This window comes from uncultured Pigmentiphaga sp., from assembly GCF_937950555.1.
Classification (GTDB): domain Bacteria; phylum Pseudomonadota; class Gammaproteobacteria; order Burkholderiales; family Burkholderiaceae_B; genus Pigmentiphaga.
In genome coordinates this window covers 55,745-111,177 of the sequence record NZ_CALFCW010000020.1, presented here as the reverse complement: position 1 = coordinate 111,177, position 55,433 = coordinate 55,745, and the positions used below count along the sequence as shown (strand labels likewise).

56 protein-coding genes (2 of these 56 running past the window's edge) are annotated in these 55,433 nt (G+C 65.3%); 23 read left to right on the top strand and 33 right to left on the bottom strand.

Features of this window, described 5'->3' with window-relative positions; all coding sequences use genetic code 11:
* From Q0319_RS04685 to Q0319_RS04630, 12 genes are all read right to left on the bottom strand, one after another.
* Positions 1-375 carry the 5' portion of a RidA family protein gene (locus Q0319_RS04685; protein WP_299451271.1) on the bottom strand. 30 nt of this gene lie to the left of the window's left edge, so 375 of the gene's 405 nt are visible here — the first part of the coding sequence; the start codon lies at positions 373-375; its stop codon lies beyond the left edge, outside the window.
* Positions 368-1,783: an amidase family protein gene (locus tag Q0319_RS04680; protein ID WP_299451268.1), complete on the bottom strand. Its 1,416-nt coding sequence runs from the start codon at positions 1,781-1,783 to the stop codon at positions 368-370. The genes Q0319_RS04685 and Q0319_RS04680 overlap by 8 nt, the downstream gene beginning before the upstream one ends.
* 16 nt (positions 1,784-1,799) lie before the next feature.
* Entirely contained in the window at positions 1,800-2,963 is a 1,164-nt protein-coding gene (locus Q0319_RS04675) for an ABC transporter substrate-binding protein (protein ID WP_296467370.1), read from the bottom strand.
* A 78-nt stretch (positions 2,964-3,041) separates the two neighbouring features.
* Positions 3,042-3,761: an ABC transporter ATP-binding protein gene (locus Q0319_RS04670; RefSeq protein ID WP_296467373.1), complete on the bottom strand. Its 720-nt coding sequence runs from the start codon at positions 3,759-3,761 to the stop codon at positions 3,042-3,044.
* Positions 3,754-4,521, bottom strand: a complete 768-nt coding sequence (locus Q0319_RS04665; protein ID WP_296467375.1) for an ABC transporter ATP-binding protein — start codon at positions 4,519-4,521, stop codon at positions 3,754-3,756. Before Q0319_RS04665 ends, Q0319_RS04670 begins: the two co-directional genes overlap by 8 nt.
* Positions 4,518-5,483 (bottom strand): branched-chain amino acid ABC transporter permease, encoded by a 966-nt coding sequence (locus tag Q0319_RS04660; protein ID WP_296467378.1) that lies wholly within the window; start codon positions 5,481-5,483, stop codon positions 4,518-4,520. The genes Q0319_RS04665 and Q0319_RS04660 overlap by 4 nt, the downstream gene beginning before the upstream one ends.
* Positions 5,480-6,340, bottom strand: a complete 861-nt coding sequence (locus Q0319_RS04655) for a branched-chain amino acid ABC transporter permease (protein WP_296467381.1) — start codon at positions 6,338-6,340, stop codon at positions 5,480-5,482. Before Q0319_RS04655 ends, Q0319_RS04660 begins: the two co-directional genes overlap by 4 nt.
* Positions 6,341-6,608: 268 nt before the next feature.
* The gene (locus Q0319_RS04650; RefSeq protein ID WP_296467385.1) at positions 6,609-7,775 is read right to left on the bottom strand and encodes an ABC transporter substrate-binding protein; all 1,167 of its coding nucleotides are present in this window, start codon (positions 7,773-7,775) and stop codon (positions 6,609-6,611) included.
* Between the two features lie 330 nt (positions 7,776-8,105).
* Complete coding sequence (locus Q0319_RS04645; protein ID WP_299451264.1) at positions 8,106-8,795, bottom strand: RES family NAD+ phosphorylase; 690 nt, start codon at positions 8,793-8,795, stop codon at positions 8,106-8,108.
* Positions 8,792-9,205, bottom strand: coding sequence for an antitoxin Xre-like helix-turn-helix domain-containing protein (locus Q0319_RS04640; protein WP_296467393.1), 414 nt, complete (start codon positions 9,203-9,205; stop codon positions 8,792-8,794). The genes Q0319_RS04645 and Q0319_RS04640 overlap by 4 nt, the downstream gene beginning before the upstream one ends.
* Before the next feature lie 46 nt (positions 9,206-9,251).
* Entirely contained in the window at positions 9,252-10,055 is an 804-nt protein-coding gene (locus Q0319_RS04635) for an IclR family transcriptional regulator (RefSeq protein ID WP_299451262.1), read from the bottom strand.
* Entirely contained in the window at positions 10,052-10,420 is a 369-nt protein-coding gene (locus tag Q0319_RS04630; protein ID WP_299451260.1) for a hypothetical protein, read from the bottom strand. Before Q0319_RS04630 ends, Q0319_RS04635 begins: the two co-directional genes overlap by 4 nt.
* On the opposite strand from Q0319_RS04630, the gene Q0319_RS04625 reads away from it, so the two are divergent.
* From Q0319_RS04625 to Q0319_RS04615, 3 genes are all read left to right on the top strand, one after another.
* A complete protein-coding gene (locus tag Q0319_RS04625; RefSeq protein WP_299451257.1) occupies positions 10,406-10,897 on the top strand; it encodes a hypothetical protein in 492 nt (163 codons plus the stop codon). The genes Q0319_RS04630 and Q0319_RS04625 overlap by 15 nt on opposite strands.
* Before the next feature lie 54 nt (positions 10,898-10,951).
* Complete coding sequence (locus Q0319_RS04620; RefSeq protein ID WP_299451254.1) at positions 10,952-12,577, top strand: peptide chain release factor 3; 1,626 nt, start codon at positions 10,952-10,954, stop codon at positions 12,575-12,577.
* Between the two features lie 62 nt (positions 12,578-12,639).
* Entirely contained in the window at positions 12,640-13,263 is a 624-nt protein-coding gene (locus Q0319_RS04615) for a hypothetical protein (RefSeq protein ID WP_296467401.1), read from the top strand.
* 15 nt (positions 13,264-13,278) lie between these two features.
* On the opposite strand, the gene Q0319_RS04610 is transcribed toward Q0319_RS04615, so the two are convergent.
* From Q0319_RS04610 to Q0319_RS04600, 3 genes are all read right to left on the bottom strand, one after another.
* Positions 13,279-13,482, bottom strand: coding sequence for a hypothetical protein (locus tag Q0319_RS04610; protein ID WP_299451251.1), 204 nt, complete (start codon positions 13,480-13,482; stop codon positions 13,279-13,281).
* Between the two features lie 134 nt (positions 13,483-13,616).
* Positions 13,617-14,096, bottom strand: coding sequence for a bacterioferritin (bfr, locus tag Q0319_RS04605; RefSeq protein WP_296467408.1), 480 nt, complete (start codon positions 14,094-14,096; stop codon positions 13,617-13,619).
* Positions 14,097-14,397: 301 nt separating this feature from the next.
* The gene (locus Q0319_RS04600; protein WP_296467409.1) at positions 14,398-14,679 is read right to left on the bottom strand and encodes a (2Fe-2S)-binding protein; all 282 of its coding nucleotides are present in this window, start codon (positions 14,677-14,679) and stop codon (positions 14,398-14,400) included.
* A gap of 344 nt (positions 14,680-15,023) precedes the next feature.
* Between Q0319_RS04600 and Q0319_RS04595 the strand changes: the two genes are divergently transcribed.
* A complete protein-coding gene (locus Q0319_RS04595; RefSeq protein ID WP_299451246.1) occupies positions 15,024-15,983 on the top strand; it encodes an amidohydrolase family protein in 960 nt (319 codons plus the stop codon).
* A gap of 164 nt (positions 15,984-16,147) precedes the next feature.
* Positions 16,148-16,915: a DNA-binding transcriptional regulator gene (locus Q0319_RS04590; protein ID WP_296470783.1), complete on the top strand. Its 768-nt coding sequence runs from the start codon at positions 16,148-16,150 to the stop codon at positions 16,913-16,915.
* A 69-nt stretch (positions 16,916-16,984) separates the two neighbouring features.
* Here Q0319_RS04590 and Q0319_RS04585 read toward each other — a convergent pair whose 3' ends face one another.
* The 7 genes from Q0319_RS04585 to Q0319_RS04555 all read right to left on the bottom strand — a co-directional run bounded on the left by Q0319_RS04585 (position 16,985) and on the right by Q0319_RS04555 (position 23,176).
* Positions 16,985-17,848, bottom strand: a complete 864-nt coding sequence (locus Q0319_RS04585) for a hypothetical protein (RefSeq protein WP_296470785.1) — start codon at positions 17,846-17,848, stop codon at positions 16,985-16,987.
* Positions 17,849-17,879: 31 nt separating this feature from the next.
* Entirely contained in the window at positions 17,880-18,635 is a 756-nt protein-coding gene (locus Q0319_RS04580) for an aldolase/citrate lyase family protein (protein WP_296470787.1), read from the bottom strand.
* Positions 18,636-18,730: 95 nt separating this feature from the next.
* Positions 18,731-19,330 (bottom strand): flavin reductase family protein, encoded by a 600-nt coding sequence (locus Q0319_RS04575; protein WP_296470790.1) that lies wholly within the window; start codon positions 19,328-19,330, stop codon positions 18,731-18,733.
* 190 nt (positions 19,331-19,520) lie between these two features.
* The gene (locus Q0319_RS04570; RefSeq protein ID WP_296468330.1) at positions 19,521-20,504 is read right to left on the bottom strand and encodes a tripartite tricarboxylate transporter substrate binding protein; all 984 of its coding nucleotides are present in this window, start codon (positions 20,502-20,504) and stop codon (positions 19,521-19,523) included.
* 43 nt (positions 20,505-20,547) lie between these two features.
* The gene (locus Q0319_RS04565; protein ID WP_296468327.1) at positions 20,548-21,177 is read right to left on the bottom strand and encodes a fumarate hydratase C-terminal domain-containing protein; all 630 of its coding nucleotides are present in this window, start codon (positions 21,175-21,177) and stop codon (positions 20,548-20,550) included.
* Between the two features lie 18 nt (positions 21,178-21,195).
* Complete coding sequence (locus Q0319_RS04560) at positions 21,196-22,065, bottom strand: fumarate hydratase (protein ID WP_296468325.1); 870 nt, start codon at positions 22,063-22,065, stop codon at positions 21,196-21,198.
* 118 nt (positions 22,066-22,183) lie between these two features.
* On the bottom strand, positions 22,184-23,176 hold the full coding sequence (locus Q0319_RS04555; protein ID WP_299451242.1) for a 2-dehydropantoate 2-reductase: 993 nt from the start codon (positions 23,174-23,176) through the stop codon (positions 22,184-22,186).
* A gap of 139 nt (positions 23,177-23,315) precedes the next feature.
* Here Q0319_RS04555 and Q0319_RS04550 point away from each other — a divergent pair, with 139 nt between their 5' ends.
* Positions 23,316-24,176, top strand: coding sequence for a DUF4743 domain-containing protein (locus Q0319_RS04550; protein ID WP_296468322.1), 861 nt, complete (start codon positions 23,316-23,318; stop codon positions 24,174-24,176).
* Here Q0319_RS04550 and Q0319_RS04545 read toward each other — a convergent pair.
* Complete coding sequence (locus Q0319_RS04545) at positions 24,166-24,399, bottom strand: DUF3717 domain-containing protein (protein WP_296468320.1); 234 nt, start codon at positions 24,397-24,399, stop codon at positions 24,166-24,168. The genes Q0319_RS04550 and Q0319_RS04545 overlap by 11 nt on opposite strands.
* A 144-nt stretch (positions 24,400-24,543) precedes the next feature.
* Between Q0319_RS04545 and Q0319_RS04540 the strand changes: the two genes are divergently transcribed.
* Positions 24,544-25,308, top strand: coding sequence for a glycine zipper 2TM domain-containing protein (locus Q0319_RS04540; protein ID WP_296468319.1), 765 nt, complete (start codon positions 24,544-24,546; stop codon positions 25,306-25,308).
* Between the two features lie 36 nt (positions 25,309-25,344).
* On the opposite strand, the gene Q0319_RS04535 is transcribed toward Q0319_RS04540, so the two are convergent.
* The 4 genes from Q0319_RS04535 to dprA form a co-directional block, all read right to left on the bottom strand.
* The gene (locus Q0319_RS04535; protein WP_296468317.1) at positions 25,345-25,905 is read right to left on the bottom strand and encodes an SET domain-containing protein-lysine N-methyltransferase; all 561 of its coding nucleotides are present in this window, start codon (positions 25,903-25,905) and stop codon (positions 25,345-25,347) included.
* An 11-nt stretch (positions 25,906-25,916) separates the two neighbouring features.
* A complete protein-coding gene (locus Q0319_RS04530; protein ID WP_296468316.1) occupies positions 25,917-28,550 on the bottom strand; it encodes a DNA topoisomerase III in 2,634 nt (877 codons plus the stop codon).
* 197 nt (positions 28,551-28,747) lie between these two features.
* Positions 28,748-29,206, bottom strand: coding sequence for a DUF494 domain-containing protein (locus Q0319_RS04525; RefSeq protein WP_296468315.1), 459 nt, complete (start codon positions 29,204-29,206; stop codon positions 28,748-28,750).
* Positions 29,207-29,278: 72 nt separating this feature from the next.
* Positions 29,279-30,391 carry a DNA-processing protein DprA gene (gene dprA, locus Q0319_RS04520; protein WP_296468332.1) on the bottom strand — a complete coding sequence of 371 codons (1,113 nt, stop codon included), beginning with the start codon at positions 30,389-30,391 and terminating at the stop codon, positions 29,279-29,281.
* 264 nt (positions 30,392-30,655) lie between these two features.
* On the opposite strand from dprA, the gene def reads away from it, so the two are divergent.
* The 12 genes from def (at position 30,656) to Q0319_RS04460 (ending at position 47,487) form a co-directional block, all read left to right on the top strand.
* Complete coding sequence (def, locus tag Q0319_RS04515; RefSeq protein WP_296468711.1) at positions 30,656-31,156, top strand: peptide deformylase; 501 nt, start codon at positions 30,656-30,658, stop codon at positions 31,154-31,156.
* A gap of 237 nt (positions 31,157-31,393) precedes the next feature.
* Positions 31,394-32,344, top strand: coding sequence for a methionyl-tRNA formyltransferase (fmt, locus tag Q0319_RS04510; protein ID WP_296468713.1), 951 nt, complete (start codon positions 31,394-31,396; stop codon positions 32,342-32,344).
* Complete coding sequence (gene rsmB / locus Q0319_RS04505) at positions 32,341-33,663, top strand: 16S rRNA (cytosine(967)-C(5))-methyltransferase RsmB (RefSeq protein ID WP_299451235.1); 1,323 nt, start codon at positions 32,341-32,343, stop codon at positions 33,661-33,663. Before fmt ends, rsmB begins: the two co-directional genes overlap by 4 nt.
* Complete coding sequence (locus tag Q0319_RS04500) at positions 33,660-34,544, top strand: DUF4390 domain-containing protein (protein WP_296468717.1); 885 nt, start codon at positions 33,660-33,662, stop codon at positions 34,542-34,544. Before rsmB ends, Q0319_RS04500 begins: the two co-directional genes overlap by 4 nt.
* A 23-nt stretch (positions 34,545-34,567) precedes the next feature.
* Positions 34,568-37,009, top strand: coding sequence for an ATP-binding protein (locus Q0319_RS04495; RefSeq protein ID WP_299451307.1), 2,442 nt, complete (start codon positions 34,568-34,570; stop codon positions 37,007-37,009).
* A 16-nt stretch (positions 37,010-37,025) separates the two neighbouring features.
* Positions 37,026-37,763, top strand: a complete 738-nt coding sequence (locus Q0319_RS04490; protein WP_296468719.1) for a response regulator — start codon at positions 37,026-37,028, stop codon at positions 37,761-37,763.
* A gap of 163 nt (positions 37,764-37,926) precedes the next feature.
* Positions 37,927-39,303, top strand: a complete 1,377-nt coding sequence (trkA, locus tag Q0319_RS04485; RefSeq protein WP_296468721.1) for a Trk system potassium transporter TrkA — start codon at positions 37,927-37,929, stop codon at positions 39,301-39,303.
* 16 nt (positions 39,304-39,319) lie between these two features.
* Positions 39,320-40,789, top strand: coding sequence for a potassium transporter TrkG (locus tag Q0319_RS04480; RefSeq protein ID WP_299451232.1), 1,470 nt, complete (start codon positions 39,320-39,322; stop codon positions 40,787-40,789).
* A gap of 481 nt (positions 40,790-41,270) precedes the next feature.
* Positions 41,271-41,522, top strand: a complete 252-nt coding sequence (locus Q0319_RS04475) for a DUF3567 domain-containing protein (RefSeq protein ID WP_299451231.1) — start codon at positions 41,271-41,273, stop codon at positions 41,520-41,522.
* A gap of 377 nt (positions 41,523-41,899) precedes the next feature.
* Positions 41,900-43,150 (top strand): YbdK family carboxylate-amine ligase, encoded by a 1,251-nt coding sequence (locus tag Q0319_RS04470; RefSeq protein WP_296468512.1) that lies wholly within the window; start codon positions 41,900-41,902, stop codon positions 43,148-43,150.
* A gap of 131 nt (positions 43,151-43,281) precedes the next feature.
* Complete coding sequence (metH, locus tag Q0319_RS04465; protein ID WP_299451229.1) at positions 43,282-47,052, top strand: methionine synthase; 3,771 nt, start codon at positions 43,282-43,284, stop codon at positions 47,050-47,052.
* Positions 47,053-47,175: 123 nt separating this feature from the next.
* Positions 47,176-47,487 (top strand): YciI family protein, encoded by a 312-nt coding sequence (locus Q0319_RS04460; RefSeq protein ID WP_296468507.1) that lies wholly within the window; start codon positions 47,176-47,178, stop codon positions 47,485-47,487.
* Positions 47,488-47,582: 95 nt separating this feature from the next.
* Here the strand turns inward: Q0319_RS04460 and nhaA are convergent, their stop codons facing one another.
* From nhaA to Q0319_RS04445, 3 genes are all read right to left on the bottom strand, one after another.
* The gene (gene nhaA, locus Q0319_RS04455) at positions 47,583-48,935 is read right to left on the bottom strand and encodes a Na+/H+ antiporter NhaA (protein WP_299451226.1); all 1,353 of its coding nucleotides are present in this window, start codon (positions 48,933-48,935) and stop codon (positions 47,583-47,585) included.
* A 124-nt stretch (positions 48,936-49,059) separates the two neighbouring features.
* Positions 49,060-49,377, bottom strand: a complete 318-nt coding sequence (locus Q0319_RS04450; protein WP_296468501.1) for a YnfA family protein — start codon at positions 49,375-49,377, stop codon at positions 49,060-49,062.
* A gap of 49 nt (positions 49,378-49,426) precedes the next feature.
* Complete coding sequence (locus Q0319_RS04445; RefSeq protein ID WP_296468500.1) at positions 49,427-50,356, bottom strand: LysR substrate-binding domain-containing protein; 930 nt, start codon at positions 50,354-50,356, stop codon at positions 49,427-49,429.
* 127 nt (positions 50,357-50,483) lie between these two features.
* Here Q0319_RS04445 and Q0319_RS04440 point away from each other — a divergent pair, with 127 nt between their 5' ends.
* Positions 50,484-51,116, top strand: a complete 633-nt coding sequence (locus Q0319_RS04440; protein ID WP_296468498.1) for a flavodoxin family protein — start codon at positions 50,484-50,486, stop codon at positions 51,114-51,116.
* 152 nt (positions 51,117-51,268) lie between these two features.
* Here the strand turns inward: Q0319_RS04440 and Q0319_RS04435 are convergent, their stop codons facing one another.
* Positions 51,269-51,739: an Hsp20 family protein gene (locus Q0319_RS04435; protein ID WP_296468496.1), complete on the bottom strand. Its 471-nt coding sequence runs from the start codon at positions 51,737-51,739 to the stop codon at positions 51,269-51,271.
* A gap of 383 nt (positions 51,740-52,122) precedes the next feature.
* Here Q0319_RS04435 and Q0319_RS04430 point away from each other — a divergent pair, with 383 nt between their 5' ends.
* Entirely contained in the window at positions 52,123-52,245 is a 123-nt protein-coding gene (locus Q0319_RS04430) for a hypothetical protein (RefSeq protein WP_296467669.1), read from the top strand.
* A gap of 88 nt (positions 52,246-52,333) precedes the next feature.
* Positions 52,334-54,034 carry a 2-isopropylmalate synthase gene (gene leuA / locus Q0319_RS04425; RefSeq protein ID WP_299451223.1) on the top strand — a complete coding sequence of 567 codons (1,701 nt, stop codon included), beginning with the start codon at positions 52,334-52,336 and terminating at the stop codon, positions 54,032-54,034.
* 37 nt (positions 54,035-54,071) lie between these two features.
* Here leuA and Q0319_RS04420 read toward each other — a convergent pair whose 3' ends face one another.
* Entirely contained in the window at positions 54,072-54,656 is a 585-nt protein-coding gene (locus Q0319_RS04420; protein ID WP_296467665.1) for a DUF924 family protein, read from the bottom strand.
* 11 nt (positions 54,657-54,667) lie between these two features.
* Complete coding sequence (locus Q0319_RS04415; protein ID WP_296467664.1) at positions 54,668-54,991, bottom strand: DUF1840 domain-containing protein; 324 nt, start codon at positions 54,989-54,991, stop codon at positions 54,668-54,670.
* Positions 54,992-55,209: 218 nt separating this feature from the next.
* On the opposite strand from Q0319_RS04415, the gene argS reads away from it, so the two are divergent.
* Positions 55,210-55,433, top strand: partial view of an arginine--tRNA ligase gene (argS, locus tag Q0319_RS04410; RefSeq protein WP_296467662.1) — the 5' end (the start) only. It continues 1,462 nt past the right edge of the window; only the first 224 of its 1,686 coding nucleotides appear in the window; the start codon lies at positions 55,210-55,212; its stop codon lies beyond the right edge, outside the window.

Sequence of the window (55,433 nt, the reverse complement as noted above, 5' to 3'; positions counted from 1 at the left end):
GACCCGCACGCCCGGGCGGTGGGGCGTACCCCCCGTGCAGGTACGGGTGACTTTCTCGCCGCCCATGAATTCGCGGAACTCTTCGTTGAAAGCGGGGAAGTCGGCGACGTCGCGCAGGCATACCCGCATGTTCACGACGTTCGCCAGGGTGGCGCCGCCGGCCTCGAGCACGGCCACCAGGTTTTGTAGGGTACGCCGGGTCTGGACGCGGATGTCGTCGGAGACGACTTCCTTGGTGGCCGGGTCGAGCGGTCCTTGTCCCGAAACGTAGAGGAAATCGCCGGCGCGGATGGCCTGTGCCAGCGGCGATGGCGTTCCTTTGTCAGTAAACCCGGTGACGGGAGCGTGCGGGGATTGCACGAGGATCTTAGGCATGATCTGACTCCTGAAGAAGACGTGTGGATTCCAGCATCTGCGCGAAGTCGAGCACCGTTTCGTCGTGGTATTTGCGGCCAACGACTTGCAGCCCGACGGGCAGGCCTTCGGCGTCGACGGTCAGCGGCATGGAAAGCGCCGGCTGCTGCGTCAGGTTGAGCGGAAAGGTATAGGGATTGGCGAGGTGCCAATTGCAGGTTTGTCGAATACGGTCGCACAGCGGATGGCTGTCGCGGCACAGCGCGCCGACCGGGGGCGGGCCTGCCGGGCTGGTGGGCGTGAGCAGCAAGTCGACCTCGCAGAAAGCTGCCGCAATGTCGGCCGCTGCGATCCGCAGCTTGGCACGGGCGTCGGCCAGGCTCCAGCTGTCCAGGGCTGCGCCCTGCGCATACAGCGCTTGCAGCCTCGGATCCAGTGCCTTGATTTGATCGGGCTTGAGGTCGATGAAGGATTCGTACAGGCGGCTTTGCCAGACCGTCCAGGAGGCTTCAGCGAGCGCCATCCAGTCCATCCGCAACTGGGTGACGGCATGCCCTCTGCGCCGCAGCCTTTCCACGAGGCTTTCCATCGCGGCTTCTACCTTGGGGTCCAGCGCCGTATCGGCGCCGACGTCAGTCATGTATGCGATGGCCGGGCAGCGAGGTGGGAGCTCTTGCGTACGTGCGTAGAGCGAGTGCGGGTCGAACGGGGCGGGCTTGCCCATGACATGCAGCGCAAGGCGGCAGTCACTGACCGAGCGGGCGATGGGGCCAACGTGCGCGAAGTCGAAGAAGGCGCTGAGTTTCGGGCCGGACGGTATCGCGCCGTACGTGGGCTTGAACCCCACCACGGCGCAGTAGGAGGCCGGGATGCGGACCGACCCGCCGGCATCGCTGCCCAGCGCCAGCGGCCCCCAGCCCTGGGCGACGTGCGCGGCAGCGCCAGTGCTGGAGCCGCCTGCGCTGCGGCCGGGAGCCCGAGGGTTGGCGGTGATGCCGGTAAGCGGCGATTCGGAGTCCACGAGCCAGCCGAATTCGGTGGTCGTCGTCTTGCCGAACAACACCGCGCCGCCCCGGCGCAGCAATGCGACGCTGGGCGCGTCCGCCGCGGCGGGCGGCGCGCCTGCGGTTACCCGGGACCCTCGCCGTGTCGGCCAGCCTGCGACGTCGAACATGTCCTTGATCGAGACTGGAATACCGTCCAGCGGTCCGAGGGGCGTGCCGGCGCGCCAGCGCTTGGCGGAAGACTCGGCGGCGCTGAGTGCCCCGTCTCGATCCAGGAGGCAGAAGGCGTTCAGGGTGCTTGCGTCATCTGCCACCGCGTCCATCAACGCCGAGACGAGCTCGAGCGGCGAAAGTGCCCGGCCGCGGTATGCCTCGTGCAGTTCGGTCGCCGATTTCGACAGCCACGCTTGGGCCGAAGCTGGCATGGGCAGCCTCCTTAGCTTATTTCGGTTCGATGGCTTCGAACTCGATATTGGCCATCCGGCCGTCGACGCGCTCGACCTTGCGCATGTAGACGCGCTGTTTGACGTCTCGCGTGGCCGCATCGATCTCGATCGGTCCGCGCGGGCTTTCCAGCTTGACGCCCTTCATGGCGGCGATGAGCGCGTCGCCGTCGGTCTTGCCCTGGGTCTTGCGCAATGCTTCGTAGATTAGCGCCATGCCGTCGTAGCCGGCCACCGCCATGATGTTGGGGCGGGCCTGCTGGCCCCGCGCGGCCTTGAATGCGGCGACGAACTGCTTGTTCTTGGGGGAGTCGTGGTCCATGGAGTACGGATAGCCGGTGACCGCGCCGAGCGGCGCGTCGCCCATCGAGTCGATCGTCGGTTCATCTGTGATGTCGCCGGTCCCCACCATGGCAGTGCCCGCCTCTTCGAGCTTGCGTGCCCGGTATTCGCGCATGAAGGACTGGGCGACGTCGGCACCGTTGACGAACGCGAAGACCGCCGCCGGCTTGATGTCCTTGATTTTCTGCATGTAGGCGGAAAAATCCATGGTGGTGAGCGGCGTGCGCACCGATCCGGCCACGGTGCCCCCGGCCTGTTTATAGGAGTCCAGGAACGCGGTCTCGACTTCGTGGCCGGGCGAGTAGTCGGCCACCAGGGAGTAGGCAGTCTTGTACCCCTGCCTGAGCATCCATGCGGAGATGGGCGGCACGATGGCCGGCAGCGAGAAAGACGTGCGGACGATGTAGGGCGAGGCGGCGGGCAACGCGCCTGAGGCCGCGTTCATGATCACCAGGGGCTTCTTGGCTTCGGTGGCAATCGGTGCGACGGCGAACGCGTTGGGCGAGAACGCAAAGCCTGCCAGGACGTCCACCTTTTCCCGCACCACCAGCTCCTGGGCATGGCGCTTGGCCAGCTCGGGGTTGGGGCCGCCCACGTCCTTGACGATCACGACCACGCGTTTGCCGGCCACGGTGTCGCCGTGCTCCTTCAGGAAAATCTGGATGCCGGTTTCCATTTGTTTGCCGAACTCGGCAAACGGCCCCGACATTTCTCCGATGAACCCGACCTTGACGACGTTCTGCGCTTGCGCGCCCGTGGCGGCGGCAAGGACGCCGGCGGCCAGCGCGACGCGTAAACCGGCTTTCTCGACTTGCATCATGATGGGACTCCCACAAAGGGTGAGCGGAATGAGGCTGGGGCCGGCGGGCGCCGGCCCCTTGGCGTGAATGAATACGGATCAGCCGGCGGCGCGCTTCTGCCCCACTCCCAGCAATTGCGCCAGCCGTTCGGCGTCGCCGGCCAATTCGCCACTGCTGCCGGAGTAGGTGACGACGCCACGTTCGAGGACGATGGCGTTCTTCGACATGGACAGGGCGAGCACCGGATGCTGCTCGACGATGATGGCGGTGAGCCCTTCTTCGGCGCACATGCGGCGTACGGCCGCCGAGAGCTCCTCCACGATGATGGGCGCGAGGCCTTCCATGGGCTCGTCCAGCAGCAGCAACTGCGGATTGGTCATCAATGCGCGCCCGATGGCGAGCATTTGCTGCTCGCCCCCCGAGAGCTGTCCGCCGTAGTTGCCGGCGCGTTCGCGCAGCCGCGGGAACAGGTCGTAAACCCGGTCCAGCGTCCAGTGCGTGCCCCGGGCGATGACTTCCAGGTTTTCGCGCACGGTGAGCGACGGGAAAACCTCCCGCTCCTGCGGCACCCACCCGATGCCGCGGCGTGCGCGTTCGGCCGGCCGCAGCCGCGTGATGTCTTCGCCCAGCCAGTGGATCCGACCCTGCTTGACCGTGGTATTGCCCATGAGGGTTTCGAGCAGGGTGGTCTTGCCCACGCCGTTGCGGCCCAGAATGGCCAAGCTTTCGCCGCGTTCGACCCGCAGCGAGAGGTTATTGAGGACGACCGCGTCGTTATAGCCGGCCGTGAGGTTCTCGATGTGCAGGAAATCAGACACGCGAATTCCCCAAGTAGGCTGCCCGCACCTGCGGGTCTGCGGCGATCTCGGCGGGGGTGCCTTCGACCAGCACTGCGCCCGCGACGAGTACCGAGATGCGCTCGGCGAAGCGGAACACTAGATCCATGTCGTGTTCGATGAAGAGCACGGTCATTTCGCGCGGCAGCTGGGCGATGACTTCGAACAGTTCGCCGCTCTCGCCTTCCGGAATGCCGGCTGCCGGCTCGTCCAACAGGAGAATACTGGGCTTGGCAGCCAACGCCAGCACGATCTCCAACAGTCGCTGCTTGCCGTAGGGCAGCTCGGCGGTGTCCGTGTAGGCGTACTGGCCCAGGTTGAACTGTTCGAGCAACGCGTGCGCTTCGTCGGCCACCCAGGAGCAGCTGTGCAGCGTTCGCCACCACACCTTGCCCAGGGCTTCGCGCTCGGCGATCGCCAGCGAGGCCGCCTGCAGCGGCGTGAGTCGCGGAAACAAGGTGTTGATTTGGAAGGTCCGCACCAGGCCGCGATGCACCCGCTTGTCGGCGGACAGGTGAGTGATGTCGTCGTCACCCAGCGTGATCTTGCCTTCGGACGGGCGCAGTATGCCGGTCAGGAGGTTGATCAGCGTGGTCTTGCCGGCGCCGTTGGGCCCGATGAGTGCTTGTCTCGAGCCGGGCGCGATGTCGAGCGAGACGCCGTCGACGGCGGTGAACGCCCCGAAGCGTTTAGTCAGGTTCTGCGTGCGCAGCGCGGGCGTGGCAGGTTTGGCGGCACTCATTGCTGATGCTCCCGGACCTTGAACACTTTCGAGAGAACGCCCAGCACGCCGCCGCGGCCGATCATCACGACCACGATGAGGAAGATGCCCAGCCAGAACATCCAGAACTTCGGATCGAAGTCGGAGAAGAAGTCGTGCACGGTCATGTACAGCAGCGCACCGATGAGCCCGCCGTATAGGCGTCCGGTACCCCCGAGGATGAGGATGATGAGGATTTCGGCCGAGCGGTTGAAGCTCAGCATCTCGAGCCCGACGAACTGGGTCGTTTGGGCCAGCAATGCCCCGGCGACGCCCGCAATGGCGGCCGAGAAGCAGTAGGCGACGCGCAGCCGGGAGTCGACGGGCGAGCCGATGGCCATCATGCGGCGCCGGTTGTCATGGATGCCGCGCAGCACCAACCCGAACGGCGATCGCAGCATCAACCGCACCAGCAGGAAGCACAGCAGCACCACGCCCAGGGTGTAGAGAAAGGCCGTCTTGCCCCAGAGGTCGAAACGAAACTGGCCGAACACCGGCCACATCTCGACGCCTTGCAGGCCGTCCGCGCCGCCGGTGATGGGCGTGAGCCGGTTGGCGAGCTCGAACAGCAGCACGCAGACCCCGATGGTGATCATCAATCGGGTGAGGTCGCTGCCGCGCACGATGAGGTAGCTCAGCAGGTAACCCAGTATGGCGCATGCAACCAGGGCAAGCACTAGCCCGGAGAACGGCTCGCCCCAGCCGTGCTTGGCCAGCAGGCCTGCCAGATAGGCGCCCACGCCGAAGAAGGCGGCATGGCCTACCGTGAGGATGCCGGCGTAGCCGAGGGCGATGTCGAGCGCAACTGCGAACAGTCCGGTGATCAGGATCTGCGAAATGAGGACCAGCTTGTCCGGCAGCAGGAAGTAAGTCGAGGCGATCAGCAGCCAGAACACGACTTCCAGCGCCAGGATCTGCCGCGGGTTCAGATTCAACTTCGTCATGTCAGGCCCCGCTTGGGAATCAGGCCGTGGGGGCGCGCCAGGAGCACCACCACCATGAATACGTAAATGAGGAAGGCGCCGAGCTCGGGTATGTAGTACTTGCCCCCGACGTCGACGATGCCCACCAGCACGGCGGCCACGAAGGGGCCGACGATGGTGCCGGCGCCGCCTACGCAGACCACGATGAGGAAGTAAATCATGTACTTGAGCGGGAAGGACGGGTCCAGGCCGAGCATTCCCAGGCCCAGGGCGCCGCCCAGCCCGGCGAGGCCGCAGCCGAACGAAAAGGTGAGGAAGAACAGGCGGTCGACCCGTACGCCGAGCCCCGCGGCGACGCGCTGGTTGTCAACCGCCGCGCGCACCATGGCGCCGTAGCGCGTCTTGTTGATGAGCAACAGCAGGCTCGCCAGCACGGCGAATCCGACGATGATGAGGAACAGGCGGTAAGCGCCTACGTCCATGCCCAGCAGCGACACCTGGCCGCTTAGCCAAGTTGGCGCGGTAAAGGGCTGCATGGTGGGGCCGAACAGGTAGGTGCCTCCCGCGACGAACACGAACACGATGCCGATGGACAGCAGCACGTGGTCTAGCGGGTGGGCGCGATACAACCTGCGGAAAAAGGCGAACTCGAGCAGCGCGCCCGTCAGGGCCGCTGCGACGAAGGCCAATACCAAGCTGGCGACGAATGGTATGTGGAGGTGGCTCATGGCGAGCGCGGCAACGTAGCCGCCTACCATGGCGAAGGCGCCGTGCGCGAGATTGACGAAATTCATCAACCCCATCGTGATCGACAAGCCGACCCCGATCAGGAATAGCAACATACCGTAGGCCAGGCCGTCGAAGATTACGATGCCCATGAATGCTTCCAGGTGACGTGCGAAGGTGAGAGGGCGTCCTGCGCGCAGGCGGGGCGCGGGTGATAGCGACAATCCATGGCTTGCTGCGAATCGGTCACTGCACCGGTCGGTGCAGGCCTGGGTAATGGATGCTCCGGATGTCTGCCGACGAGAAGAAACGCTGGGTGCACATGCTTAGGCCCGTCGGTGGGCACCTGCATCCATCGGTGCCGGAAAAGCAAGCGCTCCGTCCGGGAAGGTCCGGACGGAGGATGCCATGCTGGACGTCTTACTTGGACTTGCCAGGATCCTTCAGGTTGGGAATGTGCGCGAACTCCACGTTGTACAGGTGGTTGCCGCGGCGCTCCACTTTGCGGATGTAAATATTCTGCACGATGTCACGCGTTTCCGGGTCGATCATGACGGGCCCGCGCGGGCTTTCCCACTTGGCGCCCTTCATGGCTTCGACCGCCTTCGTGCCGTCGATCTTGCCGTTGAGCTTCTTGATCGTTTCGTAGATCAGCGCCATGCCGTCATAGCCTCCCACGGCCATGAAGTTGGGGCGTATGGACGTGCCGTACAGCGATTCATAGCCCTTGATGAAGGCCTTGTTCTTCGCCGAGTCGTGCGCGGCCGAGTAGTGGAAGGCAGTGATCAGCCCCAGCGCGACGTCGCCCATGCTGTCGAGGAACATGTCGTCCGTGCCGTCGCCCGTGCCCAAAGCCTTGATGCCGGCCTGCTCGAGGCCGCGCTCGCGATAGGCGCGCAGCATCAGTACCGACAGCTCGCCGGAAGGGAACCAGAGGAACGCGGCATCGGGCTTGGCGTCCTTGATGCGCTGCATGTAGGGCCCGAACTCCGGATTCTTCAGCGGCACGGCGACTTCGGCCACGATTTTGCCGCCGCCGCCGGTGAAGGTCTTGCGGAACTGGGCGTTGGCGTCCTGGCCGGGGCCATAGTCCGCGTACAGCGAGTACACCGTCTTGATGTTGTTCTTCAGGGCCCAGTCAGCGATGGCGTACGCGTTTTGCGGGAGCGTCATGGACGTACGCACCACGTACGGCGAGCGCTCGGTGATGGACGAGGTGGCGGCATTCATGACCACCATCGGGATCTTGGCTTCCGTTGCGAGCGGCGCCACCGCGAGGGCGTTGGGGGTGAAGCCGAAGCCGGCCAGGAACTCGACCTTGTCGCGGGTGATCAGCTCCTGCGCAACGCGCTTGGCGACCTCGGGATTGGGGCCGCCCACGTCTTTGATCACCAGTTCGATCTTGCGCCCTGCGACCACGTCGCCGTGCTCATGGAGGAAGAGCTTGGCGCCATTGCTCATTTGCAGCCCATATTCGGCTTGCTGGCCGGACATTTCGCCCACGAAGCCGATTTTCAACGGGGTCTGTGCCGCGGCCATGCCGCTCAGCGTCATTCCCAGTACACAACCCCACATGCGCAATTTCATTGTCTATTCCTCCGATAGGAATGAGGTCTGGGAGCCCGAAGACACGCTTCGGCGCCCGTCCTGCGTTGCGGTCCAGGCTATGGGTGGGTGCGGCCGACACAGCGGTTGTACGGTGTCGCCGCCCGCGTTTGACGTAACCGTATACGAAAATCGAAATTACGCCAATAATCGATTTCTCTATGGGTGCCCCGAAATCCCTAGGGAAAACCCAGGGTTGGAGGGAAAGGCGGAGAAAACTTGCGGGCGGTCTTCATCCTAAGACCGAGCTGCGGACTCGCGCATGTAGTTTCAGAACATGCGCATGGAAAAAACAAACATGCCGGCTGGGGCTCAGACGTAGCGCAGCGCCGACTTGGCGTACCAGCCGGCCATGCGTTGACCGTCCCAGACGAAGGCGATGTGCTGGGATTGCCGGCAGCGGCTGAGCGCGCGCGGGCGGAACACGGCGACGCATTGCCCGCCCTCCCTGCGCACGCTGTCGTAAACGATGCCCCAGCTGCCCTGGGCCCGCAGCTGCCGGGCCAGGGTTTGCCCGGCGGAATAATCGTCCGGGTCGTACACCCTGGCCCAGGCCGACTGCAGGCCACGCAAATCGTGCAGCGACGCAGAGAGGTCCGCCAGGTAGTGGCGCATGTCGATTTCGATGGCAGGTTCGCGCGTGGCGGAGAGAAACGCGGCGCGGTGGTACATGGTTTCTGCGACCGCGGTTTCAAGGCTCTCGCCGGCATAGTAGACGCCCCAGGTGCCGTCCGAGAATCGGCTACCGGCTGGATTCAAATGCGTGAATGCCGCCATGATGGGCGTCGTGCCGGGCCCTGAGATGCGCTCTGCCGGCGGTACCAGGCGCAGGTTGCCGATTTCGTCGCGGACGCGCGGGTTCGTGAGGTTTTCGATTGCGAAGACCACGTCCAGATCGGCCGGATCCGCGACGCGGTCGTACAAGCCCGTGGGTGGGAAGCGGCTGGGCACGAGCCGGTGGCAAGGCGTCCACTTTACGTCGGTAACCGGCGGGACGGTCATGTCCAGCCTCCGCGCTGGGCGTCGAGGTAGGTGCGCACGACGTACAGGTCGCTCGTCATGCCGGTCAGCATGCGTTCCAGGGCCGGCCGGCCGCCGAACAGCGGCGCGTCGTTGGGGCGGCGCAGCCACGCGTCTGCCCGTTCGGGCACCGGAAACAGCACCTGCAGCGCCTTGTAAATGCCGAAGACCAGCGACAGCCGTTCGAGCGTATCGCGCGGCAGCGGCGCAGGCGCGCGTCCGTTCTTCCAACGGAACATGGTGGAACGCGGCACGCCCAGTAGCGTGGCCGATTCATCGGCGGTGAGCCGCCAGGCCTGGGCGATGCGGAAGAACGTGCGCAAGGCGGCGTCGCTGGCCGCCTGGCTGTTCAATTCTGGCGGTTTGGAAGCGGCAACGGCCATGGTACTCATCCCCGGATCTTACGCCAGGATAGTACAATATGGGACTAATTTCAAGTTATGGTCTAATTCGAGACAGCCCGTCACCACTCTTTTCTATCTCGTCCACGCATCGAAGCAGCCCGGCGATGATGCCGTTCCTGAACTTGCGGGTGGCCCGCGCCGCGGGTATGGAGACGCTGACGGCCGCGCACGAGGCGTAGGGGCCGGCGTCGATGGCTTTCGCGATGGCGACGACGTCGACTTCGTTTTCGCCTTCGCTGATCGCATAGCCGCGCCGTCGCGTTTCCTCCAGGTCGGCGGCCAGCCGTTCGGGGTCGTTCAGCGAGGTGGGCGTGCGGCCCACCAGCTTCTGGCGTCCAAGCAGCTTCCTGACTTCCGCCGGGCTCAGCTGGGCCAGCAGGGCCTTGCCCCCGGCCGTGAGATGGGCCTCGATCTTCTGCCCCGTGCGACCCGCCACCCTTACCATGCGGCTGCCCTCGACGCTGAGCAGGAACAGCGCGTCGCGGCCGCTCAGCGATATCAGATGGACGGTTTCGCCGATCTCCTCTGCCAGCTTCTCGATGTACGGCCGGAGCTGCGTGCGGATGTCGACCTTACCGACCACAGAGAGTCCGAGTTCGAGCAGGACGGGGCCGGCGGCGAAGCTGCCGTTCTCGGACCCGCGCGTGACAAAGCCGTGGAAGTGCAGCGTGGACAATAGGCGGTGTGCGGCCTGGCGGCTGACCGACAAAGCATCGCTGATGTCGCCAACCTGCAGCCGCTCGCGTTCACGTAGCAGTGCGAGGGTGCGCAGGATGTCGTCCGCCTCTCCCGATTCTTGTCGCGGGCCGAACCCCGGGCCTTGTATGCTGCGCTTCATGATCTGCCTGCCTGTGTTGTCATCTTCATGGTAGGAGTGGCGCGGCGGCTGGCCGGGCGAGTGGCCCTGCGCGCCGCATCGTCAGCTGGCGCCATCAGCGCGAGCGCGCCGTCGAGCGCGCCGGCCGGGTTGCGCAGCGGAATGAGTACACACATGAGATGCTCGCGCGTGGGCGCGAGCATGACCGGACCGTTGCCCAGGCCCCCCGATAAGGCCTGCTTTACTGCGCGGGAGATGGGCGCACCGGCCGGGATGGCGGTGCGGCCAGCGGCGTCGAATAGCGAGCCCGAAGGGCCGACCAGCAGAATCTCCCATCGCGAGGTTTCACCGCCCGGGGCGTATCCGGTCAGGTGCTGGCGAAGCACGTCGAGGACCGAGGCTGGCGCATCGGCGGCGATAGCGCGCGTGACGATGGCGGTGGTGGCAAGGCGGCGGAGCTGGCACGGGCGCCCGTCAGGTGGTTCGAGCGCCGGGATGAAGCCGTCGGGCGCTTCCTGAGGGTGTCCGGGCTGGAAGGGCTTCTGCCCGCAGATCATCCAGCCGTCGCGGCTGGCGTGGTGGAGGAGGACAACCCAGGACAGGGTGGCCGTTTCCGGCTCGCTGCCGACATCGCAACGGCCCTGGCCGCCGGGCCGGACGTTCAGACGATGCGGCGGGCGGCGGCCTGTCCGACCTGGTTCGCCGCCGGGTCTGAAGACCCGATGGTGCCGGTGGCCGACCTGCGGGCATTGGATCCGGACGGGTTCGTGTTCGAGGGGCTCGGTCACAACCTGCATGTGCAGGATCCGCAGGCCCTTTGGGCCTACGCCGCACCGCGGCTCAACTCGCTGCTCGACCGGTAAGGATGCCACGCCGGGCCAAGCACCGGTTCCCGTCTCCGGTTAAAATTCTTCGGGATGACCATATCCACCGAAGTCGCCCGGCGACGCACCTTCGCCATTATTTCCCACCCCGATGCGGGCAAGACCACGCTGACCGAAAAGCTATTGCTTTTCGCCGGCGCGATCCAGATCGCCGGTAGCGTCAAGGCGCGGAAGGCGTCGCGTCATGCTTCGTCCGACTGGATGGAGATCGAAAAGCAGCGCGGCATCTCCGTGGCCTCGTCCGTGATGCAGGTCGAGTACCGCGATGCCGTCATCAACCTGCTCGACACCCCGGGCCACCAGGACTTCTCCGAAGATACCTACCGCGTGCTCACGGCGGTCGACGCGGCCCTCATGGTGATCGACGCGGCCAACGGCGTCGAGCCGCAGACCATCCGTTTGTTGCAGGTCTGCCGGGCCCGCAACACGCCCATCATTACCTTCGTCAACAAAATGGACCGGGAGGTCCGCGAGCCGCTCGACCTGCTTTCCGAAATCGAGTCGCACCTGGGCATGGACGCCATTCCGTTCGCGTGGCCGATCGGGATGGGCAAGGCGTTCGGCGGGGTGTTCGACATCCGGCGCGATCGCATGCGCGTGTTCAAGGCCGGCAGCGATCGCTTGAGCGAACAGCACGATGAGATCATCGAGGGGTTGGACAATCCCGAGATCGCTCGCCGTTTCGGCGCGGCCTTCGAACAGGCCAGGGGCGAGATCGACCTGATCAGCGGTGCGACGCCGCCCTTCGATCACGCTGCTTTCCTCGCCGGCCGGCAGACGCCGGTGTTTTTCGGTTCGGCGATCAACAACTTCGGCGTCCAGGAAGTGCTGGACGCGTTGGTCGACTTGGCTCCCCCGCCGGGGCCGCGCCACGCCCTGGAACGCGAAGTGCTACCCGACGAGCCCAAGTTCACCGGCGTGGTGTTCAAGGTGCAGGCCAACATGGATCCGGCCCATCGCGACCGCGTCGCCTTCGTGCGCGTCTGTTCGGGGCGCTTCGAGCGGGGCATGCGCCTGAAGGTCTGCCGTACGGGCAAGGAAACCCGGCCGAACAACGTGGTCTCTTTCTTGTCGCAACGGCGGGAGCTGCTGGATGAGGCCTATGCCGGCGACGTGATCGGCATTCCCAACCATGGCGTGCTGCAATTGGGTGACGTGCTGACCGAAGGTGAGGTGCTGCGGTTTACCGGCCTGCCCTTCTTCGCGCCGGAGCTTTTCCAGGCGGTCGAGGTCGCCGATCCGCTGCGCAGCAAGCAATTGCGGACGGGATTGACGCAATTGGGCGAAGAGGGCGCCATCCAGGTCTTCCGTCCGGTGGCCGGCGGTCCGCTGCTGCTCGGCGCCGTGGGCCAGCTCCAGTTCGAAGTCGTGGCGCATCGACTCAAGACGGAATATGGGGTCGCGGCCCGCATGATGCCGTCGCGCTATTCCATGGCTCGTTGGGTCACTTCCGAGGATCCCAAGGCCCTGAAGAAATTCATGGACGCCAATATGCAGCACATCGCGTACGACGTGGTGGATGCCCCGGCTTTCCTGATCGGATCGCAGGCACAATTGCGAGTGGCGCAGGAGCTCTATCCCGACGTGCAATTCCACGCATTGCGCGAGCACGGAGGACAGGTGTTCCAGACGCGGGTGGGTGATACGGCGTTTGCCTGATCGGCCCACTCGCCCATGTGGTCCAGGGCTTGGGCCCGGACCCGGTCGAACGAGGTGTACAGATGCGTAACCGCATACTAATGGGCTTGGCCGTCGTCGCAATGGTAGTGCTGGTGGGCGTGCTGTTTGGCCTCTGGCTCTCCTGGAATGCGCCGGTCCAGCGGGCCGCCGAGGCGCCTGTGCCCGTCGCCCAGGGGCGCCCTGGCGAGGCGCCGGTCGCGGCCGTGGATGAACAGTCTTATCTTCCCGAGCCGCCCCAACCGCGGATGGATGGAACGCGCGGCGTACCGGCGCGCCCTGTGATGCCGGCCGAACCCGTGCCGCTGGTTTCCGCCGCCGAGAATCCCCAACCCGATACCTTGATTTCCACGATTGCGCCCGACCTGGAAACGCTGGCTTCGCCGACGCAGCCGGCAGCGGGGGCACAGGCGGAGATGCCGCGCGTCATCGTGCAGCAGTCGTTCCCGGAAGTCGCCACCGTCGTCGCGGGGGTCGAGGCGCCGGATCCCCGCGGCCAAGCCGGTGAGGAGTCCTGGGTGCAGGCGCTGCGCGCGGAATTGTCACGCTGCGCTTCCCAGGGGATGGTGAGCCGGGTGCTCTGCAACGAACAGGCGCGGTGGAAGTATTGCAATCCTGACAATCGCTGGGGCTCGGTGCCGGAATGCCCGGCCACGGGCAATAACTGACGCAGGCGCGTCTCGTCACCGGTCGCCCGTCTCCGGGGTCTCTTCGCCAGCGTCGTCGAGATCCCCCAGGTCGTCGATGTCCCGTTCGTCGCCGCCTGCAGCGGGCGGCGCGTCTTTTTCCTCGCGCGGCAACTCTGCCGCGGGCAGCTTGCGGTTCTCCTCCTTGAGAATGTCGTCGATGTGCTTGGAAATGGGATTGCTGCCTCCGGAAATGGCCATGGCCGGCTCCTGTCGATTTGGCATGTGGAGCACGGTCAGCAGCAATTTGTGTTCCGCGCAGCCGCGGACGTGAAAGGGTCGGACTGGCAAAAAAAACCCCGACGCGCGGGGTTTTCTTGGGCTGCCGCAGGGGATCAGTTGCCTTCGTCGTCCATCTGCGATTGCAAGTAGTTCTGGATGCCGAGTTGTTGGACCAGCCCAATTTGCGTTTCCAGATAGTCGATGTGCTCTTCGGTATCGTCCAGGATATCTTGCAGCAGATCGCGCGAGACGTAGTCCCGCACGCTTTCACAGTAGGCGATGCCTTCCTTGAGCGTGGTTTGCGAAACCAGCTCCAGTTTCAGGTCGCACTCGAGGATTTCCGGCACGTTTTCGCCGATGAGTAGCTTGTGCAGGTCTTGCAGGTTGGGCAGGCCGTCGAGCATGAAGATGCGCTGGATGAGCCGGTCGGCATGCTTCATTTCCTCGATGGATTCTTCGTACTCGTGCTTGCCCATCTTATTGAAGCCCCAATGCTTGAGCATGCGCGCATGCAGGAAGTATTGGTTGATGGCGGTGAGCTCGTTGGTGAGCTGCTTGTTCAGGTGTTGGATGACGGTCTTGTCGCCTTTCATGTTTTTCCCCTGCGGTATTCATTTGGATTCCCGAAGGTTAGCACTCCCTGGGGCGTCATCCGCAGACCGCACGTCCGTTCGTAATGGACAAGCGAAACCGATATGAGAACGGTTTGCGCCTATCGGTGGGATGGGGCTGGCGTAGACGGCGTCCATTCTCCAGGCGCCGGCGCCAGGGGGTGCGTAGTAACGGGAGCGGAGCCGGCCCCGCACGGTGCGCCGCGCACAGGCGGGGCATGCCGTTGGTGGCAAAGTACATGCGCCCGGCAGTGATGCCGGAACGCACCGTGTGAGGCGGGCGTTACGCCGCCTTGGCGACGACGTGGACGGGGAAGCGCCGGGTGGTGGCGCGGGGAGGCGCCGATGCGCCGGAGGGATGGCCGCCCTCGGCGATGGAGGCTTCGTAGGCGTGTTCGCAGGCGCTGGCGCCGGCCGGGAGGTATTGGCAGGCGGTTTCGGCGCAAGAGCCGCAGCAGGTGGCGACACCCAGGTCGAATTGCAGGTCGGCCAGTGTGGTGGCGCCGGCTTCTACGCTGCTGCGGATTTGCCGTTCGGTAACGGCATTGCAAACACAAACGTACATGGTGGACTCGCTGGCAGCGCCCGGAGACGCCGCAATGGTCGTCGTAATGAGATTAATTATCGATAATATTCTCATGTTGCGCAAGTGTGGCCAGCGCCACAATCCCGGCCTCCCCTTAGTTTTCTTCTAGCGAAAAGTTCGAGAATATCGGGTGCAGGCCCCGGCCCGGGGCGATAAAGTCCGTGCTGCGAAAAGTCACGCGCTCGCGTCGCGGGATTCCCGCCAGCGGCAGAGCACGCAACAGCCTAGGGGACAGCGAGACGGCGCCAGCGGTGCGGTCGGTCGTTCACCGGCCCCGCCTTTTCCCGCGCGCTCGCCGGCTCCATCAACACGAAGAGTTGGACATGACCCAAGACAAGCAAGCCCCGGCGGCCGGCAACCGGCCTTTGTTCTTCGACTCTCATGCACATTTGGTGGCCGATGACCAGGTGCGCTATCCGCGCAATCCCATGAAACGGGCCGCAAGCGCTCCTCCCCGCCCGCCCGGCGTCATCGGCATCCCGGGCGGCAAGCATGGGCCGAACCCGATCAATGAGGTGCCTGACGTCAGCCGCATGCTGGTCTGGATGAAGGAAGAGAACGTGGACGGTGCCGTGGCGGTGCAAAAGCGCATGATCTACCGCTACGACAACAGTTACATTCTCGACTCGTCGGACGCCTATCCCGATATTTTCTCGGCGGTGGTGATCCTGGATGCGGAGGATCCGGCCACGCCCGGGACGGTGCGCAGCTATATCGAGAAGCACGGCCTGGCCGGGGTGCGCCTCTTTGGCGGCCGCGAGCCGGACGGAAGCATGCCCTGGCTCAACTCGCCCCAGGCGCTCAAGACGTGGGAGGTGGCCGAGGAGTTCGGTTTGGTCATGGATTTGGAAGTGTTGGCGGTGGGCGGCGGCGGCCCGTCGGTGCCGGCCATCGTGGAGTTGGCTCGCCGCTATCCCCACGTGCGCATCGTGCTGGATCACCTGCTCGAGCCGGAAGCGGCTTCGGGCGCGGACTTCGGGCTGGACGAGCGTTTCGAGAAGCTCGCTCACGAGAAGAACGTTTATTTCAAGTTCACCTCGATCAACCTGGACGAGTACCGGGAAGCCGACGTCCCCGCCGAAAAGGTGCTGCGACGCGCCGTCGACATGTTCGGCGCCGACCACATCATGTGGGGTTCGGACATCGGGACCTCTTCGGGCACCTACAAGGAAATGGTCCAGCGTATGATCGACGCATCGGTGCTGTTGACCGAGGAGGAGAAGCGCGCCGTCTGGCACGACACCGGCAAGCGCGTGTTCGTGAAAGGCGGCACCCGGCGCTGACGGTGCAGGGCGGCGGCAGGCCATTGCCTGCGTCCCGTCCGGCCGACGAGCGGCGTCCCGGCGGCGGCCGGGGCACGCTCGAAGGGTCCGTCGTACTTCTCGAAGCGTAGCGCGCATCCCACGGGTGCCATACTCGCCGACGCTTTTTTCGTACGGAGGTCCACGTGCCTTCTTTCCCTCCCGTCCAAGCGGTGGTCCGGACCATCGAGTTGCTGCAGGCGTTGAATCGCCAGCCGGTGTCCACGCTCAATGTGTTGCACCAGCAGACGGGTATTCCCAAGCCATCCCTGATCCGGTTGCTGGAATCGCTGGCCTCGAAGGGGCTGGTGCGGCATGCGCCGCAGTACGGGGCCTACTATCTGACCTCGCTGGTCAATACGCTTTCTTCGGGTTATCACAGCGAACCGCGCATCGTCGAGGCCGCCCAGCCGCGCATGGACGCGCTGACCGAGGCGATCAAATGGCCTCTGGCCATCGCCGTGTTCGACACCGACGCGATGGTGGTGCGTTACAGCACCATTCCCCATTCGCCGCTTTCGCTGCTGCATTCATCGATCAACATGCGGCTGAGCCTGGTGAGCCGCGCCATTGGGCGGGCCTATCTGGCGTTCTGCGATGAGGACGAGCGCGAGACCATTCTTGCCTTGTTGCGGCAGTCGACCAACCCCGAGGACGCGCCGGCCCGGGACGTCGAGGCGGTCCAGAAAATGATCGCGCAGACGCGTGCCCAGGGCTATGCGCTACGCGACCCGGCCGTACGCCCCGTGTCGCGCACGCTTGCCGTGCCGGTGTTCGACGGCAAGCACGTCGTGGCGTCGTTTGGCATGACGTGGTTCGCTTCCACCCTCACGGACGAGCAGGCCGTCGAGCGCTACCTGGGTCCGCTGCAGGAAGTGTCGCGGGGCATTTCCGAAGATTTGTCCAAGCTGTAGCAAGGGCTGGCCCGGGATTCGCACAGGCGCGGCCGGCGCCAGGGGCCTGCCGCTTGCCGGGGCGGGCCGTCAGGCTGCCACACTTGGGGCGGGCATGGGATATTCGTCGGCGTTGCAGACCAGGCCCGGCTTGCTGGAAAAATCCAGGCGCGGCGGGGCAAAGATATCGATCAGCCAGCAGTCGCCCTGGCTCACGTTGCGGCTGGTATGCATGACCTTGGCCGGAATGACCGTGACCGAAGGGCTGCCGATCTCTACGTGCTCGTCCTCTTTCCACATGTCCATGTCGGGCGTCCATGGCCAGCGCAGGTGATGGACGTACGTACCTTCGACAGCAAGCGAAGCCTGTTCGAAGTCGGCATGCGTGTGGGGGCTGAGTTTGTGCACGTCGCGTGGCACCGTGCGCTTCGCGAGGAAGTTCACCATGAGGTTGGTGCTGCGGAAGATGCGCATGTTCGTATCGGGCCGCACGTAGTCGGCCAGCACGTAATGGCGCAGCTTGAACCCAGCGGGGGGATCCGGCCAAGGTACCAGGGGCGCGACTTCGGGCGCGCCGTCGGCGTAGACGGCATTGTTGGACGAGGCTGCCACCAGGTCGGTCGCGCGATTCGAAAACACGCGCACGATGGTGCCTGAGGCGGTTGCCTCGACCCGGCTCGGCCCAGGGGGCACGATGGTGACGGTTTCGGCCAAGGCCTCGAGGCGTTCTTCGCCGGCCTGGATGCGCGCGCTTCCACGGTGCACGAACACAAAGTACTCGTCGGGGTTGTCGGAGCGCTCGAGTACGGCGCCGGGCTCGACCTGGGAAACGGCGACGACGAAGTTGGCGCCGCGCGTCAGCCACGTGCGAGCCCCCGCGGCCTGTTGCTGGGGTTCGGTTTCATAATGCGCGGCGTAGGTGGCGGGGCGCGGAAGTTGAGCTTGAGCTGTCATGGCTTCTCCTTGCATGCGTGCGGAACGGGCCTCAGCCTTGCGCTCGGCTGCCGGCTACGGCGACTGATTGCGCGCCTTGGCGCAACAGAGATTGATCGGAGCCGATCACGAACCAAGTCGCGCCCTGGGCGGCGAACTCGTCTCGTTCGGCCGCATTGGCGACGAACATCGCGGCGATCTTGCCTGCATCCAGTGCGGCGCGAACGATGCGCGTCGTTGCTTCCAGCACCGCGGGGCTGCGCGAGCCTTCTTCGCCCATGGACAAGGCCAAGTCGGCACGACCCACGAACAGCCCGCCCACGCCCGGCACGGCGGCAATGCGCTCGACGTTGTCCAGGCCCGCGACGCTTTCGATCTGGCACAGCACCAGCGTCTGGTCGCCCGCCTCTTGCGCCTGCTTGTAAGTCATCGTGCCGTAGCCTGCCGCGCGCGGCGAGCTGGAGAACCCGCGCTCACCGCCTTTGTAGCGGGCGCGTGCGACGATTTGTGCCGCCTGTTCCGCCGTGTCGACGTGCGGCACCACGATGCCCGCTGCGCCCATGTCCAGCACGGACAGGATGGTCGATGCTTCGTAGTCGGGCACGCGCACGTAGAGCGGCAGCTGCGCGGCGCGCCCTGCGAGCATCATTAGGTCGATCGCACTGCGGTCGAACGGTGCATGCTCGGCATCGAGCACGCCGAAATCCAGCGCGGTCGTACCGAGTATCTCGACTATGTGCGGCGACACGGTCTTGATAAATGTACCGGCCTTGATCGGTCGGTTGGTGTCAGAAGATGAGCGCGTCATCGATCGTTCCTTCATGAATAGACAACTCCGGGCATCCTCGCCCGGTGGCGCCGGCGCGCCCACGCCCTTGGGCGCGGCACCCTCCGGCTGCGCCGTCAGGCGGTCGGCTCTCCAGGCGGCGACTGCAGCATGGGGCGGTGGAAGATTTCTCCCAATCCGGCGTAATAGGGACCGCCCAACCGGGCGATGGGGCGCATGGCGATGGCGTCGACATGGCGTCCGTTGTATATGGCCTCGGACAGGTGAAAGGCGACGACTTCGCCGATGTACAGCGTGTTCAGCCCGCGTCCGAGCGGCAGCACGTGCTCGAGCCGGCATTCCATCTGTATCGGCGTGGCCGGGATGCGAGGCGGCTTGACGAGGCTGCTTGGCGCGAGCTCAATTCCCAGGGCCTGCGGCTCGCTGACCTCCGGGGGATAGTCGGCGCCGGTCGCGTGCATTAATTCCAAGGTGGCTTCCGTGGCCACGTTGACGACGAACTCGCCCGTTTCCTTGATGTTGCGGGCGGTGTCTTTGAGCACCCCCTTGCGCGACCCGATGTTGACCGCCAGCATGGGCGGGCTGTGGGCGACGTAGTTATACGAGCTGAAGGGCGCTGCATTGACGCGCCCTGACTCGTCCTGCGTCGTAATCCACGCGACCGGCCGGGGCGCGACGCAGCCGACGATGAGCCGATAGGCCTCCTCGGTGCTCATGCCCTCAGTCTTTAGCGTTACAAATCCATTCATCCGAAACTCCCACCGCAGCCTGCGGCGATTCGACTCGAAAAAAACCGCCCTTTCCCGCACAGGCGCTCACGCTGGCCCATGCCGGCAGGCGGGCGGAGCCGGGCCGCGTCCCGGCTCCGCGCTTCTGTTCCAGGCGCGGCGTTGCCCCACGGGAGGCTCAATCCAGCCGGATGTTGGCCTCCTCGATGACGCGTTTCCATTTGGCGCTTTCGACCTTCATCAACGAGTCCAGCTGCTCCGGCGTGCCGCCCCCGACCACGGCGCCGAACTGTTCGAGCTTGGCCCGGCCCTCGGGCGAATCGAGGACGATGTTGATTTCGCGGTTGAGTTTTTCCACGATGGCGCGCGGCATGCCGGCCGGACCCGCCACGGCGAACCACACTGACGCTTCGACGTCGAAGCCCTGTTCGACGGCGGTCGGGACGTTCGGCGTGCCTGGGAAGCGTTTCTTGGACGTCACCGCCAGGCCGTTCATCTTGCCGGCCTGGATCTGCGGGATGAACGCCGTGATGGGGGCGACGATGGCCTGGATCGACCCGCCCATCAGGTCGGTCATCGCGGGCGTGTCGCCTTTGTAAGGCACGGCCAGGAGGTCGGTCTTGGTGGCGTGGCGCAGCAGCTCATAGGCCAGGTGCCCGATGGTGCCGTTGCCCGGGTTGCCGACCGAATACTTGCCGGGCGCCGCCTTGGCGAGCGCGATGAACTCCTTGAGGTCCTTGGCTGGCGTCTTGTCGGTGGAGACGACCACCAGGGGAATCTCGCCCACCAGCACGATGGGCGTGAGGTCCTTGGCCGGATCGTACGGCATGGACTTGTAGAGGTACTTGTTGTTGGCCAGCGGGCCGGACGTCGTCAGCGTAATGGTGTAGCCGTCCGGTGCCGCCTTGGCGACTTGGTCGGTGCCGATGTTGCCGGCCGCGCCGGGGCGGTTGTCGACGACGAACTGCTGGCCGAGCTTTTGGCCGAGCCGCTCGGCGATCAGGCGCGCCACCACGTCCGTGCTGCCGCCCGCCGGGAACGGCACGATGAGCCGCACCGGCTTGTTCGGCCAGGAGGCTGCGTCGTCCTTGGCGTTTGCGGCAGTCGCCGAAAGAGCCAGTATGGCGCCCGCGCAGACAGTGAGGCGTTGGTACTTCTTCATGGGGTCTCCGATCTTTGGTTCGAAATTGAGAAAAGTGCCGCGATCAGCGCAGGGCTCGTTCGCGGTCACGGTTCAGTTCGTCGAGGATGGTCGGCAACCGCCGCTTTGCGTCATCGCGCAGCTGGCGATAGAGGCTGTTGCCGTGGGCATCGATCCCGACGGTGGCGGGGCCCAGGTCCTTGACGCGCAAGGTCACTAGGCGAAACTGAGAGATGTAGTCTTCCCAATGCACGGATACGACTTCCTGGATCGCGCGGGCGAGCAACGTGCAGCCTCCGCCGAGGAAAGACAGGTAAATGCAGCCGGTCTCGCGCATGGCTGCGACGCTTTCTTCGCCCAGCCCGCCTTTTCCGCCGACGATGCGCAGGCCGTAGGCGCGGATGAGGCTGGGCATGAGGGCGTCGTAGCGCGTGCTCGTGGTGGGGTTCATGTACAGCGCTTCATAGCCGGAAGGCGTGTTGCTTTCCCGGTTGTACGAGCTCAAGTGCAGAAACGCGCCTCCCCGTATGTCGATGGGCAGCGGCTTGCCCTGCTCCGCATAGTCGATCATGCGCTGGTGGGTGGGCAGGCCGATGGTGACGACGATGTCGCCGCTCAGGTAGACGATGTCGCCGGCCCGGATGGCCGAGATGTCCGCCTCACTCACGGGAAGGGTCAAGCGATGCGTATTCACGGTGATTCTCCTGCGCCGTCATTCCACGCGCACGACCGTCCCGTCCTCGTAGATGCGGGCACAGGTGCGACGGTTGATCCAGCAGTTGAACGCCACGGCGACCGGCATGAATCCGTGGCTGGCGGAGTAGTCGATGTGCACGGCCATGGCGGTGGTGTCGCCGCCGGTGCCCATGGGGCCGAAGCCCGTGGCGTTGATCGCCTTGAGCAGGCGTTCCTCCATCGCGGCCAGAACCGGCTCCGGGTTGCGCTCGCCGAAGGGGCGTAGCACGCATTCCTTGGCCATCTTGGCGGCGTAGTCGAAGGTGCCGCCTATGCCCACGCCCACCACGATGGGCGGGCAGGGTTGCGAGCCCGCGCGAAGGACGGTGTCGAGGACGTATTTCTCTATCGTTTCGAGTGACGGGTAGACGAAGGTCTCGATGGCTTCCCAGCGTCCCGTGCCCATGGCCTTGGGCGCGCAAACGATCTCCATGTAGTCGGCGCCGTCGATCATGTCGAAGGTGACCAGCGGCATGTTCTTGCCCTCGTAGCTGCGTTGCAGCGTCAAGGGATTGGTCACCATCTTCAGGATGGGAGGGTTGGCGCGCGCCACGAGATCGGCGAATCCGTCGACGATGGCTTGGCGCACGTTGCCGGAGAACGTGACCCGGGTGCCGACGCGGATCATGTATGTGGGAACGCCGACGTCCGAGCAGACGAGATGGTTTTCCGCCTCGGCCGCTTCCGCAGCCTCGACCATGATGCGCAGCGTCTGCTTGCCCAGCTGGACGGTCTCGCGTCGCTCGGCCTGGGCAAGCAATCGTTTCGTGTCGTCCGGTACTTTCTTCAGGGACCACTCGTACAGGGACGAAGTGACGTTCCTGATGATCTCGCTGGAAATAGGCATCGCATACCGCCGTCCGCCGGCTCTCCGTGCTCACGCAAGGCTCGCAGGATGCGTCGGAGGCGGCGGCGGTTCAAGCGAAGTTTTTGCGTTTTTCGCCTATAGAAAAGTAGGGCCCGGCTTAGCCGGGAAGCAAGCCCAACACCTGCGCGCGCATGCGCGCAAGCGCATACACCGTGTTCAGCGTGGGTGCCGGGCATCGGGCCGCGGCGGCGGTCTCCACCAGGGCTCCGAGAATGCTCTCGATCTCTACCGGACGCCCTGCCTCCACGTCTTGCAGCATGGACGTCTTGATGTGCCCCAGGCCGCGGGTGAGTGCGATGCGCTCGCGCGAAGCCACTTGCGCCGGCAGCCCCAGTCGTTCGCCGACCGCGAGCGCTTCGTCCATCATGGTCACGAAGGTCTCGTGCAGGCGCGGGTCGTCGATCATGGCGTCCGTATAAGCGCCCGTCAGCAGGCTTGCGGAATTGAAGCAGGCGTTGCCCAGCAGCTTGGTCCAAATGTCGGCGCGCACGTTGGCGCTCGCCACCGCGTCGAACCCGGCGCGGGCAAATATCGCCGCCACGGCGCTGGCGCGCTCGCTCGTCCCGCCGCGCGGCTCGCCGACGACGACGCGGTTGCCCGAGGCATGGCGCGTGAATCCCGGCTCGGGCGTCGAGGCCGAAGCGAATACCACCGCGCCCAACACTTGGTCGACGGGCAAGTGGGCCTCGATGGAGCCGTCGGGGTCGACGCTACGCAGCCGGGTTCCCGCCAATGGGTGATCCCCGCCTAGGAAAAACCACCATGGGATGCCGTTGAGGGCCGGGATGATCACCGTGTCCGGCCCGACCATCGGTAATATGCTGCGGGCGACATCGCGCAACGCGGGCGCCTTGACGGCAAGGATGATGACGTCTTGGCGACCCAGTTCTGCCGCGTCGTCGCTGGCGCGGACTTTCGGCGCCATCGACCGGCCTTGCGATTCTAGCCGCATGCCCTCCTTGCGCAGCGCTTCCAGGGTGCGACCCCGGGCCAATACCGATACGGTTTCGCCTGCGTCGGCCAGGCGGCCCGCGAAGAGTCCGCCGATGGCTCCGGCACCGACGATGCAGAGGTTGGGATGTTCCGTCATGGTGTTCCTATACGCTTGGGACATGGGCGCCGGCATCTTACCCGAGCCGATGCGGTTCACTTCCGCTTACGAGCTCCGGGAGGACGGCGTGCCCGGACTTCCGGCAAAATGAAGGCTTGAAAATGGGATATGCATTTGGATGAACGTATTCGACTCGATATTGACCCGCGCGCACGTCGATCCTCCCCCGGATTTTCCCCGGTTGCGCATCGCCGGCCGGGACTGCGGTTGGGTGGCTGCCGACGTATTGCAATGGCTCGCTCCATTCGCGGGTGAAATCCGGGTTGACCCCGGCGTGGTGCACCTGCTGCCGGGATGGGACGGGTCCGGGGACCTCCCGGAACGGACGGCGGCGGTCAATGATTTGCTGTCCCGCATTGCGCAGGCCTTGTCCCAGGCCGGCAGGCTCAACGGCTGGCGCAATGAGCTGCTCGACGTCATTGCCGACGATGGCACTGTACTCGGCGTGATCGAGCGCGCCGCGGTCCGGCCGCTCGGCATCGCAACGCACGCGGTGCACTTGAATGCATGGACCGACAACGGGCAGTTGTGGATCGCCCAGCGCTCGTTTACCAAGACGACCGATCCGGGCATGTGGGACACGCTCGTGGGCGGGCTCATCAGCGCCGGCGAAACGCCGGAGAGCGCCCTGCTGCGCGAGAGTTGGGAAGAGGCCGGCCTGTTGCCCCATCATCTTCAGTCGGGGCGGCGTAGCGGGCAGTTCTCGGTGCGGCGCATTCTGCCCGAGGGCTACCAGATCGAGCACGTGACGGTAGTCGACATCGTGCTCGGCCCGGAGGTCGTACCCGAGAACCAGGACGGCGAAGTCGCGGCGCTCAAGACGGCCTCCCCCCAGGAAGTGCTGCAAATGATCGCCGACGGTGCATTCACCTTGGAAGCGGCGCTTGCCATGCGCGCCAGCCTGGGCGCTTACGTCCAGCCGGCGGTGGCCGCGGCGAGCGAGGACATGGCGCCGGAAGCGGCCCGGCTTAGCTTTTGACCGGGGCGGCTTGCCGCGCCCGCTGCCATTCGTCGATGGCTGCCCTGGCCGGTTCTGGCAGGCCGGTGACGTCGACCGTGCGCCGGCGATTCATGATCATCTCGGCATAGGGAATGGCCAGCGCGGCGACCTCGGGGCTCAGCGCATGCTCTTCCCCCGTGGAGGGCTTGCGGGCGCGCCAGAAATTGATGGCTTCCTCGAGCTCGGTGAGGGTGATTTCCATGGGGGGCATTCTGGCAGACTTTTTCCTGGCCGGCGGAAACATTCGGTCAATTCCGATACACAAAGCACAAGGCCTGGCCGGGCGCGGAAACAACCCAGAAACGGATGTGGATGTACCTTACGTGAATCTTACGTTGGGAGCAGCATGATGTTCTTGGATTCGTTCTCCGCTTCATCGGCAGGCCGCGATGCGCTCGCGCGTGCTTATCCCGTCATGCGCGGGGCGGCGGCGCTGCATCCCTTGCTGGCGGCCGCTGCGATCAGTGTCATGGTGCTGTCCGCGGTGGGCGTGGGTGTCTTGACGGGCCTGTTGCCCTCGCCGCTGGCCAAGCCCGCGGCGCCCCAAGAGGTAGTCGAGGCCGAGCCGCCTGTTTCGGTAAGCGGGCGTGATTTCGGCAAGGCGGCGGCCCATATCCCGGCCCGCAAAGCGGCCGCTGTGGAACCGCGCGATGTGCCTGGCCGCGAGGCAGGCCGCACCGCCCAGGCCGCCGCGCCCGCCCCGCGCGAGCCTGTCCGCACGGCCGCCGCGGTATGTGCCGACTGCGGCACCGTGCAGAGCATGCGTGCCCTGCAGGTCGAGGGCCAGGGAACCGGGCTGGGCGCCGTGGGCGGCGGCGTGGTGGGCGGCGTCGTCGGCAACCAGATCGGCGGCGGCAGTGGCCGCGCGGCTTTCACTGTTCTCGGGGCCATAGGCGGCGCCCTCGCCGGCAATGAGATCGAAAAGCGCGCCCGCACCTCCACGCGCTACGAACTTACCGTGCGCATGGACGACGGCAGCGTCCGCACCTTCCATAGCGCGACGCCTTACCCCTGGCGCGCGGGCGATCCGGTGCGCGTGGTGGACGGCGCTGTGGTGGCCCGTAGCGGCGGCGACCGCGCGCAGGCGACGCGCGTGAGTGATTACAACTGATCCCCGCCGGGGCGGCGGGGCGCGCCCCGCGGCGACTCAGGCGGACTTGCGGCGTCGCTTGAGGGCTAGCATGGTGCCTCGGCAGGACGGCGCGCCGCACAGGCAGCGGTAGTTTTTCTTGAGGGTGGGGGTGATCCGCTCGTCGATCACGAGCCCATAGTCGTAATTGAGTTCCTCGCCGCGCTCGATAGGCCGCAAGGACACGATGAAGACGCGGCCGTCCTCGGTTTCCTCGGCCTCGCAATTGGGCTCGCAGCAATGGTTGATCCACCGGGCATCATTGCCCTGGCTGCCGCCATCGATGACCTTGCCGTTTTCCAGCGCGAAGAAGAACGTGTGATAAGGGTCTTCCGGGTTGACCGGATGGCGCCGGTCGGCCTCGGCGGCCGAGATGCGCTCGCCCGCGTATTCGAGAATGCGGGTGCCTGCCGGAATCTTGCGAGCGGCGAAGACCCCGGTGCCGTGGACGCGCGAGCGGCGCACGACGTACCAGGATTTGCCGGCGGGCGGCGGGTCGACGTCTATCCGTTCGGGCGCGGGCGGCTCGGCCACGGGTGCCTTGCGCGCCCGGCTGGGCGACTTCTTTTTTGCGGTCATGGAAAGGGGCTCTAACTCGAGGTCTTGGCCGCTGCCTTCTTGGCGGCTTTTTTCGCCGGCGCTTTCTTGGCAGCAGTCTTGGTCGCGGCTTTCTTGGCTGCCTTCTTGGCAGGCGCTTTCGCGGTGGCTTCGTCACCTTCCGCCGCGCCTTGGGCCGCGCTCTTCTTTGCCGTAGCCGCGGCGCCCGCCGCCTTGCCGGCCTTGGCGGGGCGCGGCTCGAATTCGAAGCCGATCTTGCCGTCGTCCTGACGAACAAGGAAGGCCTTGAACTTGCGGTTGGTGCGGCTCGATACGAAGTTTTGCAGCAAATCCGTGCGGCCTTCGGTCAATAGTTTGGCCATCTGCTCGGGGCTGACTTCCTGCTGCAGGATGACTTTGCCGGAGCGGAAATCGCACGTGCGTTGCGGGCCTACCGACTTCTCGCATACGTAGCTCATGCCGTGCTCGAACACGTGAGCCTCGCACTTCGGGCATGGTCCGACGGGCGTTTGGCCGGAGAAATCCACCGCTTCGGAGGAGTCATCATCATCCTGGCCGAAATCGAACTCCAGCTTGTAGTCGTCGGTAATGCGCAGGATGGCCGAGAACGGACGCCCCATCTTGCTGATGAAGCCATTGAGCGGCCCGATCTCGCGCTTGGCCAGCAGTTCTTCGACTTCCTGCAGTTCGAAGGTGCGCCCGCCCGGGTGCTTGCTGATGGAAAAATCACAGGCCGTGCAGGCGTAGCGGCGATAATTTTCCTTGACCACGGCGCCGCACTTCGGGCACGGGGTGGAGAGCGTGGCGTAATCGCCCGGCACCGTATCGCGGTCGTACTCCTTGGCCCGCTTGACGATGATCTGCGTCATCTGCGCGATTTCGCGCATGAACTCTTCGCGCGCCAGTTGCCCTTTCTCGATCTGTGCGAGCTTGTATTCCCATTCGCCGGTGAGCTCGGGCGAAGTCAGTTCGTCCACGTCCAGGCCCGACAGCAGCGTCATCAGCTGGCGCGCTTTCGCGGTAGGAATTAATTCGCGGCCTTCGCGGCGCAGGTAGCCTTCGTTGATCAGCCCTTCGATGATGCCCGCCCGGGTGGCAGGCGTGCCGAGCCCGCGGCCCGCCATGGCTTCACGCAGTTCCTCGTCGTCCACCAGTTTCCCGGCGCCTTCCATGGCCGACAGCAGCGTGGCTTCCGTGTAGCGCGCAGGCGGCTTGGTGGCGAGCCCGATGGCTTCCACGGTTTCCGTGCGCACCTGCTCGCCGGGCGCAACCGGTACCAGATTGGCGTCCTCGCCTTGGGCGTCGCGCCCGTAGACGGCCATCCACCCGGGATTGACCAGCACCTTGCCTTCAGTCTTGAAATGATGGCCGGCCACTTCGGTGATGCGGGTCGTGACCAGGAATTCGGCGGGCGGGTAAAACACCGCGAGGAAGCGCTTGACCACCAAGTCGTACAGCTTTGCCTCGGCTTCGCTCAGTTCGCGCGGCGCCTGCATCGTGGGGATGATCGCGAAGTGGTCCGACACCTTCTTGTTGTCGAACACGCGGCGGTTGGGTTTGATCCAGCCGCTTTCCAGGACCTGCTTGGCGAAGGGCGCATAGGCCGGCCGCGTGCCGACCAGCGTTTCCATGGTTTGCCGCACGGTTCCCAGGTAATCTTCCGGCAGATAACGTGAGTCCGTGCGCGGATACGTCAGGGCCTTGTGGCGCTCATAGAGGGACTGGGCCAGCGCGAGCGTGGTCTTGGCCGAAAAACCGAAGCGCGAGTTGGCTTCCCGCTGCAGGGTGGTGAGGTCGTAGAGCAGCCCGGAAAGCTGCGTGGACGGCTTGGATTCCTCCGTGACCGATCCCGGCCGCTCGCGGCAAGCCGCCACGACCGAATCGGCCGCGGCCTGGGTCCATAGGCGCGAATCGCGCTTCTCGGGGTCCTGGGGATCCTTGACGTGGTTGGGATCGAACCAGCGGCCCTCGTACAGCCCGGCGGCCGCGACGAATTGCGCGCGTACTTCCCAGTAGTCGCGCGGCTCGAACCGGCGAATCCGCTCTTCGCGCTCGAAGACGATGGCCAGGGTCGGGGTTTGGACCCGGCCCACAGTGGTCTTGAAGAAGCCTCCGTCCTTGCTGTTGAAGGCCGTCATGGCACGGGTGCCGTTGATCCCCACGAGCCAGTCGGCTTCGGCGCGGGAGCGGGCGGCGGCCTCGAGCGGCCGCAGCGCGGCGTCGCTGCGCAGGTCGGCGAAGGCTTCGCGTATGGCTTCCTGGGTCATGGACTGGAGCCACAGGCGCCGGATCGGCTTGTTGGTCTTGGCGTACTGCGTGATGTAGCGGAAGATCAGTTCGCCTTCGCGCCCCGCGTCACAGGCGTTGATGAGCGAGTCGACATCCTTGCGTTTGATCAGGCGCACCAGCAGGCGCAGGCGCTCCTCCGAGCGCTTGTCCGCAGGGCCGAGCTCGAATTCGTCCGGGATCACCGGTAAGTGCGCGAAACTCCATTTGCCCTTGACCGGATCGTTGGGCGCCACGAGAGTAAGCAGGTGCCCGACGCTGGACGCCAACACGTACTCGTCGCTTTCGAAGTAGTCGCCTTCGCGCTTGAATCCGCCTAGTGCGCGGGAAATGTCCAGCGCGACCGAGGGTTTCTCGGCGATGATCAGAGTTTTGCCCATTGACTTCCAGTAGAACGGAGCCGACGCATGACATTAATAAATTAGCGCGTCAAAGCGCCGGATAATACGGGGGGAATTTTGTGATGTGCAAGTCGGGCGGGCGCGGCGACCGGCAAAAATGCCTCGTGCCGCATGCAGCCGCCCCGCGCTCGAGCGGGTGCCGGGCGTCCGCTCCCGGCCGGGCTCGCGAAGGGAGATTAATGCAATTGCCGGGCGCTGCCGTCTTCCAGCAGCTCTTCCAGGATGAGATTGTCGATCTCGGTTTCCTGGCTCCACAGCACCATCAGCACGATGATCTTGAGCTTGTCCAGCGGGACCGGCGATTCGCCCAGGGCGAAGGCACGGTCGATGACGATTTCGCGCAGGGGGGACGAGAGCACGCCCGCCGACTCCAGGAAGGCGATGAAACCAACGGCTTCCGAGCCGAGTTGGCGATATTCGGCATCGGCATAGACTCGGCAGCCGGTGCTGGGAATGAGGGCGAGATCGACGCAACGATGGGTGGATTCGGCAAGCCCCGACAACCAGGTCAGGGCGTCGTCGATTTCATCGTCTTCGAAGCCGGCGGCGGCGAGTTTGCGCGCCAGCGTTTCCGGGTCGGGGCACGCTTCCGGCGTGTAGTAGTTCTCGAAGAGGTAGACGAGAATTTCGAACATAAGTCAGCGTGTAAGGCTGGATCCACTGTACGCTGAATTGCAGCCCTAGGCAAATGGCAGAGTATTTACCGCTCAAGCTTCGTGTGGCGGGCATACGACTTGGTAGCGCCCGCCTCCGAGCCGCGCGACCCGCCCTCGTAGCTCGAGGTCGAGCAGCCGGGCCTGGAGGTCGGGGATGGCGAGGCCGCTGCGCCGGGCCAGGTCATCGAGCGCGACCGGGCCGTATCCCATGGCGGCGAGCAGCTCGTCCCGGACGGGCGCCGTTTCGCCTTGCGCACGGCGGATGAGGTCATCCGGGCCGCACAGTTCCTCGAGTACGTCTTCCGGCGATTCCACGAGTTTGGCGCCTTGCCGGATCAGGGCGTGGCACCCGCGCGACAGCGGGGAGTGGATCGAGCCAGGGATGGCGAACACGTCCCGCCCCGCCTCGGCCGCCAACCGCGCGGTAATGAGCGAGCCGCTGCGGGCGGCAGCCTCGGCCACCAGCGTGCCGCGCGCCAGGCCGGCAACCAGCCGGTTGCGGCGGGGAAACTGGTGCGCCAGGGCCGGCGTGCCGAGGGGGAGCTCGGAAACCAGGGCGCCGGCGGCCTCGATGCGGGCGGCCAGCTTGCGGTTGCGGGCGGGATAGACCACGTCGGCGCCCGTGCCGACCACTGCCACCGTCCCGCCCTCCGCTTCCAGCGCGCCTTCGTGTGCGGCGGTATCGATGCCCAGGGCCATGCCGCTGATGATGCACCACCCTTCCCTCGCCAGGCGTCGCGCGAAGGCGCGCGCGGTGGACAGGCCGTCGGGCGTGGCATGGCGGGCTCCGACGATGGCGATGGCCGGCCGCGTCAGCCAGCCCGGATCGCCGGCCACGTATAGCATCGGAGGTGGATCGTGTATGTCGAGCAGGCAGGGCGGATAGCCGGCATCCGCCAGTGTGAGCACCTGGTGGCCGGGCGTGTCGCACCAGCGCAGCGTGCGCTCGAAGGTTTCCCGGAACTCGTCCGACGGCGGGCGGGTGAGCTGGTCCGCGACGGCGGCGGGCAGGTGCTCGGCCAGCACTGGACGGGGTTGGGCGTAAATGTGCTGGGGGAGCCCGAAAATGGCCAGGAGTTGGCGCACGGTTGGCGGACCGAGGCCGGGTTCGAGCGTGAGCCGAAGCCAAGCGGCGAGTTCTTCGGGGGGATGGGCGAGGGGCATGCCAGTGGAACAGGGTGTGGGCCCAGGGCGGGCGCCGTCGGCCGGTATGTAACCATGCGACGAGGACTCGGGATAGGGCCGCTCGGACAGCAAAGACCGAGCTCAAGCGTGCCGAACTTTTGCGGCGTTCCAGCCTCAAACCCCCAGGCCGAGGGCGGCGCCGCGGCGGGAACCTGTGTTATCTTGGTCCTTGGAATGCGGCCAGCCGGCCCCATTTACGAGAAAAGTGAAGATGCCCCGGAATGCGGGGCCATGCGATCAATCATGGCATTGCTACCCATTCTCCATTATCCCGACGCGCGCTTGCACAAGAAGGCCAAGCCGGTAGCGGTGGTCGACGACCGGGTTCGCCGCATCGTGCGCGACATGGCCGAAACCATGTACGCTGCGCCGGGCATCGGGCTGGCGGCCACCCAGGTAGACATCCACGAACGCATCGTGGTGATCGATGTCTCCGAAGACCATAGCGATCTGCTCGTCCTCATCAATCCCGTCATCACCTGGAAAAGCGAAGAAACGCAGGTGTATGAGGAAGGCTGCCTGTCGGTTCCCGGCATCTACGACGAAGTCAAGCGCGCGGCCCGGATCAAGGTAGAGGCGACCAACGAGAAGGGCGAGCGCTACGAGTTCGAGGCGGACGGGCTGCTGGCGGTCTGCGTGCAGCACGAGCTCGACCACTTGGATGGCAAGGTGTTCGTGGAGTACCTATCCCAGCTCAAGCAAAGCCGGATCAAGACCAAGCTGCGCAAGCTGCAGGCAGCCTAGCGCCCCTGCCTGGGGCGCGGGTCACGGTATCATTCCCCTCTCGAATCACACCCCGCGTTACGTCCTGGAAGCGGTAGCCTGCGCTTGAACGGGCTCTCATGGATGAGGCCAGTCCAAGGGGGAGCTTCCTTGCGGCGTTGCGCAACCGGCGTCTTTTGCCGGCCTGGCGGCCGCGAGCACCGGCGGCGAGGCAGGAGGCCTCGCGCTGCGCGGCGCAGGGTTTCCCTTGGATTTCAAATGCGATTAGCCTTTGCCGGTACGCCGGAATTCGCCCGAGTCGCCTTGAAGGCGCTGCTTGCCGCCGGGCATGAGATCGTCCTCGTCCTGACCCAGCCCGACCGGCCTGCCGGCCGCGGCTTGAAGCTAACCCCCAGCCCGGTCAAGACCGAGGCTCAGGCAGCCGGCATATCCGTGATCCAGCCACGCAGCCTGCGCCTGGACGGCAAGTTTCCCGAAGAGGCCGCGCAGGCGCACGAGTCCTTGCGCGGGGCCAATGTGGACGCGATGATCGTGGCAGCCTACGGCCTGATCCTGCCGCAGTCCGTGCTCGACATGCCCCGTTTTGGCTGCCTGAACATCCATGCCAGCCTGCTGCCGCGCTGGCGGGGGGCAGCCCCGATCCAGCGCGCCATCGAGGCAGGCGACGGCGAGACGGGCGTCACCATCATGCAGATGGATGCCGGCCTGGATACGGGCGACATGCTACTCAAGGAGGCGATCCCGATCGGGCCGGACCAAACCGCCGGCGAGCTGCACGACCGGCTGGCCGCACTGGGTGGGGAATTGATCGTACAGGCGCTCTCGCGGCTGGAGGCCGGCGAGCTGGTTGCCACGCCGCAGCCCGAAGACGGCGTGACCTACGCGGCAAAGCTGGGCAAGGCCGAAGCTGCCCTCGATTGCACCCGGCCGGCCGACGAACTGGCGCGCCGCGTCCGGGCGTTCAATCCGGTCCCCGGCGCCACGCTGCGCCTGCCGGGGCTCGCCGAGCCGGTCAAGGTGTGGCGGGCCCGGGCGCTGGAAACGCAGGCGGGCGCTGCCCCGGGCAGCGTCCTGGCGGCCGGCCCCGAGGGCATCGACGTGGCCACTGGCCGGGGCGTGTTGCGCTTGACCGAACTGCAGAAAGCCGGAGGCAAGCGCCAGCCGGTGGACGTGTTCGTGCGAGGTTGGCAACCTGGAGCCGCCGGATGACCCAGTCCGCATCCGCCGGCGCCCACTCGGCGCCGTTATCGGAAGTCCTGCTCAACGCGGCACGCGCAGTCCAGGGCGTGCTCGCCGGGGTCTCGCTCACGGATGCCCTGGCGCGCCTGCCCGCGCCGCTGCGTCCCGCGGCACAGGCGGTGTCGTTCCATGCCATGCGCTATCTGGGCCGGGCCCGCGCCGTCAAGCAACACCTCATCGCGCGCAAGCCTGCCGACCCGCTGTTGGATGCGCTGTTGCTGACGGCGTTTTCCCTGCTGGTCGTCGACGAGCGCGAGACCGCGGCATCGGGCGTCAAGTACGCCCCCCACACCGTGGTCGACCAGGCTGTCCGGGCGGCGTCCGGCCAACGTTCGCTGGCGCCTTTCAAAGGCTTGGTCAACGGTAGCCTGCGACGGTTCTTGCGTGAGCGCGACGGGGTGCTCGCCGCGGTGGCGCGCCGGCCCGAGGCCGTCTGGAACCATCCGGAGTGGTGGGTGAGGCGACTGCGCATCGATTATCCGGATCACTGGGAGGCGCTGCTGCGCGCCGCGAACCAGCCCCCGGCGATGGTCCTGCGCGTCAATCGCCGCCGGGCCGACCGGGAAGCCGTGCGGCAGGCTTTCCGCGACGCCGGCATCGAGGCCTGGCCGGTAGGCGAGGTGGGGTTGGCGTTGGCGCAGGCGCGGCCCGTCCACCAATTGCCCGGGTTCATCGAAGGGTGGTGGTCGGTCCAGGATGCCGCCGCACAGCTGGCTGCGCCGCTGTTGCAGGTGCGGGACGGCATGCGGGTGCTCGATGCGTGCGCCGCCCCGGGCGGCAAGACGGCGCATTTGCTGGAGTTGGCCGACCTCGATCTACTCGCGCTGGATGTCGATGCCGAGCGGCTCGCAAGGGTGGACGCCAACCTGGAGAGGCTGGGGCTCTCGGCCCGCACGAAGGCGGCAGACGTCGCTGACCTGGACGGCTGGTGGGATGGAAAGCCTTTCGATGCCGTGCTGGCCGACGTGCCATGCTCGGCATCGGGCATCGTCCGGCGGCATCCGGACATCCGGTGGCTGCGCCGGGAAAGCGACATCGATGCCACCGCAGCGTTGCAGGCGAAGATCGTCGACGCCTTGTGGCAGGTGGTGGCGCCCGGTGGTAAATTGCTTTACGCAACCTGCTCGATTTTCCCCGCGGAGGGGGTCAAGCAAGCCGAAGCCTTCCAGCTGCGGCACCCCGACGCGAAGCGGTTGCCTGCACCGGGGCAATTGCTTACGCAGGCGGAGCCTGATCGGCCGGCCGAGCAGCACGATGGTTTTTTCTACGCGTTGTTTGCCAAGGTTTGATCATCTTCCGACTTCTTCGCGTCGTCCACCTGCCGGCCCTGCTCCTGGTGCTGTTCTGGAACAGCATGGTTGCGGCCGCCGAGCCGGCCGTCCAGTCCGTGACGGTGACCGAGCGCGGTCGCGACCTCCTGCTGAGCGCAGACGTTTCCCTGAATCTGAATAGCCAGTTGGAAGATGCGGTCTCGCGCGGGCTGCCGCTGTATTTCTCCGTCGAGGTAGAGATCAGGCGGCCGCGCTGGTACTGGTTCGACGAAGTCGTGCTCTCTTCCACCCAGAGCTGGCGCATCGTCCACAATCCGCTTACGCGGCAGTGGCGGGTACATACGGGCAACCTGGCGCTGCCCGTGGGGTCGCTCGCGGAAGCCTTGTCCGTCGTGCGCCACGTGCGCAATTGGCGCATCGGCGACCGCGACCAGTTGCGCGCCGAGGAACGTTACGCAGGGCGGCTCAGGGTGCGCTTCGACATTTCGCAGCTTTCCAAGCCGTTCCAGGTCAATGCGCTCAATAGCAGCGACTGGTCGCTTGCGACGCCGTGGACGGAGTTCGAGGTGCGCATCGGCAAGGAGGCATCGGCGCCGGCCAATGCCGCGCCTGCGCCTTCCCCCCAACCGGGCTTACCTCCTCCGCCCGTGCCGCCACCAGGGCCAGGTGGCGCGTCGCCCACGACCGCTCCCGGCCAGGCCGCCCCGTCGTCATACCCGCAGGAATCCGCGACGGCTCCAGCCAGGCCGTCGCCCGCCCCTCATCCTTCCAACGACAGCCCTAGGCCTGGTCATTCCGGCAACGCCGACTCGCCTGGCGGGCATGGCTTGGCCTTGCCCGGCGCCGCTTCAGGCCATCGCCCCGGGGTGGGGTTGTCGCCGCCCGCGGAGTCCCCATGATGCGTATCCGTCGCGTGCGGCTCATGAACCGTTTCTTGCGCGTCCTGCTTGGCGTGGCAGGCATCAGCGCGCTGCTGCTCTTGTTCCTGCTTGCCTGGTCTACCGGCAACTCGTCGCGCCTGGAAGAGCATTACGCGCTCCTGCTCGGGCTGAACGCAATCGTGGCCCTGGTGCTATTCGTCTGGGTAGTCGTGCTTGCCGTGCGCCTGGGCAGCCAGCTGCGGCGCGGCCAGTTCGGCGCCAAGCTGACCTCGCGCTTCGCCCTCGCGTTTGCGTTGGTGGGTGTGGTGCCCGGGGTATTGATCTACATGCTGTCGGTGCAGTTCCTGTCCCGCTCCATCGAATCCTGGTTCAATGTCCGGGTCGACACCGCGCTCGAATCGGGGCTGAACCTCGGCCGGGCCGCGCTGGATTCGCAGCTGCAGGAGATGAACGCCAAGGCACGCACGATGTCGATCGAGTTGGGCGATACGCCGGAAGCGAGCATCGGTTTGTCGCTGACGCGCTTGCGGGAGCAGGTGGGCGTGCAGGAGGCCATGGTATTCACCGCCAGCGGGCGGGTCCTCGCCTGGTCCACCAATACCTACGGTTCGCTCGTGCCGGAGGCGCCTCCGCCCCAGATCCTGCGGCAATTGAGAATTTCGCGGTCGTATGCGGCGGCGGAGGCGAACAGCGCCTCCAGCCCGACGACGCTGGAGGGCGTGCAGGGGCCGTTGGGCACCACGCGCGATACGCCCAACGGCGGCGCGTTGAGGCTGCGCGTGATCGTGCCGATCGCTCCGTTGGGGGGCTTCGAGTTGCCCGGTGTCCCGGAGTCGCGCTATTTGCAGCTGCTGCAGGCTGTGCCCGACCAGATCGCGCGCAATGCCGAGGAGGTGCAGAGCGGGTACCGGGATTACCAGGAGCTCTCGCTTTCGCGCGTGGGGTTGCGCAAGCTGTACGGCATCACGCTGACGCTGGCATTGCTGCTGGCGGTGTTCGCTGCCATCGCGGCGGCCTTCTCGCTGTCCTCGCGCCTGGTGCGCCCCTTGCTCCGGTTGGCCGAAGGCACCCAGGCGGTCGGGGTTGGCGACTATCGCCCTATTCCCGAGCCGCCCCAGCGCGACGAACTGGGGCAGCTGACCCGCTCTTTCAATGCCATGACGCGCCAGCTCGAGGAGGCGCGGCGCATGGTCGAGAGCAACCGGCGCCAGCTCGAACGCAGCAACGTGTACCTGGAAAGCATTCTGTCGAATTTGTCGTCGGGGGTGCTGGTGTTCGACGAGGCGTTTCGCGTGACGATGGTCAACCGCGGCGCGCAGCAGATCCTGCGGGTGGATCTGCGCGCGGTGACCGGCCGCCCCCTGGAGACGGTCGACGGCCTGACGGATTTCGCCCAGACCATACGGACCGCGTTCGCCGAGCATGCCGCCGCGGGCACGGGCCGCCAATACTGGCAACAGCAATTCGAGATCGTGCGGCCGCCGCCGGCCGATGCCGCGCACGAGGGAGAAAGTAACAAATCCGGCTTCGCGTCGGACGACAATACGATTACCCTGCTGGCCCGAGGATCGCATTTGCCGGTCGCAGGTGCCAGCGGGGGCTATGTGGTAGTGTTCGACGATATCACCGAGGTTATTTCTGCGAATCGCGCCGTGGCGTGGGGTGAGGTGGCGCGGCGGCTGGCGCACGAGATCAAGAACCCGCTGACCCCCATCCAGTTGTCTGCCGAACGCATTGCCCTCAAGTTGGCCGATAAGCTGGCTCCGGCCGATGCGGAGATGTTGAAGCGGTCGACCACTACCATCATCAACCAGGTGAGCTCGATGCAGCGCATGGTGGACGATTTCCGCGAGTATGCGCGCACGCCCCCGGCCCAGCATCAGTTGCTCGATCTGAACGACCTGGTAGCAGAGGTATTGACGCTGTACGGCTGGGACCCCGCAGGCGGCGTGCTGAAAGCCGGCACGGGCAGCATCGCGCTGGCCGTCGAGCTCGAAGCGGGGCTGCCTCGCGTACGCGGCGATGCGACGCAGCTTCGGCAGGTCATCCACAACCTGATCGCCAACGCGCGCGACGCGATCGAGGAAAAGGCCAAAGAGGCTGCCAGGCAGTCGGGGGCAGCGGCGGAGCTGGGACCGGACGATCGCATCTCGGTCAGCACCCGGCTCATCAACACGCCCTTGCCCGACGGCCGCGACCATGCTTCGATCAAGTTCATGGTGACCGACACCGGAACCGGTTTCGCCGCCCGCATCCTGCAGCGCGCCTTCGAGCCTTACATTACGACCAAGGCGCGCGGCACGGGCCTCGGGTTGGCGATCGTCAAGAAAATCGTCGAAGAGCACGGAGGCAGAATTGATCTTGCGAACCGGCCCGAAGGAGGGGCAATGGTCTCTATACTATTTACTCGGATCGCCGGGGGTACCGATGCTGCACATGGCACCGCGCATTTATCCGAGACTGCAGGGGCGCAGTCTGCGTAACAGAGGTTTCTAAGATATGGCCAGAATTTTGGTGGTTGACGACGAGGTCGGCATCCGCGAACTGCTGTCGGAGATTCTTTACGACGAGGGGCATACGGTCGATTTGGCCGAGAACGCCGCTGCAGCCCGCGCGCTGCGCGCCGCCCACCGTCCCGACGTGGTGCTGCTCGATATCTGGATGCCCGATACGGATGGCGTGACCTTGCTCAAGGAATGGGCGTCGCAAGACCTGCTCGACATGCCTGTGATCATGATGAGCGGCCACGCGACCATCGACACCGCGGTCGAGGCGACGCGCATTGGCGCAGTCGACTTTCTCGAGAAGCCCATCACCATGACCCGCCTGCTCAAGACCATCGCCGCGGCGCTCGAGCGCGGGCGCGCCGGCATCAAGCCCCCCCCGGCGCCCGCCGCCGCGCGTCCGGCATCGTCGCCCTACCCGGCATCGTCCCTGGCCGCAGGCGACGGCATGCGGGCGTCGAGCCCCAGCCTCGTATCGCCGGCCGAGCGCAATGCGGGCGCGCCCCCATCCGCGCACGATGCACAGGCCCGGTCTCCGCTCCTGTCCGTTTCGCTCGACCTGCCCCTGCGCGAAGCGCGCGACGCATTCGAGCGCGTCTATTTCGAGCACCACCTGGCGCGCGAAGGGGGCAGCATGACCCGCGTGGCAGACAAGACAGGCCTGGAGCGCACCCACTTGTATCGCAAGCTCAAGCAGCTCGGGATCGAGCTGTCGCGCAAACGGAATGCGTAAGCCAGTCCGGCCTCGTGCGGCCTGAGCCGCAAGGCGGCGAACCGGGGAAGCGGGCCGCAATCGCCCGGATCGGGAGTGGGTGGCGGGCCGGAGCAGTGTTTTTTGCGAGTGCAATCTGGCCGTAAACGGCGATGCAGGCGAGCCCTCGCGGTGGATAAGTGACATGAAGATTCTGATACTCGGCGCGGGGCAAGTGGGGACCAGCGTTGCCGAGAACTTGGTGTCCGAGCACAACGACATCACGGTCATCGACACGGATGGCGCCCGGCTGGCGATGCTGCAGGACCGCCTGGACTTGCGCGGGCTGATGGGCAACGGCACGCATATTTCTACCTTGCAGGAAGCCGGCGCCGCAGACGCCGATCTGTTCATTTCCTGCGCCACTGCCGACGAGACCAATCTCGTGGCGTGCAAGCTTGCCAAGCGCGTGTTTAACGTGCCGCGCTGCATCGCCCGGGTCCGGTCGTCGGAGTTCCTCGACCATGAGGAACTGATGGGCGAGGACGGGTTCGATGTCGATCACTTGATCTGCCCCGAGCGCAGTGTCACGCGCTATATCGAGAAGCTGGTCGAGATCCCGGAAGCCTTGCAAGTGGTGGAATTTGCAGGCGGCAGGGTGTGTGCCGTTACCGTGCGGGCCGCCGCAGGCAGTCCGTTGGCCGGCCAGCCCATCCAGAGCCTGCGCGACCGCTTGCCCGCCGCCGACGTCCGCATCATTGCGATTTTCCGGAACGGCCGCCTGGTCAAGCCCGACGGCGACACCTGCATCGAACCGGCCGACGAGGTCTTGTTCCTGGCCGATACGCGCCACGTGCGCGCCATCATCCGCGAGCTGCGGGAGAGCGACAAGCGCGTCAAGCGCGTGATGATCGCCGGCGGGGGCAATATCGGGCTGAGGTTGGCCAAGAGCATCGGTGACCACTGCGACGTCAAGATCATCGAGCAAAACCGCAGGCGGTGCGAATTGCTGGCTACCCAGCTTCCCAGCCGCGTCCTTATCCTGAATGCCGACGCCACCGACGAGAATCTGCTCGAGGAAGAGAACGTCGCCGAAATGGATCTATTCCTCGCGCTGACCAGCGATGATGAAGACAACATCATGTCGTCGCTGCTCGCCAAGCGGATGGGGGCGCGCCGGGTGATCGCCCTGATCGGCCGCAAGAGTTATGGGGAGCTGATGGAGGGTGGCCGCATCGACATCGCGATCTCTCCGTCGGAGGCGACTATCGGCGAACTGCTCCGGTACGTCCGCCGCGGTGACGTCGTCGCCGTCCATCGCCTGCGGCACGGTGTCACCGAGGCCTTGGAGGCGATCGCCCACGGCGACGCCAAGTCCTCCCAAGTGGTCGGCCGCCGCATCGAGGACATCAACCTGCCTGCCGGTGCGACGATAGGCGCCATCGTGCGCCATGAGGAAGTCTTGATGGCCCACCACGATACCGTCATCGAACCCGACGACCACGTCATCGTGTTCGTGGCGAACCAGCGGTTGATTGCGCAGGTGGAGAAACTCTTCCAGGTCTCGGCGACCTTCTTCTGACCCGGACCGCCCAGTCATGCGCAAACTGCTTCCGGTCTTGCACGTCCTGGGCCTGGTCATCGTCCTGTTCTCGATGACCATGGCGATTCCCCTGGCCGCGTCCTTCGTCTTCGCAGACGGCGCCAAGGATGCCTTCATCCGGGCCTTGGTCGCTGGTTTGGCGGCCGGGGCGCTGTTGAGCCTGGCGACCCGAAGCCGACGGCGCGAGTTGACGCCCCGGGATGGGTATCTGCTGGTCTCGCTCGTGTGGACGGTCTTGGCGGTGATCGCCATGCTGCCGCTGGTTTTTTATTACCGCCAAGCGGGCATGCCACTGTCGATCACCGACGCCTATTTCGAGGCCATGTCCGGATTGACGACGACTGGCGCCACCGTCCTGACGGGCCTGGATGCGCTGCCTCCGTCCATTAACGTCTGGCGCTGCACGCTGAACTGGATAGGAGGCATGGGCATCCTGGTGCTTGCCGTTGCCATCCTGCCCATGCTTGGGGCCGGCGGCAGCCAGATATTCCGGGCCGAAACCCCGGGCCCCATGAAGGACGAGAAGCTCACGCCGCGGATCACGGGTACCGCCAAGGGTTTGTACGCCATTTACATGCTGCTGTCCCTGGCTTGCGTCCTGGCGTACAGGGCGGCCGGACTGAACTGGTACGAAGCGTATTGCCACATGGCTTCCACCGTTGCCCTGGGGGGATTTTCGACGCGCGATGCGGGTTTTGCCGCTTTCTCGTCGCCGGCGGTCGAGCTGGTGGCCGTGGTGTTCATGGTCGTGGCCGGCATTAGTTTCACGCTGCATTTCCAGGCATTCCGCCGCCGCAGCCTCGAGCCGTATGCCCGCAGCACCGAAGCCCAGGCGTATCTCGCCGTGTTGGCGATTTCGGTCGCACTCATTACCGCGCTGCTGCTCGTGCGGGGGACGTACGATTCCTTTTGGACGGCCCTGCGTTATGCGCTGTTCAATACGGTATCGGTAGCGACCACGACGGGATTCGTGAGTACTGACTACTCCGTTTGGCCAATTTTTGCTCCTGTCTGGATGCTGGTACTGTCCTGTTTCGTGACGTGCGCCGGCTCGACCGGGGGCGGGATAAAAATGATCCGGGTGGTGATTCTGGTGAAACAGGCGCGCCGCGAATTCATTCACATCCTCCACCCGCGGGCCATCCATCCCGTGCACATGAACGGCCTGCCGGTCCCCAATCGCGTGGTGTTTTCGGTCATGGCATTCATGCTGCTTTACTGGGCCTCGCTCATGGCGTTGACCATGGGCATGCTGTACACGGGCCTGGAACCCGTGGCGGCCTTCACCGCCGTCCTCGCCAGCCTCAGCAATACGGGCCCCGGCTTGGGTGCCGTCGGCCCGGCCAGTACCTTCGCCGTCTTGACGGATGCGCAGACCTGGATTTGTACGATTGCCATGCTCATCGGCCGATTGGAGCTGTTCGCAGTGCTGGTGTTGTTTACGCGGGCGTTCTGGCGCAGATGAATGCCCCTGTGCCCGTCATGCTGATTGTTGGTGCTCACTTACGAGAAGGGGTAAGTGGAGCCTTGCAGCAAGCGGCGACTCATCGGAGCGAAGGGCGGCAAGCCGTCATCGTGGAAGGGGGACCGGGAACTTTAACCGCCCCTCCGGGAGTCGAAATGGTACAGCTGGCGGCCGGGTGCGTTTGTTGCGTGGGGCAATTGCCGCTGCGGGTGACCGTCGCGCGATTGATCAGGCAAGTCCGCCCGGCGAGGCTGTGGATAGAAGTCAGTGATGGGCGGCATTTGGCCGAACTGAGGAGGCAATTGAACGGACCAGGTTTTGCAGGAGCGGTGAAGCTTTACGAGGACCACCCCGGGGCATCGAGCATCGAGCGTTAAGCCGATAGCCGGAATCAATCCGGTTGATCCCCTTGATTTCCAAAAATAGGCACCAATCTAGTACGCAGGCGGTCGGTCAGACCCCTGTTTTCAGGAGCCAGACCATGGAAATGATTTACAACAGCCCCAATTATGTCGTCGTGGAGTTCGCCCAGCTCGATGGGGCGTCCGGCGCGGGGGGCTTCGAAATCGTCGACAAGCAATCGCGCCGTGAAGTCTATATAGCAGGAGAGACGGCAGAACAGTTCCGGACGCGGGTGCGGGAATTGATTGCCACCGAACCTACCATGGAAGACGTGGACGAATTCCTGAGCCAGTTCGATGCCTACATGCACCATCCCCTGACGCTGCACTGACGCCAGCCGCCGGCTTTATGCCGGCGTTTTATTTGTAAGTAATCACTATCAATAAAAACGCGGCCACTTACGGAATTTTCGGGTTGCTTCGTCGTTGTGGCCGCCCCTCGGCCTCCTTTGTTCATCGGGCGTGCGCCGGTGTTTGGGCCGGATCCCCCTGATTTTTCCTGCTTTGTTAGTGGCTACTCACGAGAGGACGCCCCGTATTCGTGGCATCGCAGGGGGAAACACTTAACGTCGGTGATTTCCGTCGATCTCGCGAAAACTCGCTGCTAAACTCGCCCGACACTTCGTGATGCTGGCCTATGACGCATATCCTGCGTCCGGCGTCGCCCCGGCCGGGTCGATCACCCGGCGACATTCCAAAGGAGACTCCGATGCAGTCCATCGCATTCACGGCATCCCGTCCCAATACCTTGGGCATCGAGCTCGAGTTGCAGATCGTCGATCCGCAGACGTTCGACTTGAAGGGCGCAGCCGAAGAATTGCTGGCTCAGATCGCCAACCATCCCTATGCCGACCGGGTTAAGCCCGAGATCACCCGGTCGATGATCGAACTCAACTCTTCGGTCCATACCGATCCGAAACGCCTGTTGGACGAAATGCGCAGCATGCGGGACCTCCTGGTCGAGGCTGCCGACGCCGTGGGCGTGCGGGTGGCCGGAGGCGGCACCCACCCCTTCATGCGTTGGCATGACCGGGCAATCTTCGACTCCCCGCGCTTCCAGTACCTGTCCGAGACGTATGGTTACCTGGCCCGCCAGTTCACTGTCTTCGGGCAGCATATTCACCTGGGCGTGGAGAACGGGGATGCCGCCATTGAGTTGACCCAGAAGCTCTCGCCCTACGTTCCGCACTTCATCGCCTTGTCGGCTTCTTCGCCGTATTTCGAAGGGGTGGATACCCAATTCGCCTGCAGTCGCCTGAACGCTTTGAACGCCTTCCCCATGTGCGGCCACCTGCCGCCGGAAGTCGTGGACTGGCACGGGTTCGAGGCCTATTTTGCGGAGCTGCACGCCGGTGGCTTGATCGAAAGCATCAAGGATCTGTACTGGGACGTGCGGCCCAAGCCCGAGTTCGGCACCGCGGAAATCCGGGTCTGCGACACGCCGCTTACCGTGGAGAAGGCGTGCCAGTTGGCAGCCTTCGCGCAGGCGCTCGGCGCGACGCTGGCCGACGAGCCCATGCCTGACCGCAAGGCTTGGATGGCCTATCGCACCAATCGCTTCCAGGCGACCCGCTTCGGCTTGCACGGCCACTACGTCGATCCCCAAGCTGGCCGCGTGCGCCTGGGCGATCATGTGCGAATGACCTTCGACAAGGTGATGCCGGCGGCCCGCGAGCTCGGTACCGCCGAGATGCTGGAGGCGCTGCGTGCCGATGTCTTCAAGCATGGCGGAGACGTCAAATGGCTGCGCGCCCAATTCGATCGTTCGCAGGAGATCGCCGAGGTGGTGGAAGCGGCCGCGGCGGCCTGGCGCGGCGAAGGGACGGCCGAAACGAAGCCTGAGCCGTCCGTGCCCGACCTGCAAATCCGCCGCCGCGTGCGGGCCAGCTCCGAGCCCATTTTCAACATGGACGGCATCACGCCTTTCGGGTTCAAGCGCTTGGGCCGGCGGTTGCATTGATGCGCGCCGCTGGGCCGGGCGCGCATCCTTGCTAAAATCCCAGATTCGCCTACACCCGGCGCGCCTGTGCGGCTGAGAACCTGCGCCGCCCGCGCGGGTTTTCTCCCGGCTGACTTCCGAGGCCGCTGCACATGCCGTTTCCGACCCTGCCCTATCCTCCCTCTTCCTATACCCGCGGCGCCGAGTTCGCGCGGCTGTTGACCGAGCGCATCCTGGTCCTGGACGGCGCGATGGGAACGATGATCCAGCGCCATAAGCTGGATGAGGCGGCCTTCCGCGGGGAGCGCTTCGCCGGCCACGGCAAAGACCTGAAGGGCGACAATGAGCTCCTGTGCCTGACCCGCCCGGACGTCGTCCTGGAGATTCACCGCGCCTATCTGGCGGCAGGCGCAGATGTGATCGAGACCAATACCTTCGGCGCGACCTCCATCGCCCAGGCTGACTACGATTTGTCCGGCCTCGCCTACGAGCTCAACGTGGCGGCGGCCAAGCTGGCGCGCCAGGCTTGCGACGAGTTCAGCACGCCCGAGCGGCCGCGTTTCGTGGCGGGCGCGCTGGGCCCCCAGCCGAAGACGGCGTCGATTTCGCCCGACGTCAATGATCCGGCGGCGCGCAACGTGACCTTCGACGAACTGCGGGCCGCCTATGCCGAGCAGCTGAACGGCTTGCTGGATGGCGGCATCGACCTCGTCCTGATCGAAACCATTTTCGATACCTTGAACGCGAAGGCGGCCATTTTCGCCGTCGAAGAGGTGTTCGAGGCCCGCGGCGAGCGCTTGCCGGTCATGATTTCCGGCACGGTCACGGACGCCTCGGGGCGCATTTTGTCGGGCCAGACGGTCGAGGCCTTCTGGAATTCGGTGCGCCATGCTCGTCCCATCACCATCGGGTTGAACTGCGCGCTGGGCGCGGCGCTGATGCGGCCGTACATCGCCGAGCTATCCAAGATCTGCGATACCTTTGTCTGCGTTTATCCGAACGCAGGCCTGCCGAATCCCCTCAGCGAGACCGGCTTCGACGAGACGCCGGAAGACACGTCGCGCCTCCTGGAAGAATTTGCCCGGGCAGGTTTCGTCAACGTTGTGGGCGGCTGCTGCGGTACGACGCCGGACCATATCCGCGCCATTGCGGAAAAGGTGGCGAACCTGCCGGTGCGCCAGCCGCCGGCGGTCGAGGTCAAGTTGCGGCTTTCTGGGCTCGAGCCGCTGAACATCGACGATGACTCGCTGTTCGTCAACGTGGGAGAGCGCACCAATGTGACGGGCAGCAAGATGTTCGCGCGCCTGATCCGCGAGGAGAAGTTCGATGAGGCGCTGGCCGTGGCGCGCCAGCAGGTCGAGAACGGCGCCCAGATCATCGACGTCAACATGGACGAGGCCATGCTGGATTCTGAAGCCAGCATGAGGCGCTTCCTGAACCTGATTGCCTCCGAGCCCGACATTTCGCGCGTGCCGGTCATGATCGATAGCTCGAAGTGGAGCGTAATCGAGGCGGGCCTGAAATGCGTACAGGGCAAGGCCATCGTTAATTCGATCTCCATGAAGGAGGGCGTCGAGCCTTTCCTGCGCCAGGCGCGGCTGTGCCGGCGCTACGGCGCGGCGGTGGTGGTCATGGCCTTCGACGAGCAGGGGCAGGCCGACACGCTGCAGCGCCGGATCGACATTTGCAGTCGCGCCTATAAGCTGCTGGTGGAGGAAGTGGGCTTCCCGCCGGAAGACATCATCTTCGACCCGAACGTTTTTGCCATCGCCACCGGCATCGACGAGCACAATCACTATGCCGTCGATTTCATCGAGAGCACGCGCTGGATCCGCGAGAACCTCCCATACGCCAAGGTCTCCGGCGGCATTTCCAACGTCAGCTTCTCGTTCCGGGGCAACGAACCCATGCGCGAGGCCATCCACACGGTCTTCCTGTACCACGCCATTCGCGCCGGGCTGACCATGGGCATCGTGAATGCCGGCCAACTGGGCGTGTATGCCGACCTGGATCCCGAACTGCGGGACCTCGTGGAAGATGTGGTGTTGGACCGCCGCGAACCGCTCGGCCGCAAGGACCCGAACGATGATCGCACGCCGACCGAACGGCTCGTGCAATTCGCCGAGACGATCAAGGGCTCCAGCACCAAGAAGGAAGAGGACCTCGCCTGGCGCAGCCTACCCTATGCCGAGCGGCTCACGCACGCCCTGGTACATGGCATCAGCACCTACATCGTCGAAGATACCGAGGAGGCGCGGCAGGCCGTGGCCGCGCGCGGCGGTCGTCCCATCGAGGTGATCGAGGGGCCGCTGATGGACGGCATGAACGTCGTCGGCGACCTGTTCGGTTCGGGGAAGATGTTCCTCCCGCAGGTGGTGAAATCGGCCCGGGTGATGAAACAAGCCGTGGCCCACCTGATCCCCTTCATCGAGGAAGAGAAGCGCCAGATCCAGGCGGCAGGCGGCGACGTGCGCTCCAAGGGCAAGATCGTCATCGCCACCGTCAAGGGCGACGTGCACGACATCGGCAAGAACATCGTGAGCGTCGTGCTCCAGTGCAATAACTTCGAGGTCGTCAACATGGGCGTCATGGTGCCGGCCGCGGAGATCCTGGCCAAGGCCAAGGAAGAGAAAGCCGACATCATCGGGCTCTCGGGACTGATCACGCCCAGCCTCGAGGAGATGGCCTATGTCGCCGCCGAAATGCAGCGTGACGAGTATTTCCGCGAGCGCAAGGTGCCGCTGTTGATCGGCGGCGCCACGACGAGCCGGGTGCATACGGCGGTAAAAATCGCGCCGCACTACGAGGGGCCGGTTATTTACGTGACCGACGCCAGCCGCTCGGTGGGCGTGGCGCAGAGCCTGGTCTCGGACCAGGCTGCGCAGTACGTGGCCGACATCAAGGCGGAATACGAGCGCGTGCGCGAACAGTACGCCAACCGCAAGGCGACGCCGCTGATTTCCCTGGCCGAGGCGCGCGCCAACAAGCCGGCCATCGCGTGGGAAGGCTACCAGCCGCCGCGCCCCAAGTTCATCGGCCGCCGGGCCTTCAAGAACTTCGACCTGGCTGAGATTGCGCGCTACATCGACTGGCAGCCGTTCTTCCAGACCTGGGATTTGCATGGCTCATTCCCCGCCATCCTGGACGACGCCGTCGTGGGCGACTCGGCCCGCAGGGTTTATGCGGATGGCCAGGCCTTGCTCAAGCGCGTGATCGAAAACCGTTGGCTGACCGCCAACGGGGTCGTGGCCTTTTACCCGGCCAACACCGTCAATGATGACGACATCGAGATTTACGCCGATGAGTCGCGCGAGCAGGTGCTCTTTACCTGGCGCAACCTGCGCCAGCAGACCGCCAAGCGCGAAGGCGTGGACAATAAATGCCTTGCGGATTTCATCGCGCCCAAGTCCAGCGGCATCGCCGACTACATCGGCATGTTTGCCGTCACTAGCGGCCTGGGCATCGAGAAGTGGGAAGCCGAGTTCCAGAAGCAACACGACGACTACTCGAGCATCATGCTCAAGGCCATCGCAGACCGCCTGGCCGAAGCTTTCGCCGAAGCCCTGCACGAGCGGGTCCGCAAGGATCTCTGGGGTTACGCGCCGGACGAAAACCTGAGCAACGAACAACTCATCAAGGAATCCTATCGAGGCATCCGGCCCGCGCCTGGCTATCCCGCATGTCCGGAGCACACCGTCAAACGCGATATGTTCCGTGTCATGGCCTGCGAGGAAATCGGGATGCAGCTGACCGAGAGCCTCGCCATGTATCCCGCCGCCGCGGTATCGGGCTTTTACTTCAGCCATCCTGCTTCCCAGTACTTCAACGTGGGCAAGATCGGCGAAGACCAGCTGGCCGACTACGCGGCGCGCAGCGGCCGCAGCGAAGATGAGTTGCGGCGGGCGCTGATGTCGAGTTTGTGAGCCGTGCGGGCGGGCCGCGCTTGACGGATGTGGGCGTGGCCTCGAAGATGGCGAGCGCTTCGCCGGCTTTGCGACGAGGCCTCGCTGGAAGCCCAAGCCACATCACCCCCAAGGAGGACTGCCGTGTTGTTCGTTTTCCATCTGCTCGATAAGAAGACCCCCGATACGCCTGCCCTGAGGGCGCGCCTTCGGCCAGAACATAAACAGTACCTGGCGGGCGTCGGCGACCGGATCGCGTTTGCCGGCCCCTTGCTCGGCGGAGGCGGGCCTGAGGACTTCGTCGGCAGCCTGCTCGTGATCGACTTCGATAGCGAGGCAGACGCGCTGGCCTGGCTGGAGAACGAGCCGTTCACCCGCGCCGGCGTCTATGGTGAACGCAGCATTCATGCGTTCGTGAATACGTGGCCGCAGCGAGCCGGGTTCGTGGCGGGATGAGGGGCGGGCCGGCCGTACCGCTTGGCCGGTGAGCATGCAAGCGTTGCGCTGGCGGACCTTGCATCCGCGGTGCATGCCTCCAGCGAAGCCTCGGCTCAGCGGGGCAAGCCGGCATCCCTGCGTTGCCGCCGGGCGTAAAGCACGCCCCAGCCCAGTCCCAACAGCGCCGCGAGGCACGACCCCGCCAGCACCCCGAGTTTCGCGGCGCCGAGTAGCGCGTCATCGGCGAAGGCCAGCATGGCGATGAAGATTGACATCGTGAAACCTATTCCGGTCAGCAGCCCCACCAGCACAATGCCGGCTCCCGTCACGCCCGGGGGAAGCGCGCACCACCCGAGGCGCACCATGGCCCAGCTTACGGTGACGACTCCCACGGGCTTGCCTATCACGAGCGCAAGTACGACGCCGGCCAGGACCCACTGTGTGCCCCCGGCGGCCAGGTCTATGCCATCCAGGGTGACGCCGGCATTCGCCAGCGCGAAGAGCGGCATCACGCAGTATGCCACCCACGGATGAAGCGCAGCTTGCACCCGTACGATGGGCGGCAGCAGTTCGCGCTGGGCAAGGCGCAGCTCGCGCAGCGGGCCTGCGAGCAGTTGCGAGCCGGCCTCGGCGTGGCGCCCGGTCAGTTGGTTGGCGATGCGCGAAACGACCTCCAGCGGGCGCTCCCGCATCCGCATCGGGACGACCGGCGTCAAAAGGCCAAGAACGACGCCGGCCAGTGTGGGATGGGCACCCGTCATGAGGATGCCGGTCCAGACGATGGCGCCCGGCAAGACATATGCGAACGCCGAGCCGATGCCCATGCGTTGTAAGGCGAGCACCAGCACGAGCCCGGCGCCCGCCAAGGCGAACCCGCCGTAATCGAGTCCGCCCGAATAGAACAGCGCGATGATGAGTACCGCAATGATGTCGTCGATGACGGCAAGGGCCAGCAGGAAGATGCGTAGGTTGCCCGGTATGGAACGGCCTAGGAGGGCGAGGACGCCGACGGCGAACGCGATGTCCGTTGCGGTCGGCACGGCCCAGCCGTTCTGTCGCACCGGATCCGCATTCAGCGCCAAATAGATCAACGCGGGCACCATGACGCCGCCGAGGGCTGCGGCGATAGGCAGGCTGGCCTGGCGCAGGTTGCTCAGCGCGCCTTCATGCATCTCACGTCGAATCTCCATCCCGACGACCAGGAAGAACACGGTCATCAGCCCATCGTTGATCCAGAAGTGGAGAGGCTGGGAAATGGTGAACGATCCCAACCCGATGGAGATAGGCGTGTGCCAGAAGTGATGGTAGCCGGCGGCCAGCGGGGAGTTGGCCCAGGTCAATGCCACGGCGGCGGCGATCAGGAGCACGATGCCGCTGACGGCTTCGACGTGGAGAAATCGGTTCAGCGTGGCAAGGGCGCGTTCAGTGATGAGCTGGGCGCGTGGCAGGTCGGGGCTTGGGGGCATGTGGTCGATCCATGCGAACAGGAATTGTCGCGCGGCGGCCCGACCTGCGCGTGAATCCTGTCGTGCAAGGAAGAGCACGACACCCAGCGGGGATTCTACCTGAAGGGAAGCGCGTGGCACGAATTCATCGCGGCTGGAACATGATGATGCCCATGCCAGCCAGGGCGACGAGCGCGCCGGCGATGTCCCACGACGTCGGCCTGACGCCGTCCACCGCCCACAGCCAGAGCAGCGCGGCGCCAATGTAGACGCCGCCATAGGCGGCATACGTGCGCCCTGCGGCAGTCGGATGCAGGCTCAGCAGCCATGCAAACAGGGTGAGGCCGGCCGCCGCAGGGAGCAGGAGCCAGGCCGAGCGCCCTTGGCGCAGCCAGAGATATGGCAAGTAGCAGCCGACGATTTCGGCGATCGCGGTGACCACAAAGAGAAAAAATGTGCGCATGGGGCGGATTGTGTCATGGCCGCGGCGTGAGCGGCTCCTCCGCATGCATTCAGCGCGGCCGCCGGCCGGTGCTTTGCTTGCGCGGCTGTCCGGCACTCGCCGTGAACTCCCGCTTGAGCCAGTCGAGCAAGGCGCGCGCCGGCGGGTGGCGTTCGCGCCCCGGGGCGCACAAGGCTGCGTAGCGCGCGCCCGGTACCGTTACGTGAGGGAGGAAAGGGAAGAGCAAGCCTTGGGCGACGGCGTCCGAGGCCATGACCGAGCTCGCCAGCACCAGCCCCTGCCCCGCGATGGCGGCTTGCAATGCATAGTGCTCTTCCTGGTAGCGCCGGATCGAGGGTCGGCCTCGCATCCACGGCAAGCCGGCCGCGTCGCACCAACGCCTCCAGCCCTGCTCGTAGAGCGTGGAGTCGCGCCAGTGCACGGAGATCAGCGTAGGTTTTTCCGGGATGCCTCCTCCAACCAGGCTGCGTGCGCCGTAGACGCCGAAGGCTTCGTCCAGGATCGCGCCGGTGACCAATTCAGGATAGTCGCGCGTTCCGTAGCGGATGGCGATGTCCACGTTGGCGTCTTCCAGGAGATCGACGACACGGGCGGTCGTGTCGATGCGGACTTCGTAGTCCGGATATTGCTGATAGAAGCGCCCGAGCCTCGGCACCAGCCATAGGGCGGCGAACGAATGGGTGGTCGTTACCGTGACCGCACCGCTGCTTGGCCGCGGCTTCAAGGCATCGATGGCCTGGCTGACGTTCAGCAAGGCGCCGTGCACGGCATGGAAAAGCCGCGTGCCCTCCGCCGCAAGCGCAACGCCGCCTGCGCGGCGTTCGAAAAGGGGCAGCCCCAGGTGACGTTCCAGCGCGCGGATTTGGTGAGACACGGCGGTAGGCGTGACGTGAAGCTCCTCGGCTGCACGCTTGAAGCTGCGCAACCTGGCGGCTGCTTCAAAGGTGCGGAGCGCGTTCAGCGGTAATCCGGCGAACATGGTTGCAGCGATGAGGGTGAATTCATTTCATCTTATTTGAAAGAAGCTCACTCGCCAACGGACGGAATGCTCCGTAAATTTTCGGGAACTGGCCAAACGGACAATTCTTGACCAAGGGAGCAATGAAATGAACTCATCTCATGACATCTTGATACTCGTGGGCAGCCCGCGGCGGGACGGCAATAGCGCCCTGCTCGCCCGGGCCGTCGAAGAAGGGGCGCGCGAGGCGGGCGCATCGGCCCGCCTGCGTTTCCTGGATGACTATCTGGGCGGGTTCCTCGGCGATCGTACGAGCCATTCGGTGCCGCCCCAAGACCGGTATGCCGAGCTTTTCCTCGAGGAGTTCCTGCCCGCGGCGGGCGTGGTGTTCTGCACGCCCATCTATTGGTACGGCATGTCGGCGCAGACCAAGGCCTTCTTCGATCGTTCGTTCACCTATTACTCAGACACCTATCCCCACCATGCCGACGTGCTCGCGCGCATGCAGGGAAAGCGTTTTGGGCTGACGCTTGCTTCGGAGGAAAGCTACCCCGGCGTGGGGCTCGGCATTGTGCAGCAATTGCAGGAGTTTGCCCGGTACACCCATTCGGCCTTCGTCGGCTACGTGCATGGTTCGGGTAACCGTCGAGGCGAGGTCGCCCGCGATCCGCGCGATCCGGTGGCGGCGGCCAGGCGGCTGGGCGCGCATTTGCTGCAATGGCCGTACACCGACTATCGGATCGATACGCCGCGCGGTCCCCAGGTCTGGGCAAGTCCATGAGGGCGGGCTTGGCCTCGTCGCACCGCGGCGGGCAAGAACGAAAACGGCCTCCCTTGGCCGGTCGATGCCGGCGTGGGAAGCCGTTGCGCCAGAGTGCCTGGCCGCAGCGAAGGCCGGCCCTCGCGGGCCGGCGCACTTACGCCGCGGTACGCTCAGGCGGCGTTAGCCAGGACGGCCTGTTGCTGGGGCTGCGCACCCGCGCTGCTGATGGCGATGCGCTTGGGCCGCGCTTCTTCCGGTACGTTGCGCACCAAGTCGATGTGCAGCAGGCCGTTCTCGAGATGGGCGCCGCGTACTTCGATGTGGTCGGCCAGGCGGAACGACAGCTTGAACGCGCGCTGCGCGATGCCTTGGTGCAGATAAGTGACCTTCTCGTCGTTCTTTTCGCGCCGGCCGCCCGTCACGGTCAGCACGTCGCGGTCCACCTGGACGTCCAGGTCGCTTTCGCGCAGGCCGGCAGCCGCGATCACGATGCGGTAGTCGTCATCGCCGTGTTTCTCGACGTTGTACGGCGGATAAGAGCTGCCCGAGTCATTGCGCAGGGCGAACTCGAACAAATCGTTGAAGCGGTCGAAACCGACGGAATGGCGGAACAAAGGCGCCAGAGAGAATGTAGCGTTCATATTGGAACCTCCTGATTATCAGCAAGTTTCACTCGAGGGACCCGACTACGGCATCCCCTGAACCCAATCTCGGGACGGCTTCTGGTTTTTCAAGACCCCTATTCTGCACATGACCTGCCGCGGGCGGCCGGGACGGCTCATGGCTGCCTGGACCCCGGCGGGCCTCGCGGGCACACCTGACTTTGTGCCGCACATGACGAGGAGTTCCCGCTGGCGTCCCGGGGGGCAGCCGCGCAGGTGCCGGCCCCGCTTGCGCCTTGCCGCTGCGCCCTGGGCTCCTGTCGAAAAGCCACGCTTTGGCCGGGCGGGCTTGCCAGCCGCGCGGAATTGTGTTTGACTAAAGGTTCAATTCAGCACGAACCCTTCCCTGCACGATCGCAACCATGGCCGCTACCGCCATCCGTCCCACCGCCATCCAGCGCCAAGCCGCGCTGGGTGCCGGCGTGCGCGCGATCGTCGCCCTCATTGCTTCCTCGCTACTACTACCGATCGGTTGCCGGGCCTAGAGCCCCGTGGCAGCTCGGCAGCCATAACTCGGCCACACCTACGGTTCATCCGTTCCTTTTCCCGAGTTCGCAGTAGCAGGAGCAATCCATGATGTTGAAGAATCCCGAGGCGAAATACCGCCCGTTCCCCGCTTACGACTTTGCCGAGCGTACCTGGCCCAACCGTCGCATGACCAAGGCGCCGATCTGGATGAGCACCGACCTGCGCGACGGCAACCAGGCCTTGATCGAGCCCATGAACGGCGAACGCAAGACCCGCCTGTTTGAGAAGCTCGTGGAGATCGGCTTCAAGGAGATCGAGGTGGGATTTCCCTCGGCGTCGCAGACGGACTTCGACTTCATCCGGGGGCTGATCGACCAGAACCGCGTGCCGGAGGACGTCACGATCGAAGTGCTGACCCAGGCGCGCGAAGACCTCATTCGCCGCACGATCGAGTCGGTCGAGGGCGGCCGGCGCGTCATCGTGCACATGTACAACGCCATCGCGCCCGCTTTCCGCCGAATCGTGTTCGGCATGTCGCGCGAAGAGGTCAAGCAGATTGCGTTGGCGGGCACCCGCCTCATCAAGGAGCTCACCGACGCGCGGCCCGAGACCGAGTGGGTCTACCAGTATTCGCCCGAGGTGTTCAGCTCGGCGGAACTCGACTTCGCCAAGGAAGTCTGCGACGCGGTGGTCGAGGCGTGGGGCGCGACGCCCAATCGCAAGATCATCCTGAACCTGCCCGCCACGGTCGAATGCGCGATGCCCAACGTCTACGCCGACCAGATCGAGTGGATGCACCGCAACCTCGCCAACCGCGACAGCATCATCCTCAGCGTGCATCCGCACAATGACCGCGGCACCGCGGTGGCTGCGGCCGAGATGGCTGTGCTGGCGGGCGCCGAGCGCATCGAGGGCTGCCTGTTCGGCCACGGCGAGCGCACGGGCAACGTGGACCTCGTGACGCTGGCCATGAACCTGTACAGCCAGGGCATCTCGCCGGGGCTGGACTTTTCCGACATCGACGACGTGCGTCGCTGCGTCGAATACTGCACCCAGCTGCCAGTGCATCCGCGCCATCCGTACGTGGGCGACCTCGTGTTCACCGCGTTTTCCGGATCGCACCAAGATGCAATCAAGAAGGGCTTCGCGCAGCGCAAGCCGGGCGATATCTGGGAGGTACCGTACCTGCCCATCGACCCGGCCGACGTCGGGCGCAGCTATGACGCGGTGATCCGCGTCAACAGCCAGTCGGGCAAGGGTGGCGTTTCTTATCTCTTGCAGCAGGAGTACGGCCTGGATCTGCCGCGGCGCCTGCAGATCGAGTTCAGCCGCGCCATCCAGCGCGTGACCGACGAGACCGGCCGCGAGGTCACGGCCTCCGACGTCTACGCGATCTTCAGCCGCGAATACCTCGACCGGCACGATCCCTACCGTTTCGTGCGGCACCGCATGGCCAGCATCGATGAAGGCGTGCGGGTGGAGGTCGACGTCCTCGTCGACGGCCAGCCCCGGACGCTGGTCGGTTCCGGCAACGGGCCCATCGACGCATTCGTCCAGGCGCTCGGCATGCCGATGCGGCTGATGGATTACCACGAGCACTCCATCGGCGTGGGCGCCGACGCCTCGGCCGCTTGCTATGTGGAGGTGCGCATCGGCGATGCGCCGACAGGCTTCGGCGTAGGGGTAGACAGCGACATCGTCACTGCATCCTTCAAGGCGGTGTTGAGCGCCGTCAACCGCCATCTCCAGGCCAGCGGCCGGTCCGCGCAGATGGCCGGAGCGAAGTTGGCGGAAGTCAGCGTGTGATCGAAGGGGGCGGGCCCGCCCTGCCCCCGGCGTCCGGTCAGAACCCCGACCCAGGTTGTTTCAAGAACTCCGATTCCTGGGGCGTGTTCGCCCGTCCGAGTATGGCGTTGCGGTGGGGGAAGCGCCCGAAGCGTTCCACGATGTCCCGATGGCGGATGGCGAACTCCAGTGAGTTTTGGGAAGCGGGGTGCTCTTGTGCCAGCGTGGCGTAGAGGGCCACGCAGCGCTCCTGGATGGTGAGGTTTTCGCTGTGCATCAGCGGGAGATAGACGAACTCCCGCTGTACGGGCGGCAGCTGCAGGTATTTGCCGGAATCGATCAACTCGAGGGCGTCGCGCAAGGCTTCTGGGTCTCCGGCAAAGGCCCGCGGCGTGCCGCGCCAAATGTTGCGGGTGAACTGGTCCAGCAGCACGATGCGCGCCAGGGCGCCCCCCAGCTCGCGTTTCCACTCGCGCAGCCCGCCTGCCACGGCCTGTTCGACCCTGGGCTGGAAGCGGGCGCGTATTTCCTCGTCGAACTCAGGGTTCTTCTGGAACCAGACATGGCGCGGTTTCAGGTAGCCCGGATCGTCCGGCGGCAGGAACCAAAAATCGAGCACGTCTTGCCATGGCGGGCGGGTCATTGCGGCGCTCCTCAGGCTTCCCAGGTGACGTTGACGTTCTTGGCCTGCGCTTTTCGGAGCATGTCCAGGAGCGGAAATGCGCGCTGGCGCAGGCCAACATAGCGCGCAGCCTTTTCCTTTTCTTCGGGGTCGCTCTCGTCGAAGCGGGGTTCGCGTTCGCCGCCTATCGCGGCCTCGATGCGGCGAATGGCGTCGGGCAGTTGTTCAGGGGTGAAGACGCCCCGGGTGCCGGCGGCGATTTCCGGGAGCTTGCCGGCCAGCTCGAGCAACGGTTTGGCATGCTCGCCGAGCATGATGATTTCCCCGGCGGCTTTGGATCTGAAGGTGACGATCATGGCTCTCCGTGCTCCGTGTGATGTGGTTCGCCACATTATGGCGGAAGCCTCGGCCGGCTAAGCTACGACACGTATCAGGGGGAAGGCGTGCTGAAAAGATGGTTTTGGATAACCCATCCGGTGCCTGCCCGCCTCGCCATGCCGCGTTTTTCCTAGGCAAGGCCGCCGGCTGTTAACATTCCGCTCTTGGCCTTTTATTTACCGCACTATTCCCAGCCATGCTCCCCGAGCAACAGGAACAACTTCTCGGCCTTTTGGGCGCCGCCGTCAAGGCCGTGGCCCCTGAGGCGACGCCCACCTTGCTGCTGGAGCGTCCCAAGGTGGCGTCCCACGGCGATGCCGCCACCAACGTGGCGATGCAGATCGCCAAGCCCTTGAAACGCAATCCGCGCGAACTCGCGCAAGCCATCGTCGACGCCCTCCTGGCGCAGCCGGGGGCCGC

Excerpts from the sequence above, each read along its gene's own strand:
- Q0319_RS04555 (WP_299451242.1), bottom strand. The coding sequence starts at position 23,176 with ATGACGGAACATCCCAACCTCTGCATCGTCGGTGCCGGAGCCATCGGC.
- Q0319_RS04665 (WP_296467375.1), bottom strand. The coding sequence starts at position 4,521 with ATGAGTGCCGCCAAACCTGCCACGCCCGCGCTGCGCACGCAGAACCTG.
- Q0319_RS04650 (WP_296467385.1), bottom strand. The coding sequence starts at position 7,775 with ATGAAATTGCGCATGTGGGGTTGTGTACTGGGAATGACGCTGAGCGGC.
- Q0319_RS04525 (WP_296468315.1), bottom strand. The coding sequence starts at position 29,206 with ATGTTCGAAATTCTCGTCTACCTCTTCGAGAACTACTACACGCCGGAA.
- nhaA (WP_299451226.1), bottom strand. The coding sequence starts at position 48,935 with ATGCCCCCAAGCCCCGACCTGCCACGCGCCCAGCTCATCACTGAACGC.
- Q0319_RS04530 (WP_296468316.1), bottom strand. The coding sequence starts at position 28,550 with ATGGGCAAAACTCTGATCATCGCCGAGAAACCCTCGGTCGCGCTGGAC.
- leuA (WP_299451223.1), top strand. The coding sequence starts at position 52,334 with ATGATGTTGAAGAATCCCGAGGCGAAATACCGCCCGTTCCCCGCTTAC.
- Q0319_RS04470 (WP_296468512.1), top strand. The coding sequence starts at position 41,900 with ATGCAGTCCATCGCATTCACGGCATCCCGTCCCAATACCTTGGGCATC.
- Q0319_RS04545 (WP_296468320.1), bottom strand. The coding sequence starts at position 24,399 with ATGGAAATCACCCTCACCGAGCTCGAGGAAGCCATCAATTTCTGGCGC.
- Q0319_RS04575 (WP_296470790.1), bottom strand. The coding sequence starts at position 19,330 with ATGAGCACCGAGGAGGCCTATCGGCTCATCGTCGGCTGCGTCGCGCCC.
- Q0319_RS04440 (WP_296468498.1), top strand. The coding sequence starts at position 50,484 with ATGAACTCATCTCATGACATCTTGATACTCGTGGGCAGCCCGCGGCGG.
- dprA (WP_296468332.1), bottom strand. The coding sequence starts at position 30,391 with ATGCCCCTCGCCCATCCCCCCGAAGAACTCGCCGCTTGGCTTCGGCTC.
- Q0319_RS04655 (WP_296467381.1), bottom strand. The coding sequence starts at position 6,340 with ATGGGCATCGTAATCTTCGACGGCCTGGCCTACGGTATGTTGCTATTC.
- Q0319_RS04580 (WP_296470787.1), bottom strand. The coding sequence starts at position 18,635 with ATGACGCGCTCATCTTCTGACACCAACCGACCGATCAAGGCCGGTACA.
- Q0319_RS04535 (WP_296468317.1), bottom strand. The coding sequence starts at position 25,905 with ATGACCGCAAAAAAGAAGTCGCCCAGCCGGGCGCGCAAGGCACCCGTG.
- Q0319_RS04600 (WP_296467409.1), bottom strand. The coding sequence starts at position 14,679 with ATGTACGTTTGTGTTTGCAATGCCGTTACCGAACGGCAAATCCGCAGC.
- Q0319_RS04640 (WP_296467393.1), bottom strand. The coding sequence starts at position 9,205 with ATGAGTACCATGGCCGTTGCCGCTTCCAAACCGCCAGAATTGAACAGC.
- Q0319_RS04660 (WP_296467378.1), bottom strand. The coding sequence starts at position 5,483 with ATGACGAAGTTGAATCTGAACCCGCGGCAGATCCTGGCGCTGGAAGTC.
- Q0319_RS04490 (WP_296468719.1), top strand. The coding sequence starts at position 37,026 with ATGGCCAGAATTTTGGTGGTTGACGACGAGGTCGGCATCCGCGAACTG.
- Q0319_RS04680 (WP_299451268.1), bottom strand. The coding sequence starts at position 1,783 with ATGCCAGCTTCGGCCCAAGCGTGGCTGTCGAAATCGGCGACCGAACTG.
- rsmB (WP_299451235.1), top strand. The coding sequence starts at position 32,341 with ATGACCCAGTCCGCATCCGCCGGCGCCCACTCGGCGCCGTTATCGGAA.
- Q0319_RS04595 (WP_299451246.1), top strand. The coding sequence starts at position 15,024 with ATGACCCAAGACAAGCAAGCCCCGGCGGCCGGCAACCGGCCTTTGTTC.
- Q0319_RS04560 (WP_296468325.1), bottom strand. The coding sequence starts at position 22,065 with ATGCCTATTTCCAGCGAGATCATCAGGAACGTCACTTCGTCCCTGTAC.
- def (WP_296468711.1), top strand. The coding sequence starts at position 30,656 with ATGGCATTGCTACCCATTCTCCATTATCCCGACGCGCGCTTGCACAAG.
- bfr (WP_296467408.1), bottom strand. The coding sequence starts at position 14,096 with ATGAAAGGCGACAAGACCGTCATCCAACACCTGAACAAGCAGCTCACC.
- Q0319_RS04620 (WP_299451254.1), top strand. The coding sequence starts at position 10,952 with ATGACCATATCCACCGAAGTCGCCCGGCGACGCACCTTCGCCATTATT.
- Q0319_RS04430 (WP_296467669.1), top strand. The coding sequence starts at position 52,123 with ATGGCCGCTACCGCCATCCGTCCCACCGCCATCCAGCGCCAAGCCGCG.
- Q0319_RS04550 (WP_296468322.1), top strand. The coding sequence starts at position 23,316 with ATGAACGTATTCGACTCGATATTGACCCGCGCGCACGTCGATCCTCCC.
- Q0319_RS04495 (WP_299451307.1), top strand. The coding sequence starts at position 34,568 with ATGAACCGTTTCTTGCGCGTCCTGCTTGGCGTGGCAGGCATCAGCGCG.
- Q0319_RS04480 (WP_299451232.1), top strand. The coding sequence starts at position 39,320 with ATGCGCAAACTGCTTCCGGTCTTGCACGTCCTGGGCCTGGTCATCGTC.
- Q0319_RS04635 (WP_299451262.1), bottom strand. The coding sequence starts at position 10,055 with ATGAAGCGCAGCATACAAGGCCCGGGGTTCGGCCCGCGACAAGAATCG.
- metH (WP_299451229.1), top strand. The coding sequence starts at position 43,282 with ATGCCGTTTCCGACCCTGCCCTATCCTCCCTCTTCCTATACCCGCGGC.
- trkA (WP_296468721.1), top strand. The coding sequence starts at position 37,927 with ATGAAGATTCTGATACTCGGCGCGGGGCAAGTGGGGACCAGCGTTGCC.
- Q0319_RS04645 (WP_299451264.1), bottom strand. The coding sequence starts at position 8,795 with ATGACCGTCCCGCCGGTTACCGACGTAAAGTGGACGCCTTGCCACCGG.
- Q0319_RS04570 (WP_296468330.1), bottom strand. The coding sequence starts at position 20,504 with ATGAAGAAGTACCAACGCCTCACTGTCTGCGCGGGCGCCATACTGGCT.
- Q0319_RS04435 (WP_296468496.1), bottom strand. The coding sequence starts at position 51,739 with ATGAACGCTACATTCTCTCTGGCGCCTTTGTTCCGCCATTCCGTCGGT.
- Q0319_RS04475 (WP_299451231.1), top strand. The coding sequence starts at position 41,271 with ATGGAAATGATTTACAACAGCCCCAATTATGTCGTCGTGGAGTTCGCC.
- Q0319_RS04415 (WP_296467664.1), bottom strand. The coding sequence starts at position 54,991 with ATGATCGTCACCTTCAGATCCAAAGCCGCCGGGGAAATCATCATGCTC.
- Q0319_RS04450 (WP_296468501.1), bottom strand. The coding sequence starts at position 49,377 with ATGCGCACATTTTTTCTCTTTGTGGTCACCGCGATCGCCGAAATCGTC.
- fmt (WP_296468713.1), top strand. The coding sequence starts at position 31,394 with ATGCGATTAGCCTTTGCCGGTACGCCGGAATTCGCCCGAGTCGCCTTG.
- Q0319_RS04445 (WP_296468500.1), bottom strand. The coding sequence starts at position 50,356 with ATGTTCGCCGGATTACCGCTGAACGCGCTCCGCACCTTTGAAGCAGCC.
- Q0319_RS04585 (WP_296470785.1), bottom strand. The coding sequence starts at position 17,848 with ATGACAGCTCAAGCTCAACTTCCGCGCCCCGCCACCTACGCCGCGCAT.
- Q0319_RS04615 (WP_296467401.1), top strand. The coding sequence starts at position 12,640 with ATGCGTAACCGCATACTAATGGGCTTGGCCGTCGTCGCAATGGTAGTG.
- Q0319_RS04675 (WP_296467370.1), bottom strand. The coding sequence starts at position 2,963 with ATGATGCAAGTCGAGAAAGCCGGTTTACGCGTCGCGCTGGCCGCCGGC.
- Q0319_RS04540 (WP_296468319.1), top strand. The coding sequence starts at position 24,544 with ATGATGTTCTTGGATTCGTTCTCCGCTTCATCGGCAGGCCGCGATGCG.
- Q0319_RS04610 (WP_299451251.1), bottom strand. The coding sequence starts at position 13,482 with ATGGCCATTTCCGGAGGCAGCAATCCCATTTCCAAGCACATCGACGAC.
- Q0319_RS04420 (WP_296467665.1), bottom strand. The coding sequence starts at position 54,656 with ATGACCCGCCCGCCATGGCAAGACGTGCTCGATTTTTGGTTCCTGCCG.